Annotated in this window: 44 protein-coding genes, 1 rRNA gene, 1 riboswitch and 2 other annotated features (1 of these 48 running past the window's edge); of the genes, 41 read left to right on the plus strand and 4 right to left on the minus strand. The window is 51.9% G+C overall.

Annotation, left to right across the window (positions count from 1 at the left end; genetic code table 11):
* The 16 genes from hemA to murC form a co-directional block, all read left to right on the plus strand.
* Positions 1-460, plus strand: partial view of a glutamyl-tRNA reductase gene (gene hemA, locus GNP95_RS14100; RefSeq protein ID WP_155611502.1) — the end only. The gene continues 950 nt to the left of window position 1, outside the view; the window shows 460 of its 1,410 coding nt (coding positions 951-1,410); its start codon lies off the left edge, out of view; the stop codon is at positions 458-460.
* 225 nt (positions 461-685) lie between these two features.
* A complete protein-coding gene (locus GNP95_RS14105) occupies positions 686-1,378 on the plus strand; it encodes a precorrin-2 dehydrogenase/sirohydrochlorin ferrochelatase family protein (RefSeq protein WP_230873808.1) in 693 nt (230 codons plus the stop codon).
* Positions 1,379-1,380: 2 nt separating this feature from the next.
* Entirely contained in the window at positions 1,381-2,340 is a 960-nt protein-coding gene (gene hemC / locus GNP95_RS14110) for a hydroxymethylbilane synthase (RefSeq protein WP_155611503.1), read from the plus strand.
* 8 nt (positions 2,341-2,348) lie between these two features.
* A complete protein-coding gene (gene cobA, locus GNP95_RS14115) occupies positions 2,349-3,893 on the plus strand; it encodes a uroporphyrinogen-III C-methyltransferase (protein ID WP_155611504.1) in 1,545 nt (514 codons plus the stop codon).
* Positions 3,894-4,612: 719 nt separating this feature from the next.
* A complete protein-coding gene (hemB, locus tag GNP95_RS14120) occupies positions 4,613-5,620 on the plus strand; it encodes a porphobilinogen synthase (RefSeq protein WP_155611505.1) in 1,008 nt (335 codons plus the stop codon).
* Between the two features lie 79 nt (positions 5,621-5,699).
* Positions 5,700-7,001 (plus strand): glutamate-1-semialdehyde 2,1-aminomutase, encoded by a 1,302-nt coding sequence (gene hemL / locus GNP95_RS14125; protein ID WP_155611506.1) that lies wholly within the window; start codon positions 5,700-5,702, stop codon positions 6,999-7,001.
* Complete coding sequence (locus tag GNP95_RS14130; RefSeq protein WP_330163438.1) at positions 6,998-7,906, plus strand: RluA family pseudouridine synthase; 909 nt, start codon at positions 6,998-7,000, stop codon at positions 7,904-7,906. The genes hemL and GNP95_RS14130 overlap by 4 nt, the downstream gene beginning before the upstream one ends.
* 171 nt (positions 7,907-8,077) lie before the next feature.
* A complete protein-coding gene (locus tag GNP95_RS14135; protein WP_155611507.1) occupies positions 8,078-9,439 on the plus strand; it encodes a LysM peptidoglycan-binding domain-containing protein in 1,362 nt (453 codons plus the stop codon).
* A 487-nt stretch (positions 9,440-9,926) separates the two neighbouring features.
* Positions 9,927-12,101, plus strand: coding sequence for a glycoside hydrolase family 6 protein (locus GNP95_RS14140; RefSeq protein ID WP_155611508.1), 2,175 nt, complete (start codon positions 9,927-9,929; stop codon positions 12,099-12,101).
* Positions 12,102-12,195: 94 nt separating this feature from the next.
* Entirely contained in the window at positions 12,196-12,354 is a 159-nt protein-coding gene (locus GNP95_RS25795; protein WP_196427179.1) for a carbohydrate binding domain-containing protein, read from the plus strand.
* The gene (locus GNP95_RS14145; protein ID WP_196427180.1) at positions 12,326-12,595 is read left to right on the plus strand and encodes a hypothetical protein; all 270 of its coding nucleotides are present in this window, start codon (positions 12,326-12,328) and stop codon (positions 12,593-12,595) included. The genes GNP95_RS25795 and GNP95_RS14145 overlap by 29 nt, the downstream gene beginning before the upstream one ends.
* 80 nt (positions 12,596-12,675) lie before the next feature.
* A complete protein-coding gene (locus GNP95_RS14150; protein WP_230873816.1) occupies positions 12,676-13,014 on the plus strand; it encodes an endo-1,4-beta-xylanase in 339 nt (112 codons plus the stop codon).
* 135 nt (positions 13,015-13,149) lie between these two features.
* Positions 13,150-15,516, plus strand: coding sequence for a glycoside hydrolase family 9 protein (locus tag GNP95_RS14155; protein WP_155611511.1), 2,367 nt, complete (start codon positions 13,150-13,152; stop codon positions 15,514-15,516).
* Between the two features lie 92 nt (positions 15,517-15,608).
* Positions 15,609-15,884 (plus strand) — a binding site (T-box leader).
* A gap of 82 nt (positions 15,885-15,966) precedes the next feature.
* Positions 15,967-18,639, plus strand: coding sequence for a valine--tRNA ligase (locus GNP95_RS14160; RefSeq protein WP_155611512.1), 2,673 nt, complete (start codon positions 15,967-15,969; stop codon positions 18,637-18,639).
* A 120-nt stretch (positions 18,640-18,759) separates the two neighbouring features.
* A complete protein-coding gene (locus GNP95_RS14165; RefSeq protein ID WP_155611513.1) occupies positions 18,760-20,133 on the plus strand; it encodes a bifunctional folylpolyglutamate synthase/dihydrofolate synthase in 1,374 nt (457 codons plus the stop codon).
* Between the two features lie 59 nt (positions 20,134-20,192).
* Positions 20,193-21,512 (plus strand): UDP-N-acetylmuramate--L-alanine ligase, encoded by a 1,320-nt coding sequence (murC, locus tag GNP95_RS14170; RefSeq protein WP_413773748.1) that lies wholly within the window; start codon positions 20,193-20,195, stop codon positions 21,510-21,512.
* 82 nt (positions 21,513-21,594) lie between these two features.
* Here the strand turns inward: murC and GNP95_RS14175 are convergent, their stop codons facing one another.
* Genes GNP95_RS14175 through GNP95_RS14190 form a run of 4 tightly spaced genes read right to left on the minus strand, consistent with a single transcriptional unit; the run spans position 21,595 to position 25,419 of the window.
* On the minus strand, positions 21,595-22,404 hold the full coding sequence (locus tag GNP95_RS14175) for an energy-coupling factor transporter transmembrane component T family protein (RefSeq protein WP_155611514.1): 810 nt from the start codon (positions 22,402-22,404) through the stop codon (positions 21,595-21,597).
* Positions 22,401-24,179, minus strand: a complete 1,779-nt coding sequence (locus tag GNP95_RS14180; protein ID WP_196427181.1) for an ABC transporter ATP-binding protein — start codon at positions 24,177-24,179, stop codon at positions 22,401-22,403. Before GNP95_RS14180 ends, GNP95_RS14175 begins: the two co-directional genes overlap by 4 nt.
* The gene (locus GNP95_RS14185) at positions 24,179-24,778 is read right to left on the minus strand and encodes an ECF transporter S component (RefSeq protein ID WP_155611516.1); all 600 of its coding nucleotides are present in this window, start codon (positions 24,776-24,778) and stop codon (positions 24,179-24,181) included. Before GNP95_RS14185 ends, GNP95_RS14180 begins: the two co-directional genes overlap by 1 nt.
* A gap of 2 nt (positions 24,779-24,780) precedes the next feature.
* Positions 24,781-25,419, minus strand: coding sequence for a YkoF family thiamine/hydroxymethylpyrimidine-binding protein (locus tag GNP95_RS14190; protein ID WP_155611517.1), 639 nt, complete (start codon positions 25,417-25,419; stop codon positions 24,781-24,783).
* Between the two features lie 130 nt (positions 25,420-25,549).
* Positions 25,550-25,663, minus strand: a riboswitch (TPP riboswitch).
* Between the two features lie 137 nt (positions 25,664-25,800).
* On the opposite strand from GNP95_RS14190, the gene GNP95_RS14195 reads away from it, so the two are divergent.
* The 25 genes from GNP95_RS14195 to GNP95_RS14315 form a co-directional block, all read left to right on the plus strand.
* A complete protein-coding gene (locus tag GNP95_RS14195) occupies positions 25,801-26,919 on the plus strand; it encodes an SPOR domain-containing protein (protein ID WP_330163439.1) in 1,119 nt (372 codons plus the stop codon).
* Between the two features lie 160 nt (positions 26,920-27,079).
* The gene (locus GNP95_RS14200; protein ID WP_155611518.1) at positions 27,080-27,697 is read left to right on the plus strand and encodes a Maf family protein; all 618 of its coding nucleotides are present in this window, start codon (positions 27,080-27,082) and stop codon (positions 27,695-27,697) included.
* A gap of 150 nt (positions 27,698-27,847) precedes the next feature.
* Entirely contained in the window at positions 27,848-28,537 is a 690-nt protein-coding gene (gene radC, locus GNP95_RS14205; RefSeq protein ID WP_155611519.1) for a RadC family protein, read from the plus strand.
* 39 nt (positions 28,538-28,576) lie between these two features.
* Positions 28,577-29,608 carry a rod shape-determining protein gene (locus GNP95_RS14210; RefSeq protein WP_155611520.1) on the plus strand — a complete coding sequence of 344 codons (1,032 nt, stop codon included), beginning with the start codon at positions 28,577-28,579 and terminating at the stop codon, positions 29,606-29,608.
* Positions 29,609-29,733: 125 nt separating this feature from the next.
* The gene (mreC, locus tag GNP95_RS14215; protein ID WP_330163440.1) at positions 29,734-30,609 is read left to right on the plus strand and encodes a rod shape-determining protein MreC; all 876 of its coding nucleotides are present in this window, start codon (positions 29,734-29,736) and stop codon (positions 30,607-30,609) included.
* Positions 30,609-31,139: a rod shape-determining protein MreD gene (gene mreD / locus GNP95_RS14220; RefSeq protein ID WP_330163441.1), complete on the plus strand. Its 531-nt coding sequence runs from the start codon at positions 30,609-30,611 to the stop codon at positions 31,137-31,139. Before mreC ends, mreD begins: the two co-directional genes overlap by 1 nt.
* Before the next feature lie 75 nt (positions 31,140-31,214).
* Entirely contained in the window at positions 31,215-31,877 is a 663-nt protein-coding gene (minC, locus tag GNP95_RS14225) for a septum site-determining protein MinC (protein WP_155611523.1), read from the plus strand.
* A 3-nt stretch (positions 31,878-31,880) separates the two neighbouring features.
* Positions 31,881-32,675, plus strand: coding sequence for a septum site-determining protein MinD (gene minD / locus GNP95_RS14230; protein WP_155611524.1), 795 nt, complete (start codon positions 31,881-31,883; stop codon positions 32,673-32,675).
* Between the two features lie 6 nt (positions 32,676-32,681).
* Positions 32,682-33,830, plus strand: a complete 1,149-nt coding sequence (locus GNP95_RS14235; RefSeq protein WP_196427182.1) for an FtsW/RodA/SpoVE family cell cycle protein — start codon at positions 32,682-32,684, stop codon at positions 33,828-33,830.
* 198 nt (positions 33,831-34,028) lie between these two features.
* Positions 34,029-34,967: a M23 family metallopeptidase gene (locus GNP95_RS14240; protein WP_155611525.1), complete on the plus strand. Its 939-nt coding sequence runs from the start codon at positions 34,029-34,031 to the stop codon at positions 34,965-34,967.
* The gene (locus tag GNP95_RS14245) at positions 34,960-35,817 is read left to right on the plus strand and encodes a site-2 protease family protein (protein WP_155611526.1); all 858 of its coding nucleotides are present in this window, start codon (positions 34,960-34,962) and stop codon (positions 35,815-35,817) included. Before GNP95_RS14240 ends, GNP95_RS14245 begins: the two co-directional genes overlap by 8 nt.
* Before the next feature lie 63 nt (positions 35,818-35,880).
* On the plus strand, positions 35,881-37,074 hold the full coding sequence (locus tag GNP95_RS14250) for an Rne/Rng family ribonuclease (RefSeq protein ID WP_330163443.1): 1,194 nt from the start codon (positions 35,881-35,883) through the stop codon (positions 37,072-37,074).
* Between the two features lie 74 nt (positions 37,075-37,148).
* Positions 37,149-37,230, plus strand: a sequence feature (ribosomal protein L21 leader region).
* 13 nt (positions 37,231-37,243) lie between these two features.
* A complete protein-coding gene (rplU, locus tag GNP95_RS14255) occupies positions 37,244-37,555 on the plus strand; it encodes a 50S ribosomal protein L21 (RefSeq protein ID WP_055105540.1) in 312 nt (103 codons plus the stop codon).
* A 14-nt stretch (positions 37,556-37,569) separates the two neighbouring features.
* The gene (locus GNP95_RS14260) at positions 37,570-37,902 is read left to right on the plus strand and encodes a ribosomal-processing cysteine protease Prp (RefSeq protein WP_155611528.1); all 333 of its coding nucleotides are present in this window, start codon (positions 37,570-37,572) and stop codon (positions 37,900-37,902) included.
* Positions 37,903-37,920: 18 nt separating this feature from the next.
* On the plus strand, positions 37,921-38,232 hold the full coding sequence (gene rpmA, locus GNP95_RS14265; protein ID WP_019638294.1) for a 50S ribosomal protein L27: 312 nt from the start codon (positions 37,921-37,923) through the stop codon (positions 38,230-38,232).
* A 165-nt stretch (positions 38,233-38,397) separates the two neighbouring features.
* The gene (locus GNP95_RS14270; protein ID WP_155611529.1) at positions 38,398-39,162 is read left to right on the plus strand and encodes a Spo0B domain-containing protein; all 765 of its coding nucleotides are present in this window, start codon (positions 38,398-38,400) and stop codon (positions 39,160-39,162) included.
* On the plus strand, positions 39,153-40,463 hold the full coding sequence (gene obgE / locus GNP95_RS14275; RefSeq protein ID WP_155611530.1) for a GTPase ObgE: 1,311 nt from the start codon (positions 39,153-39,155) through the stop codon (positions 40,461-40,463). Before GNP95_RS14270 ends, obgE begins: the two co-directional genes overlap by 10 nt.
* A gap of 168 nt (positions 40,464-40,631) precedes the next feature.
* The gene (locus tag GNP95_RS14280) at positions 40,632-41,069 is read left to right on the plus strand and encodes an ACT domain-containing protein (protein ID WP_330163444.1); all 438 of its coding nucleotides are present in this window, start codon (positions 40,632-40,634) and stop codon (positions 41,067-41,069) included.
* A 59-nt stretch (positions 41,070-41,128) separates the two neighbouring features.
* Complete coding sequence (locus GNP95_RS14285) at positions 41,129-42,415, plus strand: homoserine dehydrogenase (protein ID WP_155611531.1); 1,287 nt, start codon at positions 41,129-41,131, stop codon at positions 42,413-42,415.
* A gap of 44 nt (positions 42,416-42,459) precedes the next feature.
* Positions 42,460-43,530, plus strand: coding sequence for a threonine synthase (thrC, locus tag GNP95_RS14290; protein WP_155611532.1), 1,071 nt, complete (start codon positions 42,460-42,462; stop codon positions 43,528-43,530).
* Positions 43,527-44,495 (plus strand): homoserine kinase, encoded by a 969-nt coding sequence (thrB, locus tag GNP95_RS14295; RefSeq protein WP_155611533.1) that lies wholly within the window; start codon positions 43,527-43,529, stop codon positions 44,493-44,495. The genes thrC and thrB overlap by 4 nt, the downstream gene beginning before the upstream one ends.
* Complete coding sequence (gene pheA / locus GNP95_RS14300; RefSeq protein ID WP_155611534.1) at positions 44,492-45,391, plus strand: prephenate dehydratase; 900 nt, start codon at positions 44,492-44,494, stop codon at positions 45,389-45,391. The genes thrB and pheA overlap by 4 nt, the downstream gene beginning before the upstream one ends.
* Positions 45,391-46,269: a branched-chain-amino-acid transaminase gene (gene ilvE, locus GNP95_RS14305; RefSeq protein ID WP_155611535.1), complete on the plus strand. Its 879-nt coding sequence runs from the start codon at positions 45,391-45,393 to the stop codon at positions 46,267-46,269. The genes pheA and ilvE overlap by 1 nt, the downstream gene beginning before the upstream one ends.
* Positions 46,270-46,426: 157 nt before the next feature.
* A complete protein-coding gene (locus GNP95_RS14310; protein ID WP_155611536.1) occupies positions 46,427-48,106 on the plus strand; it encodes a LysM peptidoglycan-binding domain-containing protein in 1,680 nt (559 codons plus the stop codon).
* Between the two features lie 457 nt (positions 48,107-48,563).
* A 16S ribosomal RNA gene (locus GNP95_RS14315) occupies positions 48,564-48,764 on the plus strand; the annotation flags it as partial.

Genomic DNA, 48,764 nt, shown 5'->3' on the forward strand with positions numbered 1-48,764 from the left:
AGCTCTCAAAATCGATTGGATGATTGAAGAGGAGATGGGCGCGTTCGCCAACTGGCTGCAAACGCTTGGCGTCAGACCGGTCATTCGCGCACTGCAGGAGAAATCGACTTCGATTCATGAGAGCACAATGGAAAGCCTGTTCAATAAGCTGCCTGAGCTGGATGAGCGGCAGCGGAAGGTCATACGGCGTTTGACCAAGAGCATCGTGAATCAGATGATGCATGATCCGATTAACCGGATCAAGGAGATGGCCGGAGAGGAACACGGAGTGGAAGCGCTCGAAATGTTCACACAAATTTTTGCGCTGGAGCAGCAGCTCGAGGCTCTGTCTGAATCTTCTACGGCTGCGGATCAGCAGAATAGCGCGACTCAGGAAATTTCTACGCAAGAACAAAAAGAGAAGAAAGAGCCGTCACTCGAAACAGAGACCGAGCTTCCGCTCGTGAAGGTATCTGTTTAAAGCGGTAAGCCGCTTAGATCTTCATCTTTGAATATATGCCGGGATCATCATTGTATGCCCTGAGCCTTCTGTTTATTCTCGTATTGCATTAGGGTGCAATCTGTATAACGGAGGGTGCAGGGCATTTTTTGACGATATGGGAGGGCTTAGATTATGTTTTGGCGGCGGACGTGGCAAAATAAAGGATGGTAGGTTATGCTATTATCAATGTAAAATGACGTATGAATGATCCGCCGTCCATGGCTGGATATGGGAGTGGTAAGCATGAACGTCCCGCATTATATTCCCGTGATGCTAAACTGCGCGGGAAGACGCTGCATTGTCGTTGGCGGCGGGGTAATCGCCGAAAGGAAAGCTAGCGCCCTGCTGGCATCCTCTGCAGAGACGATCGTCATCAGCCCTTCGCTAACGCCTTTTTTAGTGTCTTGTTACGAGAAGGGGCAGCTGCACTGGATAAAACGGGAATATCGGGAGGGCGACTTAAGCGGGGCTTTTTTGGCATATGCGGCAACGAACGACAGTCAGGTGAACGAAGCCGTCGTTGCCGAGGCGGAGAGCCGGGGCGTGCCTGTGAACGATACCGGCGACGGAGCACGGGGCTCCTTCATTACGCCGGCTTCGATCCGCAGGGGCGGCCTGATTGTGGCTGTATCTACTTCTGGAGCAGGGCCAACGGTTTCCCGAAGGTTATGCGTGGAGGTCGACGAGCTGTTCGGGGAGCATTACGAGATTTATATTGATTTCTTAAGCGAGATCAGGGTAAGGATTAAAGAACAGGTGCTTGACCGGGAGAGACGCCAGCTATTGTTTAAAGCGTTAGCCGAAATGGATATATTGGCGGAAATTCGTGAAGGACGATTTCGTCCTTGGAGCGAGGAGAAGCTCGCTGCATGGATTGATGCATATCAGGAGGAATAAAGATGAAAAAACGTACGATTGTCGTCGGTACTAGACAGAGCCAATTGGCGCTGACGCAGACGGGTCAGGTTATTGATGCGCTGAAAGCGATATGCGAGGAGCATGGGCTGCCCTATGATTTCGAGATTCGCAAGATTGTGACGAAGGGCGACCGTATACTGGACGTAACGTTATCGAAGGTAGGGGGCAAAGGCTTGTTTGTGAAGGAAATTGAGCAGGCTATGCTGAGCGGCGAAATCGATATGGCGGTACATAGTATGAAGGATATGCCTTCCGTGCTTCAGGAAGGTCTTGTAACCGGTGCGGTTCCACGGAGGGTCGACCCCCGGGATGCGCTGATTTCCAGGAACGGCCTGAGCTTGGACGAGCTTCCGCAAGGGGCAAAGATCGGTACGAGCAGCCTGCGCCGCTCGAGTCAGCTGAAGAAATACCGTCCGGACCTGAGGCTGGAATGGATTCGGGGCAATATCGATTCCAGACTGCGCAAATTGGAGACCGAGGGCTTCGATGCCATTATTCTTGCTGCGGCGGGCTTGTACCGGATGGGCTGGGAGGATCGGATTACCTCATTTTTGCCAGTAGAGGTATGTTTGCCTGCCGTCGGCCAGGGCGCGCTGGGCATTGAATGCCGTGAAAGCGACGAGGAGGTGCGCGATCTTCTGTCGCTGTACAATGATCGGGATACCGAGCTGACCGTCGCTGCAGAGCGCCAATTCCTGCGCGTATTGAACGGTGGCTGCCAGGTTCCGATCGGTGCATATGCTACCTTGGTGCAGGAGGAATCCGGGATCGGAACGGGAGGAGCGCGCATCGAATTGACGGGGCTGGTCGGAACGCCGGACGGACGGCTTGTTCTGAAGGATGTCCTGACCGGCGAGGATCCGCTGAAGCTGGGCGATGAGGTTGCAGCTAAGCTGATTTCTAGAGGAGCGGACGAAATTTTGGCGGAAGTCAGGGAGTGAGTGATGGGATGGCTGGAAAGGTATATTTAGTCGGGGCGGGGCCCGGCGATGCTAGATTGATTACAGTAAAGGGATTGCAATGTCTGGAAAAGGGGGATGTCGTCGTATACGACCGGCTGGCGAATCCCAGCTTGCTGAGGAAAATGAAGCCTGGTGCAGAGAAGATCTATGTAGGCAAGCTGCCGGACCGTCATACGATGAAACAGGAGGAGATTAATCAACTCCTCGTGGACTTGGCGCTGACGGGGAAGACCGTTGTCCGTCTGAAGGGCGGCGATCCGACGATCTTCGGCCGCGTAGGCGAAGAGGCCGAGCTGCTTCGCAAGCATGGAATTCCTTATGAGATCGTACCGGGAATCACTGCAGCGATCTCGGTCCCTGCCTATGCGGGGATTCCGGTAACCCACCGGGACATGGCTTCCTCCCTGTCCATCATTACCGGACATGAGAGTCCTGAAAAGCTAGACAAGTCCATCAATTGGGAGAAGGTCACGAATGCAACGGGGACGCTCATTTTCATGATGGGCGTTGCCAAGATCGGGTACATCAGCAGGCAGCTGATAACGTACGGAAGATCTCCCGATACGCCCGTCGCTCTCGTGCGCTGGGGGACGCGGGCAGAACAGGAGACCTTGACCGGCACGCTGGAGGACATCGAGCGTAAAGTGCAGCAGGCGAACTTTCAGCCGCCGGCCGTCATCGTCGTAGGGGAGGTCGTGACGCAGCGCGAGCATTTGAAGTGGGCGGAGACCCTGCCGCTGTTTGGCACGCGCGTGCTTGTTACCCGCGCCCGCAGTCAGGCCAGCGAGCTTGCTGCGCAGATCGAGGATTTGGGCGGCGAGCCGTATGAGTTCCCTGTCATCGATATTCGAATGCCTGAGGACGAGGAACAGATCGCTCATGCGGATGCGGCTTTAAGCCAATTGGAGACGTATGACTGGGTGTTCTTCACAAGCGTCAACGGGGTGGAGTATTTCTTCAGGCGCTTGGAGAAACTGGGACAAGATGTCCGCTCACTTCATCGAGCGAGAATCGCTGCAGTCGGGCCGGCAACGAAGGAAGCGCTTCGAGCCCGCGGCATTGCCGCAGAGGAGCTGCCAGGACAATACCAGGCCGAGGGCATGTTCGAGGCGTACGGCGCCGAAATGTACGCCGGCCAGCAGGTGCTGCTGCCGCGGGGAGACCTTGGCCGCAATTGGCTGCCAGAGGTTCTTCGGGAGAAGGGGCTGAACGTGGCCGATGCCGTGATGTACGAGACCGTACCTGCCGGCGAGGAGGACGATGAGCTGCTGAAGCTCATCGAAGAGGGCGGCATCCATGTCGTGACCTTCACCAGCTCGTCGACAGTAAAGAACCTGGTTGCTGCCCTAAAGGGAATGGGGCTTGCAGACCCCGTTCAAGCCTTGTCTGGCGCTGCCATCGCCTGCATTGGCCCGCTTACTGCGCAAACGGCTAGGGACCTTGGCTTCAACGTCGATATGATGGCTGAAGAATCGACGATCAACAGCCTTGTCCAATCCCTTTGCGACTGGCGTGCCAGTAATCGTGATTAGCTATGGAATAGCTCTCATAATTTATATATTTTGCACTGCAGCAAGCGTATCCCGCAAGGGAGAACGCCAGTACCGTAGTCAGTAGCAGTAAGAGGCACCACGTAAAGTAACTAATCTCTGCGCCGTAGTGAGCGTATCCCCGCAGGGGACAGCGCCAATACCGTAGTCAGTAGCAGTAAGAGTCACCACGTAAAGTAACTAATCTCTGCACCGTAGTGAGCGTATCCCTGCAGGGGAGAGCGCCGGAACCGTAGTCAGTAGCAGTAAGAGGCACAGCGCAAAAGTAACTAATCCTTGCGCTGTAGTGAGCGAATCCCCGCAGGGGACAGCGCCCCTGACAACCAGCCTAACTCAATACAGCCAAATAAACCCTACCCACCCAGACAGCAGGAGAGTCTAACGTAGAGCGGGCCCGTTAGGGCGGCAAGCGACTGATTGCACACTGCCTGCCCGGGAGCGCCACCCGCAGCAGGGCTGAGCAGAATGTTTACCCAGGTTGCCCCGGGGCGCCAAAAGTAAGACGTACCCGAAGGGGGAAAAGCGTTCCACACACCAAACCTAAGCGCATCCCCGCCAGGGGACAGCGATGCAGGAGCGCCTCTGCCCCTCCCACGTTATTCCCATTGCGGGAGTCCAGAGGGCGCAGCCCTTGGAGCCCTCCCTTACGACAAGGGAGGGTTTGGGTGGGATGGGATCAATTTGAAAGGACGATACCAACTATGACATTTCCAATCGTAAGACACCGCCGTTTGCGGCAATCGGCTGCGATACGCGGTATGGTGCGCGAAACCGTGATTATGGCCGATGATTTCGTACAGCCGATATTCGTCACCTATGGCAGCAATGTGAAAAATGAAATCTCTTCGATGCCGGGCGTGTTCCACTTCTCTTTAGACCGTCTTCAGGAGGAAGTGAAGGAGATTGTTGATCTTGGCATTCCGGCGGTACTGCTGTTCGGCATTCCTGAACAAAAGGACAGTGTTGGTACGTCGGCCTTCGTCGAAACTGGCATTGTGCAGGAAGCCACCCGACTCATCAAATCATGGTATCCCGACTTGCTTGTGGTCGCGGATACTTGCCTGTGTGAATTTACGGATCACGGCCATTGCGGCATGGTGCACACCATTGAACGGGATGGCCATGTCTGCGGGGACGTGTTGAACGATGAATCATTGGAGCTCCTGGTGAAGACGGCAGTGTCACAGGCGCAAGCGGGAGCTGACATCATCGCTCCATCGAATATGATGGACGGCTTCGTCCAAGCGATTCGCCACGGACTAGACGAAGCAGGCTATACCCATGTGCCAATTATGTCGTATTCCGTAAAATACGCCTCGGCATTCTACGGCCCCTTCCGGGAAGCAGCAGATTCGGCGCCGCAATTCGGCGACCGCAAGACGTATCAGATGGATCCGGCGAATGCCCGCGAAGCGCTGCGCGAAGCGGAGACAGATGTGCTAGAGGGTGCAGATATGCTTATGGTTAAGCCGGCGCTAGCCTATATGGATGTGATCCGCATGCTTCGGGACGAATTTGACCTGCCGATCGTGGCCTACAATGTGAGCGGCGAATATTCCATGGTCAAGGCGGCGGCCCAGCAAGGCTGGATTAACGAGCGGGCGATCGTGAGCGAAATGCTGCTGGGCATGAAGCGCGCGGGAGCTGACATTATCATTACGTATTTTGCCAAAGATGCGGCGCGCTGGCTGCGCGAAGGACGCAATTAGCATACCTGAAGTATGCTTCGGAATTTCAAGGACAGACCATAGATCATAGATCAATGACAAAGCAAGGAGCGTGACGTCAATGAGTACAACTATCGGACGTAAAGGGGAAGAACGGTCCTACCAGGCATTTGAAGAAGCGAAAAAGGTGCTGCCGGGCGGAGTTAACAGCCCGGTACGCGCGTTCAAGTCCGTTGGGCTGACGCCGATTTATATGGACCACGGTATTGGTTCACACATTTACGATATCGACGGCAACAGCTATATCGATTATGTGGGATCATGGGGCCCGCTTATTATGGGACATGCCCACCCGGAGGTCGTTAAGGCACTGCAGGAGACGGCTGCCAAGGGCACCAGCTTTGGCGCGCCTACACTGCTTGAGACACAGATGGCCAGACTTGTAGCCGAGCGCGTGCCGTCCATTGAAGTCGTGCGGATGGTCAACTCCGGCACAGAGGCGACGATGAGCGCGATCCGCTTGGCTCGGGGTTACACGGGACGCAGCAAAATTATGAAATTTGAGGGCTCCTATCACGGCCATGCCGACAGCCTGCTCATCAAAGCGGGTTCCGGCGTAGCAACACTGGGGCTCCCGGACAGCCCAGGCGTACCGGAGAGCATCGCAGCGAACACCATTACCGTTCCGTATAATGACCTGGAATCCGTTCAATTGGCCTTCGAACGCTTCGACGAAGAAATTGCCGGCGTCATTGTGGAACCGATCGCAGGGAATATGGGCGTCGTACCGCCGCAGCCTGGATTTTTGGAAGGGCTGCGCCGTATTACAACAGAATACGGCAGCCTGCTTATTTTTGATGAAGTTATGACCGGCTTCCGCGTTCACCTGCACTCTGCTCAAGGACTGTTTGGCATTACTCCAGATTTGACCTGCCTAGGTAAAGTAATCGGCGGGGGACTGCCGGTTGGCGCTTATGGCGGCAAACGCGAAATTATGGAGCAAATCGCTCCTTCGGGCCCAATTTATCAGGCGGGTACGCTAAGCGGGAACCCGCTGGCCATGATTGCCGGCTTCACTACATTGTCGCTCCTTACGCCTGAGGTTTATGACCGTCTCGAGCGCTTGTCGGCTAAGCTTCAGGCAGGGCTTGAATCGAATGCGAAGGAAGCGGGAATCCCTAGCGTGATTAATCGCGTAGGTTCTATGGTCTGCCCGTTCTTTACGAATGAGCAGGTCGTTAACTATGATACGGCCAAGAGCAGCGACTTGGATCTGTTCCGCCGCTATTTTGCCGCGCTGGTACAGGAGGGGATCAATATCGCCCCGTCTCAGTTTGAGGGCATGTTTGTTTCTGGCGTTCATACCGACGAGGACATTGATGCTACGATCGAGGCGCATCGAAAAGCGCTGCAGAAGCTGTGAGTTTACGGTCAGCAGGCGCTAGACGGGGAGAATGGCTGGAACTGATGCCCGGCAGGCTCCCCATGCCGGCAAGCGGTGACCGCTATGAAGCGGCGCTCGCATGGCTGGAAGGCGAATTGGACCTTCCTGTCAAGCTCCGGCGCACACTTGAAGCCGAGCAGGGGATTAAGCTGGCGGGAGATCGTCTGCGCCTGCGGCTTTTTCCGCCAAGGATATCGCAGTATGAGCCTATGCATCCGGAGCTTCCGCTGCAAATTTTGTACGAGGATGATTTTTGCCTCGTTGTACATAAGCCTGCAGGGGTTAAAGTACATCCGGATGGACACAGCCCCCTGCCGACTTTAGCCAATATGGTCGCAGCGATTTACTCGGAACGCGGCGAGCCAGTTGCGCCCGAGCATATACACCGGCTGGACGAGAACACGTCCGGCCCGGTGCTATATGCCAAGAATACTTATTCTAAGCTTAAACTGGACGCGGCGATGGCGCGCAAGGAAATTGGCCGGGTCTACGTGGCGCTGGTACAAGGCGCGGTAAGTCCGGCGCTCCGCGTAATTGACCAGCCAATCGGCAAGGATCGGCATCATAGAGCTCGAAGGCGCGTATCCCCGTCGGGCCAGCATGCAGTAACGCGCGTAGAGCTGCTGGAGGCCTATCCGGACGCCAGCCTCGTGCGCCTCACACTGGAGACGGGACGAACCCATCAGATTCGGGTTCATATGAGCTATGAGGGCCATCCGCTTATCGGGGACGCTTTATATGGGGGCAGCACCAAGCTGACGCCCTATCAAGCGCTTCACGGCGAGAGTTTGATGTTTGCCCACCCGCTTACGGGAGAGACCTTGACCGTGCAGGACCCTTGGCCTGCAAGCTGGAAAACGCTGCTTAAGCAGCTTCGAGCCTAGCCAACGCAGGAATTGAATATATGCCAAAGCCATGAATGAGTGGTGTTCGATCGGCAAAAACCAGGCATGCACTCCTTTTTCAAGCATATAAATAAAACGAGCGATGATTTGGACCATGTCATCCATGGGATGCGAAATCATGTTTGGAAATGCTGAAAGGAGGTATCATTCTTGGCTGATCAGTCCTACGGTCTGAGGTTTGATATTTATGAGCGTGTTCATTTATCGGAAGATGTGATTGGAATTGAGGAATTGGAGGAAATAGAGCTCATTCCGAAAATCCAGGTGATTCCTGGCGAGGAGTATGCCGCGCTTCGCGGGCATTTGCTGCTGTCGGGACTATACCGGGGGCAGGGGGAAAGCTGCAAGCTGGAGCATTGGATCCCGGTTGAAATCACGATTCCGTTAAGCCGGGTAAACAAACTGGAGGAGATCGCCGTCGAAATTGACAATTTTGATGTGGATCTTCTGAGTGCCCGCAGTTTGAATATTACCGGGGTTTTGTCGCTTAAGGGGATTGAGACGACTACGCTTACGGGGAGCGAAGAATGGAAGGACAGGGAATTTATAGCTGCGCATGAATCTCATCAGGATGAACCGGACGAGACTTGCCTGACAGAGCAGCCATTACCATTGGACACATTGCGACAAGAAGAACAGCAGCTGACGGAGCAGATCTCTGAGGGACCGGTGTCTGGAGACAGAGAGAATCAAGCTTCTCAGTGGCAGAGCTCTTTGGAGGCCGCCGAGGACCTGGATTTGCCGGACTTTCCAGAAACCCCTCATCAGAACGTGATCTCCTGGACGGACGATTCGCTGCTCTCATCCCCATCGCTATGGAAGGACAAGGCGGCGGTTTCTGAGGATGAGATCCGGGAGGCTGTGCAGCAAGCGGAAGAGAATTTAGCCTCGTTCAAGGAAGAAGAACAACGTGACGAACTGGAAGAGAATCACCTTGAAACTCCATCTATAAGCGAACAGGAGGGTGATGCCGTCGAGGTCGTACAGGCTGTGTCGAGGGAAACAGACCAGGCGGCTTCTTCGGAGCAAGGCGCAGAGTCAGAGCCGGTTTTGTCAGCAACCACCGAACCAGAGGCTGCCGGAGATGTCGCTCATGAAGATTCGGAGCCGGAAATTCGCCCCCAGCCCGAGGAGAAAAAAGAGCTGAAAATTGCCCTTAACAGCAAGAAGGCGGATGAAACGGTACAGGGAAGCGATATTGGCATCACCAAGCTGCTATCAGCTCAACGGCCCAATAAAGAACCGGAAGGCTCGTTGGAACAGGAAGAAGGCAACGTAAAGGCAGCGGCCGAACTACACGGGGACGAGGAAGAAGTTCGCTGGAAAAACTTATTCATCGGCAATGCGGAAGAGCAGACCCCCTTTCGGAAAATCCGGCTCGTCATCGTTCAGCGCGAAGAGACCTTGGATGAAATTGCCGAGCGGTACAATCTCAGTACAAGGGAGCTGCAGCTTTACAATCGGTTAGCCGAACACAACTTAGCGGAAGGGCAAGTTCTATATATTCCGTAAATTGATTGGTTCGGAATCATATATATTGAAGAGCAGACTGCGCGTAATTCGCGCAGTTTTTTTTGGTAAGGCCACGACGGCAATCTCTCCTCGCTAACATAATTTATTTTGTTAGTGTAAATTTTAAACATAATTAAAATAAAATTACCGTTAAATCTTGTATTATTTTTACTATTTATGGTATATTTGTGTCTAGATGGCGAACATTCTCTTTTTTTAACACTCGTTTGTCGTCGGTTATTCTATTTTTTGCGTCATTTCGTCGGATTTTCACGGCCTAATGACAAAATTCTATTTGCGGAAAGGAGTGAGGAACAAGTCCAATTATTAACTTCCATGAGATATTACGGGATGAGCAAGAAAGGAGAGCAAGGGCAGAAGGGAAAACAACTAGCACTGCATATTCGAACGGCAACATTTTGAGAGCGCATACATTTCCCAAGCGAATGATTTAATTTATTAAAATTTATAACAGGAGCTGAAAGAAATGATTAAGTATTTGCCCAAACGCACTGCGATGCTTGCGTTGATCTCGGCACTGGTTGTCACGATGTTAACGCCTTTTGGAAATCAAAACGCTCAAGCGGCAGAGGCTCATGTAGACAATCCTTACGTTGGCGCGACAAAATATATCAATCCCGATTATGCTGCATTAATCGATACTTCGATTGCTAGAGTCAGCGATAGTACGCTAAAAGCGAAAATGCAAACTATCAAATCCTATAATACCTACGTATGGCTTGACCGCATCGCTGCAATTTACGGTGGCGAGGATAATGGTAACCGCCGCAGCCTTGAGGGACATCTGGACGCTGCCTTGGCTCAAAAGCAAGGCAATACGCCAATCGTTGCAGAGTTCGTTATCTACGATTTGCCTGGCCGGGATTGCCATGCCCTGGCATCCAACGGCGAGCTGCCATTGACACAAGCGGGCCTGCAAACGTATAAGACTGACTATATCGATGTGATTGCTGACATTTTCTCCAAGCCTAAATACCAGGATATCCGTATTGTTACTGTCGTTGAGCCGGACAGCCTTCCGAACCTGGTTACCAACCTTAGCACTCCGGCATGCGCTGCAGCCAACTCCAGCGGAATCTATGTCGATGCTATCAAATATACGCTCAATAAGCTGGCTGTCATCCCTAACGTATACACTTATTTAGATATTGGCCACTCGGGCTGGCTTGGATGGGATGATAACCGTCAAGGCACCATCCAGTTATATACACAAGTGGCTAAAGCTACGAATGCTGGTTTTGCCAGCGTCGACGGCTTTGCTTTGAACACGGCGAATACGACTCCATTGGTAGAGCCGAATTTACCGGATCCGAACCAAAACGTAAACGGTATGCCGCTCAGATCCGCTAGTTTCTATGAGTGGAATCCATACTTCAGCGAAGCAGAATTTGCTGCTGGTCTGTATTCGGGCTTTGTGTCCGCCGGCTGGCCAAGCAGCATTGGCTTCCTTATCGACACATCCCGGAACGGCTGGGGAGGCCCGGATCGGCCAACCAGTGCGATTGGATCTACGGTTGACCAGATCGTAAATTCGGGCCGTGTGGACCGCCGCGGGCATCGGGGACTGTGGTGCAACAACAGCGGCGCTGGCATGGGAAGAGCGCCAGAGACTGCTCCATCAGGATTCCCGGCTTCGCATATCGACGCTTTTGTCTGGGTTAAGCCTCCGGGCGAATCCGACGGATCCAGCTCTGAAATTCCAAACAACGAAGGAAAGGGCTTCGACCGGATGTGTGATCCGACTTACCAAACCCAATACGGTATTTTGACGGGCGCTCTTCCTAACGCTCCTGTATCCGGCCATTGGTTCCATGATCAATTTGTCATGCTTGTCCAAAACGCATATCCTGCCATCCCGGCAAGCGGTGGAGGACCGGTTGACCCGCCTCCGACAGCTCCGGCTGCACCAACCGGACTCAGCGCTACGGCTGGTAACGGACAAGTCTCCTTAAGCTGGAATGCTTCGCAAGGCGCGACTAGCTATACTGTCAAACGCTCCACGACGAGCGGCGGGCCGTACACTTCGCTAGCAACGATTAGCGGTACCAGCTACACAGATACCGCGGTCACGAACGGAACGACTTATTATTATGTGGTCAGTGCGGCCAATAATGTAGGCACAAGCGTGAATTCCACCCAAGCTTCCGCGCTTCCTCAGGGTACAACTCCTAATCCTGAGCCGACCGGCAATCTGGTCGTTCAGTATAAGGCTGGGGATTCAAATGCAACCGACAATCAGCTCAAACCGCATTTCAATATTGTAAATAACGGATCAACACCTGTTGACTTAAGCCAACTGACTCTCCGCTATTACTTTACGGCGGACGGCACACAGCCATTGCAATTCAACTGTGACTGGGCAATGGTTGGCTGCTCGAACCTGACAGGCTCGTTTGTCAAAATGAGCGAGAGCAAAACGGGCGCCGACACTTATTTGGAAATTAAGTTCAATGCGTCGGCTGGAACGCTCTCTCCCGGAGGAAGCACTGGTGACATCCAAACGCGCAGCAATAGAAGCGATTGGACTAACTTGAATGAGAGCAACGATTACTCCTTCGATGCTACGAAAACCTCCTATACCAACTGGAACAAAGTAACGCTGTACCAGAACGGAACTTTGGTATGGGGAATTGAACCTTAATAACTAACCAGGAACGGCGTCTAAATGGCGCCGTTCCCTTTAAGTAAAGGAGGATTCGGCATCTAATTAAAAATTTAATAGGAAATGAGGGAGTATGTCCGGAAGGCAAAGCGATTGGCACGGCATGGCCCAAAGTCTGCAAGGCAAGTTGACGGCGGGGCGTACGTACGATATTTCCGCAGCAATTCGCCAAGAACGCCAGCAGTGGACGAATCCTGATTACGATGCAGCAGAGCGATGGAAGTGGCGATAATTATCTTCGTGTGGCTGAATCGCCGGTAACGGACAGCGCATGGATGACATTGAGAGGATCGTTTCTGTATGAGCCTTCGGGTGAGGTCACATCGTTAAAGCTTTATTTTGAGGGTCCCGATGCAGGCGTAGATTTTTACGTTGATGACGTTATAGTTGCCGAGAGAGCAGACATCGATTGGAAGGCGGAAGCCAATGCACGGATTGAGCAGCTTCGCAAAGACGATGTCAAATTCTGGTGACCGATGAGGAGGGCCGTCCCGTATCAGGGGCAAATGTCAAAGTACAGCAGACCAGACATGGTTTTACTTTCGGTTCGGCGATGAGAAGTACGGTGCTGTCCAACAGCCAGTACAGTGATTTTTTCAAGGAGCATTTTAATTGGGCTGTATTTGAAAATGAATCCAAATGGTACTCCAATGAGACCAGTAGAGGCAATGTCAATTATAGTGTGGCTGACCGCATGATGGAATTTGCCGAAGTCAATGACATTTTGGTGCGGGGGCATACGGTACACTGGGAGGTTGACCAATATCAGGCTAGCTGGATCCAAAGCTTACAGAGAAGCGAAAAGGCGATGGCTGACCGGATTACCAGCGTCGTGAATCATTTCAAAGGCAAATTCGTCCACGCAGCCATAGAAGCAACTGGACGAATTTAAATGAGAGCAATGATTATTCTTTCGATTCAACAAAAACGATGTTTACAATTTGGGAGAAGGTAACCCTGTATCGGAACGGGCAGCCCATCTGGGGAATCGAGCCTTAATCAATGAAAATGAAAAGAGGGAGCTGGAATGACAAGTTTAATGAAGAGTTCAGGAAGAAGTGTGCGGAGACTTGCAAAACTAACCGTGATCATGCTCATTTTCATGCTGACAATATGCGGTTTGTTACCAGCAGGAATTCATGCGGACACCGACCCCAGCCCAATTCGGGTAAATCAAATCGGTTACTTGCCCGGGGCCGATAAAATCGCCACGATTGTTAGCAGCTCGGCGTCCCCGCTTGCCTGGGAGCTGCGCAAGATAGGAGGCAGCGTAGCGGCTCAAGGACAAACGCATGTTTATGGCCTGGATCAGGCTTCTGCCGATCGCATTCATCATGCCGATTTTTCATCCGTCACGGAACAAGGCACTTATAGACTGTGGGTTTCCGGATTAGGAGAAAGCGTGCCGTTTGCCATTAACGGCAATTTATATCCAGACCTGCCGAGCGAGGCGATGGAATATTTCTATTTCCACCGGATGGGCGTAGATATTCAGGCGCAATATTTGAGCAATCCGGCTTTTGCCCACAAAGCGCTCCATCCGGGGGACAGCTCGATTGGCTGTTATAACAGCTGGTGCGGGAGCGAACGACTCAATGTGAAAAATTCCTGGGCGGATGCAGGGGACTTCGGAATTTATCCTGTAAATCAGGCGATATCAGCCTGGACGCTGTTGAATCTATACGAGCGTTATCCCGGGGCCTTCCCGGACGGCTCGCTGAATATTCCGGAGAGCGGGAACGGCGTTCCCGATATTCTTGACGAGGTTCTTTTCGGCTCGACGTTTATGAAGGGAGTTATGCCCTCGACCGGATTGGCCTCGCATAAAATTCATAATGACAATTGGAGCGCGTTTCCGGTGACGAATATCGATGCCGAGAACAGCATGAACCGTCAGGCTCAGCCGCCTTCCACAAATGCGACCTATGCGGTAGCCCGCAACCTGGCGCATCTGGCTCGCCTGATCAAGCCATATAAAGAAGCGGAAGCCGCAGAAATGTGGGGGATTGCCAAGGAGGCCTGGGCAAGGGCTTCAGCGAATCCGAACGTCCTCTATACCTCGCAAACGCCGGATGCTCCGGGCGGCGGGGATTATGATGACATTCGCACAAGCGATGACCGGTATGCGGCGGCAGCAGAGCTATACTTGACGGCCTATGCGCTCGGCGACAGCAATGCATCGTCCTACAAAGCAGCGGTTACTTCGTCACCACATTACCGCGAGGTGTCCCAGTTCGACTGGCAGTCTACTGCGACAACAGGAACGCTGTCCATACTGTCGGCTCAGAACGATCTGCCAGCCTCCGATCTTCAGGCCATGAAGACAAATGTGCTGAACCAGGCGGACGGTATGCTGTCGACATTAAATGGCGAAGGATATCCTGTGCTGCTGCCGGGGAATAAAGGTTATGACTGGGGCTCCAACTCCATCATTGCCAATAAAATGATATTGCTCGGCTACGCCTACGATCTTAGCCAGAACCTGGATTATTTAAAAGCGATGAACCGGGGGATGGATTATTTCATGGGCAATAATGCGATGAGATTATCCTATATTACGGGATACGGCCAATATTACGAGACGGATACGCATGACCGCTGGGCTTGGGGCAAGTACCAAAGCGGTGTGCCGTATCCGAAGGGTTGGCTGTCCGGCGGGCCGAACAATACAGTAATCAACGATTCGGCAACGCCGACGGGAATGCCTGCGGCTAAATCGTATGCGCCGAAGAATACGGCTCCTGATGCCTGGGTATCCAAAGAGAATACGATTAACTGGAATGCGCCGCTTGTATGGATTTCTAAATACATTCAAGACCATAGAGAACCTTTAGGCGGAGGCGCGAACCAGAATCCAAACCCTGATCCGGGCCCAAATCCTGAACCTGAACCTGAACCTGAACCTGAACCTGAACCAAATCCGAACCCGGGACCTAGCGGGGATTTGGCCGTTCAGTACAAAACCGGAGATACGAATGCAGCCGACAACCAGTTCAAGCCTCATTTCAATATTGTGAACAAGGGGGCTGCGGCAGTGCCTTTAAGCGAGCTGAGTCTGCGATATTATTTCACAGCTGACGGCAATGACCAACTGCAATACAATTGTGACTGGGCCATGGTAGGCTGCTCCAACGTGAACGGGGCTTTCGTGAAAATGAATCCGGGCAAAGCGAACGCCGATACCTACTTGGAGATCACGTTTAAAGCCGCAGCGGGTTCGCTGCAGCCCGGCGGGCAAACGGGGGATATCCAGACGCGAAATCATGCGGGCAACTGGGCGAACCTTAACGAAAGCAATGACTATTCTTTTGATCCAACCAAGACCGCTTATGCAAATTGGGAACGCGTCACCTTGTACCATAACGGTACACTGGTGTTCGGAAACGAGCCTTGATCGCAGGGCTTGCTCTCGCAGCCATACAGACCAAATATTGACTCCCTGCCAATTTCACGCTATGATAATATGGATTAACTTAAATTAACCGTGAAAAGACATGGAACGGGAAGAGTAGGCAGTGAGCCCTTCAGAGAGCGGGATTGCAGCGCTGGAAGATTCCGCAGGATGCAGCTGGCCGAAGTCACCCGGGAGTCGCTTGTTTGAGCAGCTATGCAATTTGTAGTCGTTAGAACGGGCCGGTAGCAGCCGTTATCTGTATGAGTGTTGCGAGTTTGTTCGGCGATTCCGCGAGTGTAGCGGTTTCGGTCTGGGTCAACCCGCAAAACAAAGGTGGTACCGCGAAAGTAAAGCCTTTCGTCCTTTGAGACGAGGGGCTTTTTGTATTTTTTGAGCAAGGCTATCCTGATTACGCTAAGGCAATGCTGAATTGTAACGGAGGTTGAAATTATGTCAGAGATCCAAGAGCATTCGTCGGCGAACAACATGCCGACAACGTATGATCCCAAGGCTGCAGAACAGAAATGGTATCGCTACTGGATGGAGGGCGGCTTCTTTAAGGCTGGCCAAGTACCGGAAGCCAAGCCGTACACAATTGTTATTCCCCCGCCAAACGTAACGGGCATGCTTCATATTGGGCATGCGCTGGACTTTACGCTGCAGGATATCCTGATCCGTACGAAGCGGATGCAGGGGTACGATGCTTTATGGCTGCCGGGCTCCGACCATGCTGGAATAGCTACGCAGACGAGAGTGGAGCAGACGCTCCGGGCAGAGGGAATTTCCCGCTATGATCTCGGCCGCGAGAAATTTCTCGAGAAGGTATGGGAATGGAAAGAGCACTATGCGGACACGATTCGTGAACAATGGGCGAAGATGGGCTTCTCGCTGGACTATTCCCGCGAGCGGTTTACACTGGATGAGGGGCTGTCCAAGGCTGTGCGCGAGGTGTTCGTCAAGCTCTACGAAAAGGGTCTGATCTATCGCGGCAAATATATTATTAACTGGGATCCTGCAGCCCGCACGGCCCTCTCGGATATTGAAGTGGAATATAAAGAGGTCAACGGTCATTTGTACCACCTGCAGTATCCGCTTAAGGATGGCAGTGGATTCATTACAGTAGCTACGACAAGACCCGAGACAATGCTTGGGGATACGGCTGTGGCTGTTCATCCTGAGGATGAGCGGTACCGTCATCTAATCGGCCAGCCGCTCGTGCTGCCAATTGTAAATCGTGAAATTCCGATTATTGCCGACGAATATGTCGATAAAGAATTCGGCAGTGGCGCGGTGAAAATTACGCCTGCGCATGACCCGAATGACTTTGAGGTAGGATTGCGTCATGATTTGCCGCAAATTACCGTTATGGATGAGAGCGGCAAGATGAATGAGGCGGCCGGCAAATACCAGGGATTGGACCGCAGCGAGTGCCGGAAAGCCATCGTGGCCGATCTTAAGGAATCCGGCGTTCTCGTACGGATCGAGGATCATGTTCACCAGGTCGGCCATAGCGAGCGCTCTGGCGCCGTAGTCGAGCCTTATTTGTCGACGCAATGGTTCGTTAAAATGAAGCCTTTGGCAGAAGCGGCGATCGCTGCCCAAAAATCAGGCAAAGGCGTTCAATTCGTACCGGAGCGGTTCGAGAAAATTTATCTGCACTGGATCGAAAATGTGCGCGACTGGTGCATCTCCCGCCAATTGTGGTGGGGCCACCGCATTCCGGCTTGGTATTGCGAATCCTGTGGCGAGCTGCATGTCGCTAGGGAGGCCATGGATGCCTGCGCCAAATGCGGAAGTCATGAACTGGTGCAGGACGACGACGTTTTGGACACGTGGTTCAGCTCGGCCTTGTGGCCGTTCTCCACACTCGGCTGGCCGGATGAGGACAGCGAGGACTTCAAGCGCTTTTTCCCGACGGATGTTCTCGTTACCGGGTACGATATCATTTATTTCTGGGTAGCGCGGATGATCTTTACCGCCCTTGAGTTTACTGGAGAAATTCCATTCAAGGATGTGCTGATCCACGGATTGGTACGGGACAGCGAAGGACAGAAAATGTCCAAATCGTTGGGGAACGGCGTTGATCCGCTCGATGTCATCGAGAAATACGGCGCGGATGCCATGCGCTACATGATTTCTACGAGCAGTACGCCTGGCCAGGATCTCCGCTTCCATTGGGAACGCGTCGAGCAGGCCCGCAATTTTGCGAATAAAATCTGGAATGCCTCCAGGTTTGCGTTAATGAATCTGGAAGGCGTAACGTTTGAGGATATCGATATTCAAGGAGACCTGTCAACTTCCGACCGCTGGATTCTCCACCGCTTCAATGAGACGGCCCGCAACATTACCCGCCTGATTGATGCTTATGAATTTGGGGAGACAGGCCGGGAGCTGTACAATTTCATCTGGGATGACCTGTGCGATTGGTATATTGAGTTCGCTAAGCTGTCCTTCTACGGCGAAGATCCTGTTGCCAAAAGAAAGACGCAATCCGTTCTTGCCTACGTGCTCGACCGGACGCTGCGCCTGATCCATCCTTTCATGCCGTTTATTTCCGAGGAAATATGGCAGCATTTGCCGCATCGCGGCGAAACGATTACGCTGGCTGAATGGCCGCAGTTTGATCCGTCGCTGGAGGCGCCGGATGCTGTGCGCGAAATGAACTTGCTGATCGACATTATCCGCTCTGTCCGGAATATCCGGGCAGAAGTGAACGTGCCGATGAGCAAGCAAATTGAATTGATTGTTAAGCCGGGCTCCGCCGAGCTGCTGGACATCATCGAGCGGAACAGCCACTACATCCGGCGTTTCTGCAACACTTCGCAATATGAGGCCTCACTGAACGCAGCTGTCCCTGATAAGGCGATGACAGCAGTCGTAACGGGAGCTGAGCTGTACTTGCCATTAGCAGGTCTGATCGATATCAGCCAGGAGATCGCCCGCCTGGAGAAGGAGCTCGGGCACTTGAACAAAGAGGTTGAGCGCGTAGAGAAGAAGCTGGCGAATGAAGGCTTCGTTTCCAAAGCCCCTGCCAAGGTCATCGAGGAAGAACGCGCTAAAATGGCCGATTATGCGAGCAAACGCGACAAAGTGCTGGCACGGATCGCTGAATTAAAAGGTTAGAAGCAAAGGTAATAACCGCAGTACAGCAGGAGCCTGATTCGCTTTATTTGGTTCTTGCTGTACCTTTCCATATTATGAAACAGCATTTTAGTTCAATACATTAACGAAGGTGAATATGACATGGGGGTTAATCTATCGGAAGAAATCCAGCTGCCGCTGGCAAGTTACACAGATGCGGTAGATTGGATTAACAGCTTGATACCGTTTGGCATCCGTCCGGGTCTGGAGCGTATTCAGCGGATGATGGAGCACTTTGGCAACCCGCAGCGAAGACTCAAGTTCATACATGTGGCCGGAACGAATGGCAAAGGCTCTTCGTGTGCTTTTTTAAGCTCAACGCTTAAGGAATGCGGATATGACGTAGGGATGTTCACATCCCCTTACATTACGAAATTTACGAACAGATTCCAGTTTAACGGAGAAGATATTCCAGAGGAGACGCTGTTAAGCTTGGCTAACCGGATTGCTCCTGTTGTGAAAGAGATCGCTGCCAGCGATTTAGGATCTCCAACGATGTTTGAAGTGAGTACGGCCCTTGCGATTCTCTACTTCGCAGAAGTATGCTATCCCGATGTCGTAGTATGGGAGACTGGGCTCGGGGGTAGAATGGATGTTACGAACCTGGTTACCCCGATCGTGTCCCTTATTACGAATGTTGGCATGGATCATACCGACATCTTGGGAGATTCTCTAGAGGAGATCGCCCGCGAAAAAGCAGGCATTATCAAGCCTGGCGTGCCGGTAATCAGCTGTGCCAGCCAGCCTTCCGTTATCGCCATTCTGAAAGAGACGGCAAAAGCGAAAGGAGCGACGCTCTATTTGCTCGGAGAGCAGTTTCATTTCGATGGCGGCTTAAGCGGGCGAACCCAAAGCATTCATTTTAAAGGGCCGTTCCGCAGCATGGACATCGAGCTGTCGATGCTTGGCAGGCACCAATGCACGAATGCTGCCGGGGTGATGATGGTGCTGGAGGTCCTGCGCCAATATATGGCCTTCGTTCTCGAGGATGAGCTGCTGCTGTCCGGGTTCAAGAACGCCTTCTGGGCAGGCCGGCTGGAGCAGGTGTCAGATCAGCCGCGTATCGTTCTGGACGGTGCCCATAACCCGGAGGGGGCGGAGGCGCTCGCGAGAAGTCTTCCGGAAGCTTTCAGCTACCGGAAGCTGAATTTGATGATGGGTATGCTCGCTAATAAGCATCATCGCGAATACTTGGAGCATATATTACCAATAGTGGATACGCTTATTCTGACCGAGCCCGATTTTCGCAAGAAAATGGATGCGGATTCGTTGTATCAGCTCGTAGAGCAAATCCGGAAGGATATGGCGAAGGCGGATCTGGAAGTCATTGTGGAGCGTGACTGGAAGCGTGCGCTAGCACTGCTGCAATCACGGACGGAACGGGAGGATCTTGGGGTCGTTACTGGCACGCTTTATATGATTTCGGACGTGCGGGCAACCCTTTTGCATCAAACCGATTCTGAAAAAGGCTGGTGACCATATTGTTGAATACGACAGAACAACATGTACATTTTATCGGGATCGGTGGCTATGGAATGAGCGCTATTGCCCGCGTTATGCTGGAGATGGGCTACACCGTAACCGGATCGGACGTAGCTTCCCAGGAGTTGACGGAGAAGCTGGCGGCCAAAGGAGCTAAAATTTATATCGGACATACTAAAGAGCAGGTGCACGGGGCGGATTTAGTCGTGTATTCGACTGCGCTGCCCAAGGATAATGTCGAACGGGTAGCCGCGGAGGAACAGGGGATTCCGGTCCTGCATCGTTCGCAAATGCTGGCAAGGCTGCTGAACGAACGTACAGGCGTGGCTGTTGCCGGAGCACATGGCAAAACGACGACCTCCTCCATGATCGCTCTGGTGATGGAACAATGCGGGACGGATCCTACCTATATTATTGGCGGCGAAATTATGGATATTGGGACAAATGCCAAGGCAGGGCAGGGCAAATGCGTCGTCGCTGAGGCTGATGAGAGCGATGGCTCATTTCTTCAATACCATCCTTCTCTTGGCATCGTTACTAACATTGAAGCGGACCATTTGGAGAATTACGGCGGCGACTTTGGCAAGCTTAAAGAGGCCTACGTGCAGTTCCTGAATCAAATCAAACCAGGAGGCAAAGCGATCGTGTCCGGAGATGACCGGAACATCCGCGATTTGCTGCCGAAGCTGCAATGCGAGGTCGTGACTTATGGCATCGAAACAGCATGCGATTATACGGCAACGGATATTGAGCTTGGAGACCGGAAGGTTGCGTTTACGATGAACCGCGGCGGGCAGCCTTTGGGCCAAATCAAGCTTTCGGTTCCCGGAAGACATAATGTCCATAATGCCATGGCCACGGTAATTGCATGTCTTGAGTCGGGCATTCCTTTTGCAGAGATCGCCGATGCGATTCAGCATTTTCATGGCGCGAAGCGCCGATTCCAGGTGCTGGGCGAGAGCCGCGGCATTCTGGTTATCGATGATTACGCCCATCATCCGACGGAGATCGAAGCTACGATCGCCGCTGCTAAAGCGACCGGCAAACGGATCATTGCCGTATTCCAGCCCCAGCGGTATTCGCGAACCTTCTTCCTGTTGGATGCGTTCAGCCGCGCGTTTAGCGGCGCGGATGAGGTGATTATTACGGATATCTACTCGCCTGCGGGAGAGAAGCAGATTGAAGGCATCAATTCATCGAAGCTGGTAGAGCTGATTAAAGTGAACAGCAATGCCGGAGCAAGGCACCTGCCGACAAAGCAGGATGTCCTCGATGATTTGCAAGGACGTTTGCAGCCTGGTGACCTTGTCATTACGATGGGGGCCGGCGATATTTGGAAGGTTGGGCATGAGTTGGCCAAGAGCTTGGCCTAAAGCAAGCTATAGAGAAGGAGCTGTCCCCAGCGCAGATGTTGTCTGCGGCGGGACAGCTCCTTTGCGTTATGCTTCATTTGTTCTATAATTGGCCTCCATACCAGGTCAAGGTGCCTAGCGCATAGGATACCGTGTATCCTAGAGCGATGCCGGCCAGTACGATGCCCATGAGCATCCAATCCCGCGGACGAATGGTCATTCGGTAGTAGAAATCCCGTTTACCGCCGGTAAAACCGCGCGACACCATGGCGACGGCAACCCGCTCCGATTTGCGTATGGCGCTGGCCAGGAGCGGGATACTGTAACGCTTGAAAGCATGGAGCGCCGAGCGGATATTGCGCTTCTCCCGCCATATGCCCCGAATCCGGTGGGCCTGCTGCATTATGAGAAGCTCCTCACGGAACAGGGGGAGGAAGCGGAATCCCGCCAGAATGCCGTATGCCAGCTTCGGCGGCAGCTTGCATTGCTGCATGAGGCTAAGCATAAATTTGACCGGTTCAGTCGTCAGGACGAACATGAGCGACAGCGCCGAGAACATCAATGTACGCAAGGCGAGCGAGAGGGCCAGATTGAATCCGGCCTCCGTCAGCTGCAGCGGTCCCCATGATAAGAGCAAGGGCGAGTCCTGCGGCAGACCGGAACGTGGAAAAAGAGCGGCTGTCCAGAAATAACCGATAGCCAGTATAAAGAAGGGCACAAACAAGAACAGCCATCTGCGCCAGTAAATCCGGCCAAATATGACGGTAATCATCAATATATAAATGAGGCTGACGGAAATGGTAACCGGATCGAAGGCAAGCGATATTAAAATGACCCCTGTGATGATGGTGAGTCCTTTGATTGAGGGATTCATATCATTCAAAAGCTCCCCAAATGCGCCTGATCGTATCATACGATAACCTCCCCGCAGATTTCTTGCGTTCTCCGGAGCGCCCGTCTTAGCCTATTCTTCAAATGGGCTGAGAGCGGAGGGACGAGCTTATGCGCCCGAAGCTGCTCCTCCGGCCAATCCCATAATGCATCAGGGCGCCCGTCCCATTGAATGCTTCCCTCGCCCAGTACGATGACCCGATCGGCAAACTGCTGGACAAGCTCCATATCATGGGTAATCATGATGACAGTTAGTCCACGGTCTACCCGGGCGCGCAGCGAGTACATCAGCTCCAGGGCAGAGTATGCGTCCTGGCCGAAGGTCGGCTCGTCGCAGAGCAGCACTTGCTGCTCCTCGGACAGCATCGCGGCCACGCTTAATCGGCGTTTTTGTCCTTGGCTCAGGGCGAAGGGACTGAAGTCGCGGCGGTGCTGCAGGCGATACTGCTCAAGCAATGACTCGACCCGTTCGGACACAGCCTCCTCAGACAGCTTCTGCAGCCGCAGGCCGAAGGCAAGCTCGTCGTAGACGGTATCAGTGACGAATTGATGCTCCGGATGCTGGAAAATGAGACCAACACGCTTTCGCAGCTCCTTCTCCGGCCAGTCCGGCAAGGGCCGGCCAGAGAAGGTGATTCTGCCGGAGGATGGCTCCAATATGCCCGACAAGAGAGCGGCGAGAGTCGATTTCCCCGCCCCGTTCTGGCCGACGAGGGCAATGAACTGCCCGGCAGGGATCGACAGTGACAGCCGGTCGAGAATCTTCTGTCCCCCGCTGCGCTCGAAGGAAAGGCTATCGACCGACAGCAAGGCTTCCTTGCCGCTAGGATCGGCAGACCTTTCGTCCGGCAGCTTGGATCGGGAGACATCGGTTTGCTCCAGCTGCTGAAGCAGCGTTCTTTTTACGGAATCGGGTTTGCTCAGCCACAGTTCGGCCAGCTCGTCCCTGGTGAGCGGCTGCCATGAAGGCTCTCTGTCTATCTGCAGCTGCTCATGCAGGCGGACGGCCCCCGGCATCCATATTCCCAAATGCTGCGCCTCTTCTTTGAAATTGGCGAAATAGGTTCGGGGCTCCCCCTCGTAAACAAGTTTTCCTTCTGTGCCCATCACGGCAAGGCGATCGACATAAGGCATCCAGGCATCGAGTTGGTGCTCGATCAGCAAGATGCTCATTTGCCGCTGCTTGCGGATGGAGTGAATGAGATCGGCCAAGTGCGAGCAAGCCAGCGGATCCAGATTGGATGTGGGCTCGTCAAGGATGAGTACATCCGGATTCAAAGCCAGAGCGCAGGCTAGGGCCAGCCGCTGCTTCATTCCACCGGATAAAGTATGAATATGCGCGCTCCGCCAGTCGGTCAGATCGACAAGCCGCAGCGCTTCGTCGATTTTCGCGCTGATTTCTTCCCGGGGGCAGCCGATATTTTCCAGGCAAAAAGCAAGCTCCTCCTCCACCTTAAGCATGCAAAATTGGCTGTCCACATCTTGGAATACAATGCCTACCTGCTGCGCAATATCACCTGGATCCTGTCCCTCTAGGGATTTGCCATACAGATAAACGCCGCCTGTCACCAGGCTGTCGATGGCTGACGGGTACACTCGGTTCAGGCAAAGGGCCAAGGAGCTTTTCCCACAGCCGCTTGGACCAAGGAGCAGCATCAATTCGCCTTGATGCAGCCGGAGGGAAATCGAGGAGAATACCTGCTCCTCCCCGTCCTCGTTAAAAGCCAAGGATAAATCTTTTGTCTCCAAGACCACCGGTTTATCCATCGTTTCTTGATTCGGGAGCAGCGTATTCATTACTGCTTCACCGAGGTTCGTTGTTGATTGGCGCTTTGGGCAGCAGCCTTCCCGATGGGAAAGCTCCTTAGCACGCCTGTGCGGGCCAGCGCATCGGATATCCATTTGCCTAGCAGGCCGGCGATCACTGCACCACTGATAACCCGGACGATGAACATCGAGATGACTAGACCCGTGGACAAAGCGGCGAAGCCGGATTGAAAGAAGCCCCATCCAAAGCTGAATACGGCCGCGCCTACGCCTGCGCCCATGAGTACTGCCGTGTTGTAGTAACGGTATCTTACGGCGGCGAAAACCGCTTCCGCGCCGAGACCTTGAATAAAGGCTGACAGAATCAGAATCGGGCCGGTGACGTTGCCGATCAATACCTCGATCGTCCCGGCGATCGTCTCGGACAGCAGGGCTGCTCCGGGCTTGCGCAAGATATAGGCTGAAATGATCGAAACGATAAACCATATGCCGAAAATGACCTCATATCCCATCGGACCCATGAAGCCGACGAGCACATTGCCTATCTGCAGGAAAATCAAATAGACGACAGCAAATACGACGGACAGCGAGCTGAGAACGATAATGTCGCGAAGCTTCCAGGATGACATCCTTATTCCCCCTTCCTTTTTTGCACATGCTCCGGTTTGGCTGACGGACTGTTGCAGGAAATTGTGGCCGTCATGACTAGATGGGGAGTCTTGGTGCTCGACGTGACAAAGGCATTCTCGAGCGAACGAAACACCTCTTGGGTGGTACCATCCAGGCGGCTGGCGTAATGAATTCCGCCGGAGAACGTTCCCTCGGCTTCCGCGGCTTTGACCGCATCATAGATGACGTCCATGTAGTGGGGCACCCCCATCGGGTAAAGGGCGAATTGAGCTGCGGTATCAACCGATGTTTTGTTCCCTTCGTTCAAACGGACATCGTCCTCAGACATGAAGACATCTCCTTCCGTATCTCCCGGGCAGCCTACGGAAAAGGTTGCGCTAAGAACGACATGCTCACCGCTTTTTGCCGCTTGCAGGAAAATGGATTTAACTACGTCGAACACATGCTCATGGCGGCCGCGCACGCAGGTGCTGACGTCATCGCTTTGAACCCAGACCTTGGACGTATCGGTATGCTCCAGCGCTCCAAGAATGATCGGAACGAACCGGTCGCTCATCGGAAACAGAGAGAACCGGCAGCCGACGATGCGGCTAGTGCCGCAGGCCGCGGCTTGAATGTTGTGGTTGAATGAATTGGTCATGATGCTTTTCCTCCCCTGGTTAATTTGAATCATCGCTGATAACGACAAAAAAACCGCACCCGAAGAGTGCAGTTATATCGATACAGCCTGTGTCTGCTTAAAAATTATAAAGCAAGCACGCAGCGCTATTTATCGTTTCCCCGCACTTCCCCACGCTAGTATGATCTAGATCGGGTGTAAAGGGTTAACCGTTCCTCAAGCGGGAACGATCTCTCAGCCATCAAAGGCACCCCTAGTGCATTTTTCCGTGATGCGGTTGTCAATGGTTCCCATTATACAGAGTTCCTTTCAATTGTAAAGGCTTGTTTAAATGAAGAGGTCTATATTCTCGCAATTATTCATATTGTAACGGTAGAAGAAAGGACAAGGAGCGTGCGGATCGTGAACAAGGCAAAGATGACATTCCGGTTCGATGAACATGGGCAACAAGCGCACAGTGCACAGAAGGCTGAAGACCGCCAGCGGCTGGAGACAGCCCCAGCTTCAGGGCATGGCAAGCCGCCCGGGCGATCAGAACAGGAGCCGAAGGATACTCCTATAACTTACCGTGCGGTGGAAACGGTAGATTATTGGGGAGATCCCTTTACAGACCATACAGGAACAGGGATTGCCCTATTGCCAGAGCATGCCGAGCCAGGCGGCGGTGATTATTATTTTCGTAAAACGCGGACCTCCTGGTGGAAGGTTGCCGGCTCGCTGACCGGCGCGATCGTCACCGGGGCGCTCTTTGGATTCGTCGTTCTGTCCATGTTCGACCAGGAAATGACGGTGCCGATCCCCGGAATTAGCGTGCCGAAGCAGGGGGCGGCCGGAGAAGCGGCTGATATTCCCGTACTGGGCAGTGTCATTACGGAGGAACAGGTTCCGCTCGTACAGGTCGTTCTGCCTTCGCAGAGCTATCATTTCCTGCAGTACGGCGTGTTCAGCACAGCGGAAGGCGTTGCCCTGGCCCAGGAACAATTGCGCTCCGCGGGAATTGCCGCCGCGCGGGATACCTTGGATGAGAAGCGGGTCTATGCGGGAGTCTCCCCAGACCGTGAGGAAGCTAAACTGCTGAGCGGGAGGCTGAAAACAGGAGGCGTTCACCTCATTTTGCATGAAATTGCCTTGCCTGAATCGGCTACGATGGAATATAAAGGGGATGCGGCATCCCTTCAGCAATATTTGGCGCAGAGTGCGGATCTCGCCTATATGCTCAGCTCCTCCTCGGCAGCTCTTCTGGGGGAAGCTTCTCCCGGGCGCCAGAGCCAGGAGGAATTCGGCCGGCTAAGGGAGAGCCATCAGCTGTGGACCAAAAGCGCCGCCGACGTTCGAGGCAAGCTGACGGCAGCTGCAGAGGCTGAAGCTAAGGAGATGGAGAAGGCGATGAACAGCGCGGTTGAGGCGATGGAGGAATTTAACGAGAAGGGTGAGCAAACCATGCTCTGGGAAGTGCAGAACGAAGTGATGCGATTCATTCTGGCGGAACAAAAGCTGGTCGGAGGCCAAGAAGGGCCGTAAATGACCATCAAAAGGCAGGGAATTGGAAATAGTTGCCCCTGCCTTTTTTATGTTTGTATTGCCGATCAATTAACCTTATAATAATGAAGTGCAAAGTGTCAAAAAATGGCGAGGTTAACAGCTCTGAACTTATTCGGGCGACAGCCGGGCAAAGGAGCATATGAACTTGGAATTTGCAGCTTCATCATCGCAGTATGTCATATTGGCCTCGACTTCACCGCGCAGACGGGAATTGCTGGCTTCCTTACATATTCCGTTTGAGGTTATTCCAAGCAAAGCGGACGAAACTACGCCGGAGCAATGGGAGCCGGAGCAAATCGTAATGGAGCTTGCGCTGCGCAAGGCCAGGGCGGTGCAGGCAACGCTTGAGCCAGCAGCGCGCGAAGCCGTTATCATCGGCAGCGATACGATTGTCGTCTTGGATGGACAAGTGCTTGGCAAGCCCAAGGATGAAGCGGAGGCAGCTTCCATGCTCCGTTCCCTGCAGGGACGAAGCCACGATGTGTATACTGCCGTTGCCTGCATCGATGTGATTACCGGAAGAACGGAAGTCGAATATCGCCGCACGTCTGTGACGATGAGAACCGTGGCCGAGGAAGAGATTGCCGCATATGCCAGGACCGGAGAAGGCTTGGACAAAGCGGGCGCTTATGCGATACAAGGACTCGGGTCGATTTTTGTCACGGGAATCGAAGGCTGTTATTTTAACGTGGTTGGACTGCCGCTATCCTTGCTGAGCGAGATGCTGAGCCGTTTTGGAATCCATGTGTTACGGTAATTAAATCCAACCAAAGATGTTGTAACAAATAACCTCATACGTACGTTGTTGTAAGAAAAGGAAGAGATAAAGCATATCCTTCCGCTATGAATTTTGCTGGCGGCCGGTGATCCGGACCCATGCCTAATCATTCGGAAGCGAGGGATATGAATGGATATGCCGCAATATTTGCTGCGGGACATGCCTTTTGAGGAAAGACCTAGAGAACGCATGATGCAATACGGAGCCGGATCACTCAGTAATGCTGAACTGCTGGCGATATTGTTTCGCACGGGAACCCGGGATGAATCGGCCATACATCTGGCTCAGCGCGTGCTGAGCGGGATTGGCGGACTCCGCCAGCTGGTGGATCTCAGCCTGGATGAGCTGATGAAGCTCAAAGGCATCGGCCCTGCCAAAGCGGTGCAGCTTAAGGCGGGAATCGAACTGGGGCAGAGGCTTGCCAAGACGCGGCTCCCGGAGGCCCAGATCATTCGCAGTCCGCGGGATGCAGCGGATTTATTGATGGAGCAGCTGCGTTATTTGCAGAAGGAACATTTTGTCTGTTTATTTTTGAATACGAAAAATCATATCATTGCTCAGGAGACGCTTTCTATGGGAAGCTTGAATTCCTCGATCGTCCATCCGCGCGAGGTGTTTCGCGCAGCGATTAAATGCAGCAGCGCATCTGTCGTATGCGCCCATAATCATCCTAGCGGAGATCCGACGCCAAGCCCGGAGGATATCCGGATGACAAGGCGCCTATGCAAAGCCGGGGAAATCGTCGGCATCGATGTGCTGGACCACATCGTGATTGGAGACGGGGAATTCATAAGTTTGAAGGAGCAAGGCTTGATGTAATATAATAGACCAGATACAGAAGGAAAGGAAGATTACAGCATGTTAGGTGGTTTCACGAAAGATTTAGGAATTGATTTGGGTACGGCGAATACGCTCGTTTATATTCGAGGCAAAGGAATTATAGTGAGAGAACCGTCGGTAGTAGCGATGAATACTGATAATAAGAGCATTGTAGCGGTCGGGGAATCGGCCAAGAAGATGATCGGGAGAACACCGGGCAACATTCGTGCAATCCGTCCGATGAAGGACGGCGTTATCGCCGACTTTGATACCACCGCAACGATGATTAAATATTTTATTCGCCAGGCTCAGAAGCAGCGTTCCTTGTTCCAACGCCATCCGAACGTGATGGTCTGCGTGCCTTCTGGCATTACGGCGGTGGAGCAGCGTGCGGTTGAGGATGCCACGAAGCAGGCAGGAGCACGAGAAGCCTACACGATTGAAGAGCCGTTTGCGGCAGCCATTGGTGCAGATCTTCCCGTATGGGAGCCGACCGGGAGCATGGTCGTAGACATCGGCGGCGGAACGACAGAGGTGGCTGTTATTTCGCTCGGCGGCATTGTTACGAGTAAGTCTGCGCGCGTAGCCGGCGATGACATGGACGAGTCTATTATTCAATACATCAAGCGCCAATATAACCTGATGATCGGCGAGAGAACGTCGGAGCAGCTTAAAATGGATGTTGGCTCGGCGCTGCCGCTCGAGCAGGTGGAATCGATGGAAATCCGCGGCCGCGACCTTGTTACGGGGCTGCCAAAGACGATTTCCATCACTTCCGACGAAATTACCGAGGCGCTCGGCGATACGGTGAACGCCATCGTGGAAGCGGTGAAGGTTACGCTGGAGAAATGTCCGCCCGAGCTGGCGGCCGATATTATGGACCGTGGTATTGTGTTGACGGGGGGCGGCGCATTGCTGCGCAACCTCGACAAGCTGCTGGCCAAAGAGACGGGCATGCCTGTCATCGTGGCCGAGCATCCGCTCGATTGTGTTGCCATCGGTACGGGGAGAGCTCTCGATAACATCCATTTGTTCAAATCAAGAAGCAGTTCGCCCCTTCGCAAGCGCTAATTTTTAGCGCTGAAGAACGGGAGAATGTGCACTATTTATGATAAAACGGCGCCGTCCTGACATGGACGGCTGTGCCGTTTTTCTATAGGTGGACTCGTGGAGAGGAGAAATTGCAAGGTTGGAGGGTGCTTAAACTGTTTAAGCTGCTTGGCAACAAAAGATTATTTATTTTGCTGATGGGACTTATTCTGTTTATCGCTATAATGGGATTTACGCTCGGTCCCCGGGCGAATTTGTCGTGGCCGGAGAAGTTTGTAAAAGATACGGTGGGCTTCGTGCAGTCGATTTTCTATAAGCCTACCTCGTATATCGCCGGCTTGATTGAGGATGTCTCCAACTTGCGCGCCTTGCAGGAGGAGAACGAGAGCCTGAAGATTGCGCTGTCTCACTACACAAGAGATAAAGCCATCTATAATCGGATTGAGCAGGAGAACATCCGGCTTCAGGAATTGCTTAATTTTACAGAAGCCCAGAAGAATCAATACAATTACACCTACCGGATCGCCCAGGTGGTCAGCGTAAATAACGATCCGGTCAATCGGACGATTAAAGTGAACCTGGGGAGCAATGACGGCGTCAAGATGGGGTATGCGGTTATTTCTGCTGAAGGGCTTGTAGGTACGGTTAGCCGGGTCAGCAATTTTACGTCTACCATCAAGCTGCTTACGACCATGGACGCGAAGGATCCGAATTCGAACGGCATATCCGCCACGGCTCAGGGGAAAGAAAATGAAGTGTTTGGCGTCGTCGAGTCCTACGATCCCGATAAGGGCATGTTCCTGATGAATAAAATCGATGATACTTCTTCGCTAGCTGTCGGCGATACCATTGTGTCCTCCGGCGTCGGCGGAGCATTTCCGCGAGGGATGGTCATCGGTACAGTCAAGGATATTCAGGTTGGCGAATACGGATTGACATATACGGCATTCATCGAGCCCGCAGCCAGCTTCACGGACTGGAAAGAGTTGATTGTGGTATATACACCGGAGGTCTTGGAGTAGTGAGGAATCGTAAATATATACTGGTCCTGCTGGTGTTCGTATTGTTTATTATCGAGGGGACGGTCATTCCCTGGATAATCCCTGATGCGTGGCAGACGCGCATTGTTCCTCACCTGGCATATATCGCCATTCTGTTTATTACCGTTTACGACAACCGGCATAGCGGCTTGGTGCTGGGTCTTCTTTTTGGGCTGCTGCAGGATGTCGTATTTTATGGGGCGATCATTGGAGCTTATTCTTTTGCCATGGGGCTGTCCAGTTATTTGCTTGGCCTTGTATTCCGCTCGCCGAGAGCTCCGCTGCCGCTGATGATGATCGTCGTAATGATCGGCAGCCTGCTGCTGGACTCGATCCTGTTCGGCACTTACTCGCTGTTTGAACTGACACATCAGCCATATACCTGGGCTTTAATGACTTTTATCATCCCAAACGTATTCGTTCACGTCGTATTTGCTTTGATGATTTACGTCCCTCTTAGACGCCAGCTGGAGCTGATTACGAAGCGTCGTTCTTCCGAGAGCCAAGCCTGACATTTCGTGCTTTTCCTTAAGAAGCAGGAACTTGGGTGCTCTTGCACGAAATGAATAGGGGGGAGGGACAGGCTTATGACAGTAAAATCGAAGCACGTTACGATCAAGGGCATCAAAGATGGCCTGGTATTCCTGCTTGACGATGAGTGTGATTTGCAACAGCTTCTGGATGAGCTGCGCTATAAGTTAGAGCATAGCCATCAGAATATTCTGACAGGGCCGATTATTCATGTCGATGTCAAATTGGGCAAGCGAATCGTAACAGATGCAGAGAAGGAAATGATCCTTGATATATTGAAGCAAAAAGGCAATTTGCTAGTCCGGTCGGTAGAGTCGCCGTTAGCGGAAGAAGACCGTCCCAAGGAAGGGCAGCTAACGACGATAACCGGGATTGTGCGCTCCGGGCAGGTCCTGCAGCATGACGGCAATCTGCTGTTTCTCGGAGACGTCAATCCGGGAGGGACGATCTCCTGCACCGGAGACGTATATATTCTGGGGGCTTTGCGGGGAATGGTTCATGCCGGGGCAGAGGGGAAAGAAGATGCCATCATCGCCGCTTCGTATTTATCACCGACGCAGCTGCGCATTGCTGAAGTCTATAGCCGGCCTCCAGACGAGTGGGATCACCACGAGAGCAGCATGGAATTCGCTTTTTTGCGTGACGGGAAGATGCAGATTGACAAAATTACGAACATAACCCGGGTGCGTCCGGACTTTAAGATGTTCAAAGGGGTGTAAACTATGGGAGAAGCTATCGTTGTCACTTCGGGTAAAGGCGGCGTAGGGAAAACGACTACGTCTGCGAATATCGGTACCGCTCTGGCGCTGCTTGGCAAGAAGGTATGTCTTGTCGATACGGACATCGGCCTGCGGAACCTGGATGTCGTTATGGGCCTGGAGAACCGGATCATCTATGATTTGATCGACGTGGCCGAAGGGCGCTGCCGCTTGAACCAGGCTTTGGTGAAGGATAAACGTTTTGATGAATTGTACATGCTGCCCGCTGCGCAAACGAAAGACAAGAATGCCGTGTCGGAAGAGCAGGTCAAGGATATCGTTCTTGAACTGAAGAAGGAATATGAATACGTTATTATCGATTGCCCTGCTGGAATAGAACAAGGCTTCAAAAATGCGATTGCCGGAGCAGATCAAGCGATTGTCGTTACGACGCCGGAAAATGCCGCCGTCCGCGATGCGGATCGGATCATCGGCTTGCTCGAGAGCTCGCATATCGGTTCGCCGAAGCTGGTCGTAAACCGGATTAAGGTCGATATGGTAAAGTCGGGAAGCATGCTGGATATCGAAGGTATTTTGCAGGTGCTCAATATCGATCTCATCGGCATTGTGCCGGATGACGAGCTTGTCATTAAAGCGGCTAACAATGGGGAGCCTACCGTAATGAACCCCGATTCGAAGGCCGCAATCGCTTATCGTAACATTGCCCGGCGCATATTGGGAGACACCGTCCCTCTCATGCTGCTTGACCAGAAGAAAGGCATGTTTACACGCTTTAAGAAGTTTTTCGGAATGGGTTGATCCTTTTTGTTCTTCAAACTCAAAAAAATCGATTGGCTTATGGTGGCGATCCTGGTCTTATTCATGATTATGAGCACGATGCTCGTTCATAGTGCAATAGCTCCATATGCGCCCGATTTCAAGAACTACGATTTAAAGACCTTAATGTTCTATGGCCTCGGCTTTGCCGTGGTATTCGGCATGTCGATCGTCGATTACCGCACGTTGCTTCGATATAGCTGGTATGTATATGGAACGGGCAGCTTGCTGCTCGTTCTTGTCTTCTTGTTTGCGCCGGAAATTAATGGCGCACGAAGCTGGTTTGAGCTTCCGGGAGGCCTATTGTTTCAACCGGCTGAGCTCGTCAAAATCATTTTGATTATGACTACGGCCTATTTGCTTGGGAAGCGGGAAGGCCGGCTGCTCAGCTTCCGGCGCGACGTTGTTCCGATTACGGCGGTAACCTTGCTGCCTTTCTTGCTGGTGCTGATTCAACCGGATTTGGGGAATGCGATCATCTATCTGGTAGTACTTTGCGCCATGCTATGGATCGGCAACACGAAATACAGCCATGTGCTCGTTGGCCTGACGGCATTCGTGGCTTTCCTGATCGTGTTCGTTACATTATTTAATGCTTATAACACGCAAATTCACGATTATCTGGCCGATAAGGGGAAACTGCACTGGTACCAGCGGATCAATACGTTTATCAATCCGGATTTGGCCTCGAATGATGCCAAGCACCAGTCCAGCTATGCCAAAATTGCGATTGGTTCCGGCGGGCTGACGGGTGACGGTTTTTTACAGGGCGAGCTAAAAAATAAACGATTTGTTCCTTACCCGTATTCGGATTCGATATTCGTCGTTGTAGGCGAGGAATTCGGTTTCGTAGGTTCATCCTTACTGATGCTGCTCTACTTTTTGTTTATTTACAGGATGATTCAAATCGCGCTTCGCTGCATAGATAAGCGGGGAGCTTATATTATCGTGGGCATTGCGGCGATGTTTCTGTTCCAAATTTTCGAGAATGTAGGCATGATGATTGGCCTGATGCCGATTACAGGTATTACGCTGCCATTCATTAGCTATGGAGGAACATCGCTGCTGCTGAATATGCTGTGCATTGGACTGGTATTCAGCATTATGCTTCACCAGGAGAAATATGAGGTAGATTAGAAATTGAGGCCGGCGCTGCAAGCGCCGGTTTTTTTGTGTTCCATAAATGCGTAATGGGCTTGCCTTCATCAGAGGAGCTTGTTCATATTCCGCTCAAACCGCTCATAAACTAAATACAACATGTTTGCCGGGTGCAGCCTGACATGTTGCACGTATTGGAAAGAAATCGCCTGATGCTATTCGGAGGGGATATGGACGATGGACGTAAAATCGAATGTGAAGCGGCGGCGGGAAGAACGAATCAAGCAGCTTGTCTCGGGCGGACATCCTTATATGAAGGAAGTTAATCATGGATTGCAGGAGATGACGCGGCACTCTGCAGAGAGATACCCTGCAATACGGGACATGGATCATGCAGTGGACGGCGAACGCACGCAGGATATCCGCCAGAGTGCGAAAAATGCGTCGGACAAGGAGCAGGACCCGGAATGGATGTGGAAGCATGGACAAGGCCGCTGGAATGATACCGGTTTGTTCGACCGGCAGGATTCAGTCATGCCGAAGGATGGAAAGGGACCTTCCTTCTGGGGCATGCTATTCATACGTCTCTGCATCAGCATGCTGCTCTTTGCCGGACTATGGGCCGTTAACCGGTATGAACCGCCTTGGGCGGGATCCATCCGCCTATTCGTGGCCCATTCCTTAACCTATGAAATGGACTTTGGGGCGGCTGAAGCATGGTATAAGCGTAACTTTGGCGGAGCTCCGACTTTCATACCGATCTTTCGGCAAAGCGAAGATAAAGGCGTTAAAGTTAACAATGCGAGCAGCTTCTCTACTCCGCTCGACGGTAGAATTGCCAGTGCATTTGCACTCAGTTTAAGGGGAATTAACATCGTACCCGCCAATGATTCGAGTACGGGCTTACAGGTTAAAAGCGTAGAAACAGGGAGGGTGCTGAGCGTCGGCAACGATGCCTTCACAGGCGAGACGGTTGTCGTTCAGCATGCAGGAGGTTACGTGTCTATTTACGGCAACCTGCTTCAATCCTTTGTAGAAAAAGGGGACTGGCTAGAGTCCGGGGATTTGGTCGGGAAGCTGGCAGCGTCATCCGAACAGAACGTCCCGACCCTTTATTTCGCATTGAAGAAAAATGATCGCTATATCGATCCTGCGGATGTGATTCCATTTGATTAGATGGGGCGGCATTGCGATATCTTTTCACCCGTTGTTTGTCCTCGTCATGCTGGCATCTGTCATTACGGGCCATTTCCTGGAGCTGCTGACTTTGTTTGCGATCGTCTTCATTCACGAGTGGGGGCATGTGGCCGCTGCAAAATGGTTTGGCGTCCATGTTCTCTCTGTGCAGCTGCTGCCGTTTGGCGGCGTTGCGGTAATGGAGGATACGGCTTATTTGAATGCGGGGCGCGAGATGATAATTGCGCTAGCCGGCCCCTTGCAGAACGGGCTGCTGATTGGCTGCGCCTGGCTCCTGCATGCCGCCGGATTGTGGGACGGGCCTTACTATGACTATTTTGTACAGGGAAATGTGCTTATCGCATTATTCAACTTGCTTCCGGTTCTGCCGCTGGACGGAGGGAAGATATTCCAGTCGCTCTGCAGTATTATTCTGCCGTACCATTTGGCGCTCGTCTGGTCGCTGCGCATCAGCTTGTTGTTCAGCCTCCTGCTTATCGGTTATGCGCTGTATCCCCTGTTCTTACAGGGCGGAATGCTTCAGTTGAACCTGCTGCTAATAGGGCTGTTTCTGCTCTATTCCAATTATGTGGATTACCGCAACATTCCCTATCGCTTCATGAGATTCCTGATGAACAGAGAGCGTTCGTTCTCGCGCCATTTGCTTCATGGCAGCCTGGCACAACCGATTGTAGCGGATAAAGTGCAACCTTTGGACCATATTTTGCGTCTTTTTAAAAGGGAAAAATACCATTTTATCTATGTGATGAACCGTCAGGGAAGGATCATTGCCGTTGTGCCGGAGCAACGGGTTATTTCCTCCTATTTTAAAGGCGGGCCTGCGGCATAGTATCCCGCCGTGGTATAATCACATCATATTCATTGCGTTGCAATGCAGACAGAGGGTGAGATCGTGAAACGGATGATTATTCACTGCAATTCCGGCTCTACCGAAATGGCGCTCCAGGAGGACGGCAGACTGGTGGAGTATGCCGTAGAGCGCTGTCAGGCCAAGGGGCTTGTCGGCAGTTTTTTTAAAGGGCGCGTAGTCAATGTGCTTCCCGGCATGCAGGCTGCCTTCGTGGATATCGGGCAGAAGAAGAATGCTTTTCTATATATCGATGACGTGCTTCATCCACATTTGGAAAGACAACCGAAAGTTAAACCGCCGATTTCCGAGCTGCTTCAGCCTGGCCAGGATATTATCGTGCAGGTTGTAAAGGACGCCATCGGCAACAAAGGACCGAGAGTTACGACGCATTATTCGCTTCCCGGCCGCTGGCTCGTATACATGCCTTCAGCCGCATATGTTGCGGTCTCCAAGAAGATTTTTGACGAAGATAAGAGACATCGGCTTAAAGCGATCGGCGACGAGCTTCGGGAGGAGGAGGAAGGGCTTATTCTCCGCACCGTGGCCGAGCTTGAGGAGCTGGAAGCCATCGCCATGGACCTGTCCCTGCTACGCAAACAGTGGTCAGGGATATTGGAGAAGAGCAAGACGCATATCGCGCCCGCTCTTCTGCATCAGGAACTTAGCATGGTTCAGCGGCTGATGAGGGATGTGTACAGTCCCGAGACGGATGAGATCATTATGGACTGCCCAAAGCGGGCCGCTGAAGTGGCCGCATTCCTGGAGATGATGATTCCCGGTCATGAGCAGGCCATCAAAATTTACGATAAGGAAGTTCCTCTATTTGAGTTTTATGGCGTGCAGAGCCAGCTGGATAAGGATTTCCAGCGGAAGCTGTGGCTGCCTGGCGGGGGATACTTGGTGTGGGATCAGACGGAGGCGCTGACTGTCATTGACGTCAACACAGGGAAATACATCGGCGGAAACTCGCTGGAGGAAACGGTGTTCCAGACCAATCTCGAGGCGGCAGACGAAATGGCCAGGCTGATTCGCCTCAGGGATACTGGGGGCATTATCATCATCGATTTCATCGATATGGATCGCGAGGAGCACAGGGATGCCGTGTTGGACAAGCTTCACAGCTGCATGCAGGGCGATCGGACCCAACATCATATCCTTGGCTGGACACGACTTGGATTGCTTGAAATGACGAGAAAGCGAATACGGGAGGAGACAGCTGCTTCGGGCATGGATTAAATTTGCGGAAGCGATTGATTTTGACCTTTCTCCGTGATATTATAGTTAAGTATGTGTCATGAGTGTAGCTTGTGCACATGCTGTAACCGCTCCGATCAGGTCAACAAGATCGCCGCTAACGCGGCGCACCTGAATTAGGCGAGTCTGAGACATGAGGAGGTGCAAGCAAATGTACGCAATTATCGAAACTGGCGGTAAACAATACCGTGTTCAAGAGGGCGATGTTCTTTACATCGAGAAATTGAACGCAGAGGACGGCGCAAGCGTGACGTTCGACCGTGTATTGGCTGTATCCAAAGGCGACGGTTTGGTAGCGGGAACTCCTGTAGTAGCCGGTGCTAGTGTAACAGCGAAAGTTGAGAAACACGGCAAAGGCCGCAAGGTTGTCGTTTATAAATACAAACCGAAGAAGAACTACCACAAGAAACAAGGTCATCGTCAACCATACACGAAAGTGACCATCGAGAAAATCCAAGCGTAAGAAGGTGACGTACCTTGATTAGCGTCTCCATATTGCGTCGTAAGGATAACGAAATACATGGTTTCAAAGTAGAAGGTCATGCCCATTATGCCGAGCCAGGCCAAGACATTGTGTGCGCCGGGGTATCCGCCGTTACCGTTGGAACAGTGAATTCCATCGAAACGCTGACCGGAGTCGTCATGGATTCCAAGATGAAGAACGGGTTCTTAAACGCGAGTCTTCCTCATGTGGAGCAGCCGAAAGCTCTGGAGCAGGCACAGCTTCTCCTTGCTTCTATGGTCGTTATGCTGCAAAGTATCGAAATGTCATACGGTGAGTATATTCAGATACAAGATATCATTATTTAAAGAAGGAGGTAGACTATAATGTTGAAATTGGATCTCCAGTTATTCGCATCCAAGAAGGGTGTAGGTTCCACAAAGAACGGTCGTGACAGTATTGCTAAACGCCTTGGCGTAAAACGTGCTGATGGCCAAACTGTAACAGGCGGAAGCATTCTTGTTCGCCAACGCGGAACGAAGATTCATCCGGGTACCAACGTGGGAATCGGTAAAGACGACACGCTGTTTGCAAAAGTCGACGGCGTTGTTAAATTCGAACGTTGGGGACGCGATCGCAAGAAAGTGAGCGTCTACCCTGTGGAAGTTGCTCCTGTAGCGGCAGCAGTTGAAGCTTAATAGCTTGCTTATAAGCCCTCGGCACTCGTGCCGAGGGCTTTTTTGAGATTACTTGCTTCACTATACTTTTTTAAGTCAATGTGGGGACAAGGATTGTGATATACTGGGTAAAGATGTTAAAAATAAAAAGGTCATGTACCCAATTGAAGAGGAACGGGGAAATTCATGAAACATCGGTTCACAGTGCCGGTCATTGCCGGAACGCTAACGCTTGCTTTGTTGGTGATATTGTACTTCGTTGAATCGACAGTATGGTATGTTGTGTTGTGCGTAGGTTTGCTGGCGGTGTTGTGGGGTTATATCAAATATGTGAAGGATCGGGCGACGAATGAAAGGAAGCAGCTGCTGGAATCGGTGCAAAGAACCGCGGCTGCCACACTTGGTCACCACCGGCATGATTGGATGAACGACCTGCAAATTTTGTACGGATACATTCAACTGGGCAAGATTGATAAACTGGCCAGCTGTGTGGACAGAATAAAGGAAAGGATGGCCGTAGAGAGCAAAATATCCCGCTTGGGCATCCCTTCGCTGGTTTTTTATTTGCAATCTTTTCGTGAAGTGAACAGTTCGGTTCAACTCGAGGTCAGCATTGAAGACGACCTGGAGTTAGGCAAGCTGCTCACTGCCGAGGATGCGGAGGAGTTAACGGAGGCCATCATTGACACGATCCGGGCCTTCCAATTTGCCGGCCGTTCCTCTTGGGGAGAAATGCTGCAGCTTAAAATGTCGATTGGCCTTGAACATAACGAGTTGTCGGTCAGTTTCGTTCAGAAGGAAAGCTCAGGAAATAAGGAAATCCTCTTTCAGCGGTTATCTGAAGTCTTGGACGGAAAACAAATTCGTGCAGAGCACGGAGATTCCGGGCAGGCTTCGGTACGGCTAAGGATGCTGTGCGGAAATTTAAAAGAGGTGAACGCATGTTTATAGATAAAGCGAAAGTGTATGTAAAAGGCGGCGACGGCGGCGACGGTATCGTTGCCTTCCGCCGGGAGAAATATGTTCCGGAAGGCGGTCCTGCGGGCGGCGACGGCGGCAAGGGCGGCGACGTCATATTCCGTGTAGACGAAGGTCTGCGCACGCTTATGGATTTCCGCTATCAGCGGCATTTTAAGGCGGATCGCGGCGTCAAGGGGCGAAACAAAAGCCAGCACGGGGCAAATGCCGAAAATATGATCGTTCGGATTCCGCCGGGAACGGTCATTATCGATGACGACACCCAGGAGGTGCTCGCCGATTTAACCCGGCACGGGCAACAAATCGTAGTCGCGAGAGGGGGCCGCGGAGGCCGGGGCAATACCCGCTTTGCAACGCCGAGCAACCCGGCTCCAGAGCTTGCAGAGCATGGAGAGGAAGGCGAGGAGCGCTGGATTGTGCTGGAGCTTAAGGTGATGGCCGACGTGGGGCTGGTCGGATTTCCAAGCGTAGGCAAGTCCACGCTGTTATCCGTTGTATCTGCGGCTCAGCCGAAAATTGGTGCTTATCATTTTACGACCATAACGCCGAATCTCGGGGTGGTGGACGTCGACGAAGGGCGCAGCTTCGTAATGGCCGACCTCCCGGGCCTTATCGAAGGGGCGCATGAGGGCGTGGGTCTAGGTCATGAATTTCTTCGCCATGTGGAGCGGACGCGCGTTATTATCCATGTTGTCGATATGGCCGGATCGGAAGGCCGCGATCCGTTCGACGACTGGCTGAAGATCAACGAAGAGCTTAAGCTGTATAACGCCCAGCTCGAGAATCGTCCGCAGATCGTAGCCGCAAACAAGATGGATATGCCGGAGGCGGCGGAACATTTGGAGAAATTCCGCAAACAGGTAAGCGAGATTCGCTCTGATCTTGAAATCATGCCGATATCCTCCCTGACCCGTCAGGGGATCAAGGAACTGATTTACAGAACGGCTGATTTGCTTGATCAAATCCCGGAGGAGCCAGCGCTGGAGGAAGTTACCGAATTAAGCGAACGGAAAATTTATAAGCTGGAGAAGGAAGAGGAGCAGGACTTCGTGATTCGCCGCGAGAACGAGGATTTTGTCGTCGAGAGCGCGAAGATCGAAAGAATGATGAAGCGGATGCAATTGAATACGCATGACGCCATTCTCAAGCTTGCGCGTACCATGCGGCATATGGGCGTGGACGACGAATTACGGAGACGCGGCGCCAAGGACGGAACAATTGTCCGCATCGGCGATTTTGAATTCGAATTTGTTGAGGGAAGCAGCTACTATTAAAGTCTTTATGGAGAGCACCTGTAAAGGGTGCTCTTTGCTGTATATCGGCTAAAACCGGGTTCAGGAGAAATTCGCGAAAATCTGTGCGGAAAATAGGTTGCCTCCAGACTTTTTTTTCGTTATAATGTCCACTATACGAAAACAATAGTCTTTAAGGGGAGGACGTTTGTGAAGGAGCGTTATTACTTGGTCCGTGAAGATATTTTGCCGGAAGCAGTGATCAAGACGCTTCAGGTGAAGCAGCTGCTTGCTGCCGGGGACGTTAAAACCGTGCATGAAGCGACGCTCCAGGTCGGGCTTAGCCGCAGTGCTTTTTATAAGTATAAGGACGGCATTCATCCGTTGAACCAGATGGAGCGGGAAGAAATCGTCACGATATCGTTCGATCTGGAACATCGCTCCGGCATCTTATCCCAAGTACTTTCCTTGCTTGCCGGATCGGGAGGGAACGTGCTTACGATCAATCAGAGCATTCCTTTACAAGGAAGAGCAAATGTGGTCATCTCCGTGGAAACTTCGCGGCTGACGGAGGAACTGGATAAGATGATCAAGGCATTGCAAGAAATCTCCGGCGTAAAGAAAATTCAAATCGTCGGTCAAGGATAGGTATCTCCCGCAACACAATTCGATAAACAACCCGCATAGGGAACAGGAGGGGACTTATATTGAAACCCGTTAAGGTAGGATTACTGGGGCTTGGCACTGTAGGAACCGGCGTTGTACGCATCGTCGAAGGACATCAGGAGGATTTGAGCAGTCAAGTCGGATCTCCGATCATCATCGAGAAGGTAGCCGTTAAAAATCTGGAGAAGGCCAGAAGCATTGAAATCGAGCAAAGCAAGCTTACGGAGGATCCCTGGGAGGTGATCCGCGATCCGGAAATCGATGTCATTGTCGAGGTGATGGGCGGTGTGGAGGCTGCCAAGGAATATATCCTCGAAGCGCTGGATCGGGGAAAACATATTGTAACGGCAAACAAGGATCTTATGGCTCTCTATGGTTCGGAGATCATGGCCAAGGCGTTGGAGAAGCAATGTGATGTATTCTATGAAGCAAGTGTGGCTGGGGGGATTCCGATTATTCGGACGCTGATCGAGGGCTTCTCTTCGGATCGCATCGTTAAGATTATGGGGATTGTTAATGGGACGACAAACTATATTCTGAGCAAGATGAGCCAAGAAGATGCATCCTACGAGGATGTCCTCAAGGAAGCACAGGAGCTTGGCTATGCCGAGGCTGACCCGACTTCAGACGTGGAAGGCCTGGATGCGGCCCGCAAGATGGTCATCTTGGGAACGCTTGGCTTCAGAACGAACGTGGAGCTGAGCGATGTCGATGTCCGGGGGATTTCGAGCGTGTCCAAGGAGGATATCGCTTATGCGAAGAAGCTGGGCTATGAGATGAAGCTGCTCGGCATCGCCGATCGCCAGGACGACGAATTTAGTGTTAGCGTCCAGCCAACAATGGTCAAGAAAAGCCATCCGATCGCTGCGGTAAACGGCGTATTCAACGCTGTTTATGTCCATGGCGAAGCGGTTGGCGAGACGATGTTCTATGGCGCTGGAGCCGGGGAAATGCCGACGGCCACTTCGGTAGTTGCTGATTTGGTTGCGGTAGTGAAGAATCTGAAGCTCGGAGTCAACGGCCTGAAAGCAATGGTTCCTTATAAAGCGAAGAAGCTGAAGAGCGACGAGCAAATCGCCTACAAGAACTTCCTGCTGCTTGAAGTAGACGACAAAGCTGGCGTGCTGGCCCAAATTACTCAAGTGTTCGGGGAATATGATGTCAGTCTGGAATCGGTGGTGCAATCGCCAAATGAGCATACGCCGGATGCTGAAATCATTATCGTTACTCATCATGCCTCGAAGGCGAACATGGATAAAGTGCTGAAGCATTTCGAGACACTGAAGGTTATTCGCCGCGTTAAGAGCGTGTATCGCGTAGAAGGTTAAAGATCTTCTCGTTTATTCCTAATAATAAAAGGGGTTTTTATTTCATGAGATATCTTGGATTGCTGCATACCTATAAAGAGTATTTGCCAATTAACGACAACACACCGCTGCTAACGCTGCATGAAGGCAATACGCCGCTCGTTCGTGCTGATAATCTGTCCGAGGAGCTGGGGCTCGATCTGTATTTCAAATATGAGGGTCTGAACCCAACGGGTTCATTTAAAGATCGCGGAATGGTCATGGCCGTGGCTAAGGCGATTGAAGAAGGCAGCAACACGATTATGTGCGCCTCTACGGGGAACACGTCCGCTGCAGCTGCGGCGTATGCGGCGCGTGCAGGGCTGAACTGCATCGTGTTGATCCCGAACAATAACATCGCTCTCGGTAAACTGGCCCAAGCGATGATTTACGGAGCCAAAGTGATTGCCATCGAAGGAAACTTTGACCGTGCGCTTGAAATCGTCCGCGATATTACGGCGAAGCATCCGATTACGCTGGTGAACTCGGTGAACCCGTACCGCATTGAAGGACAGAAGACGGCAGCGTTTGAAGTTTGCGACCAATTGGGCAAAGCGCCGGACGTCCTGGCGATTCCAGTCGGCAATGCGGGGAATATTTCTGCATACTGGAAGGGCTTTAAGGAGTATCAACAGCATGGCAAGAGTAATTCACTTCCGCGCATGGTCGGCTTTGAAGCTGAAGGAGCGATGGCTATCGTTAAAGGAGAGCCGATTCTAGAGCCTGAAACTGTTGCAACCGCAATCCGCATCGGCAACCCGGCAAGCTGGAAGACGGCAGTAGCCGCCGCAGAGGAGTCTGGCGGACAGATCAACTACGTAACCGATGAAGAAATTTTGACAGCATATAAGACGATTGCGGCGCGTGAAGGCATTTTTGCGGAACCGGCTTCTGCGGCATCTGTTGCCGGTGTGTATAAGCTTCATCGCGAAGGTTACTTTAAAGGTGGAGAAACCGTTGTTTGCGTCTTGACTGGCCATGGCTTGAAGGATCCTAATATTGCGATCAAGAGCATTGGCAGCGAACCAATTGTTGTGAAGGATACGGAAGAAGCAGTTATGGCGGCCATCGCGAAGCTGCAAGGAGAGCAGCAATGATGCCTGAAGCGGGCGTACGCGTCAAAGTACCTGCAAGTACGGCAAATCTGGGTCCAGGCTTCGATACGCTTGGCATGGCCCTGTCGCTTTACGCCTGGATTGAAATGAAACAAGCGGAAGCGACGAATATTCATTTATACGGCGATCAGATGAAGGGGATTCCAGCCAATAAAAGCAATCTTATTTACGAGGTAGCTCAATCCGTTTTTCGCGAAGCAGGGGTATCTCTTCCCGAGCTGGAAATTTCCATGTATTCGGATATTCCGCTTACCAGAGGTCTTGGCAGCAGTGCATCGGCGATCGTGGGTGCACTGGTCGCAGCAAATGAGCTTATCGGCTCGCCGCTGGATCAAGCCAAGCTGTTCGATATGGCTACGGCGCTTGAGAAGCATCCGGATAATGTCGGCGCTTCCTTGTTTGGGGGATTGATTACGGCTGTTTGGGACGGAGCCCACGCTGAGTATTTACGGATCGAGCCGCCGGCCGATCTGGAGATTTTGGTGGCGATTCCCGACTTCCAGCTCTCTACATCGAAAGCGCGCCAGGTACTTCCCGAACAGGTCAGCTTGGGCGACGCCGTATTTAATATTAGCCGGACCTCTCTGTTTACAGCAGCGATGGCTTCCGGCAGGCTTGACCTGATTCGTGCGTCGATGCAGGATCGGCTGCATCAGCCGTTCCGTGCTTCCTTGGTGCCGGGAATGGAGCGCATATTGAAAGAGGCGACGGAGCACGGCGCCCTTGGCGCGGCGCTTAGTGGAGCGGGTCCGACGCTGCTGGCGCTGATGGACCGCCGCGAGAAAAGAAGCGCAGAATTAGAGCGCTTTTTGCATGAGGTGCTTGGCGAACAGGGAATCCAGGCTCAGACGATTTGGCTGCAACCTTGCACACAAGGCGCTAAGACGCTTACTATAAATACAGGTGAGCAGTTCATTGATTCCATAAAAGGGGAAGTCAGAGCATGAAAGTAATCGCGTTGCTGCCGGAAGGCTCGGTATCTCATGAGGCTGTTCTTCATTTATTTGGTGAAGAGCAGGTACAGCTGCATCATTGCAAGCAGATTTCCGACGTGTTTCTGGCGACGGCAAACGGTGTAAGCCAGTACAGCGTTATTCCGATTGAAAATACGATTGAAGGCTCCGTTAGTTTGCATATGGATTGGCTTGTTCATGAAGTCGACATCCCGATGCAAGTAGAGTGGGTGTACCCTTCCATTCAAAATTTAATCGGCGACAGGAAAGAATTCGTATCGGATTCCGATGCGAGTCAGATTGATTATGCAAAAGTGACCAAGGTGCTGTCACATCCGGTGGCTATGGCGCAATGCATGCAGTTCCTGAAGGCCAACATGCCTCAAGCGGAACTGGAGCATGTCGCAAGTACGTCGGAAGCCGTAAAGCTTGTTAAGGAGCGCCCTGGCGAAGGCTGGACGGCAATCGGCACCGCGCTTGGCGCCAAGACCCATGGGCTGGATATTTTAGCCGACCGGGTCACGGATCATGACAACAATTACACCCGGTTTGTCCTGATCGGTCAGGAGCCGCTCCAATTGAAACGGAGTGAGTCTGCCCAGGATAAAACGAGCATTCTGGTCACGCTTCCCGAGGATTTTCCGGGCGCTTTGCACCAAGTGTTGTCGGCGTTTGCCTGGCGGAAGCTGAACCTGTCTCGCATCGAATCGAGACCTACCAAGAAGCGGCTTGGAAGTTACTATTTTTATATGGATGTCCTCTCCTCCCTGGACACTGTCCTGCTGAAATCAGCCATCGGAGAGATTGAGGCGTTAGGCTGCCAAGTGCGTATACTTGGTTCCTACCCAAGTTATTCTGTGAAAAATCAAAAGCTGGAGGTGCGAAAATAATGGCAGAACAATGGATTTATTTAGATGGACAATTCGTAACAAAGGAAAATGCAAAAATCTCCGTATACGATCATGGTTTCTTATACGGTGATGGGATATTCGAAGGAATTCGCATCTATAACGGGAATATTTTCAAATGCAAAGAGCACTTGGACCGCTTGTATGATTCCGCAAAATCGATCATGCTGAACATTCCACTCACGTATCAGGAAATGGAGGACGCATTGGTCGAAACACTGCGTCGTAACGAGCTCCGCGACGGGTACATCCGTCTGGTTGTGTCACGCGGTGCAGGCAACCTGGGGCTGGATCCGAATCGCTGTCCTAAGGCCTCTGTCATTATCATCGCTGAGCAGCTCGCGATTTATTCAGAGGAGGCATACAAAACCGGCTTGAAGACGGTGTCCGTATCGACGAAACGCAATATTCCGGACGCGCTGAATCCGAAAATCAAATCGCTGAACTATTTGAACAACATCCTGGTAAAAATCCAGTCGAACCTGTCCGGCGCAGGTGAAGCGATTATGCTGAACTCGCAAGGCTACGTGACCGAAGGCTCGGGAGATAATATTTTTATCGTGAAGAACGGGGTCATTACGACACCGCCATGCTATTTAGGCGCGCTAGAAGGGATTACCCGCCAAGCCATCATTGATATTTGCCATGAGAAGGGCTATAAGCTGAAGGAAGAGCCGTTTACGCTTCATGATGTTTATGTAGCTGATGAAGTGTTCCTGACAGGAACGGCGGCTGAGGTTATCGCGGTCCGCGAAGTCGATGGGCGGATTATTGGTGAGGGACATGCCGGCCCGATCACGCTCAAGCTGTTGGAGGAATTCCGCAGCATTGTGGATAAAGACGGCTTAAAAGTTTGGTAAGACTCTAAATTTAAGGAACCTATCCTTTTTTCTATAAAGAAGGATAGGTTTTTTTCGTTACATGGATGTCAAAAGCCGGGCTCCTGCATAGGATGTATTAAATGGGCCCCGGGCGAAGATCACGGTCCGGAGAAGAAACCTAGGAGGTCTTTAGCACGTGAAAATCCATATCGTAAAACAAGGAGATACTTTGTTTGAGTTATCAAAAAAATATGATGTTCCTCTGCAGAAAATAATCGAGGCCAACCCGCAAATCAGCAATCCAGATGAGCTTAGCATAGGAATGAAGGTTAAGATACCTACTTCGGCCGTTCCCGTGGAAGAAGGGATCATCTACAAGCATACTGTGAAGCAAGGGGATTCTCTTTGGAAGTTGTCCAAAGCCTGGGGACTGCCATTGCAGGCTCTGGTAAATGCCAACCCGCAGTTGAGTGATCCTAATGTACTTAACGTTGGGGATGTGATCAACATTCCCGGTGGAGCAAATCCAGGGGCGAACAATCCATCCAATAATGCCGCGCCTAATCCGAACCTGGTTAGCCCGATCCAGAAGAAAAATACGGCCCCTATTGAAAATGTGAAACCGGAGAACATCAAGCCTGAAAACATTAAACCGGAAAATATTAAGCCAGAGAATGTGATGCCGGAGAATATCAAACCGATTACGGAGAATCCTAAGCCAGAGAATATCAAACCGATTGTGGAGAATCCGAAGCCGGCTCCTATCGTGAAGCCTGAAAGCATTAAACTGGAGAGCGTCAAAGTTGAGAATATTAAAATCATAGAAAATGTCATGCCCGTCGTTCCTCAGCAGATGCCTCAAATGGAGGTAAAGCCAATCAAATACGAGGAGCCTCCTTGCCATCCCATGCCGCATTATCCTGAGTTAGTATCACCTTTTCAGTTCCAAGTCGAACAGCCGCCGATGTTAGTGTCTGGTCAGCCCATGCCTTATTCTCCGTGCGGCTGCTCCGGTCATGGCACACATCAGGAGAATTTGCACTCTCCTTATCATTTCGAGAATGAACATGTATCTTCTTATTACGATTTTCCGCCAGCATGGCCGAATGAGGCTGCCATGGGAGAATACCCGGGTCTGTCGAATGCGCCTTATCAGTCGCCTCAATATATGAATCCATGTGCACCTGCACATCCTTATGCCCATGGAAATCTGCCATATCATCATCATTCTCATCATCACTCTCATCATCAGCCGCATGTTTATCCCGAAGCAGGGAATGTTATGCCAGAAAGCTATGCGCCCAATGCACCGTTTCCGGGAAGCGACAATTCGCCTTGGGGGCAGGCCCAGCTCTCATCGAATGTTGCTCCCCTATACGGGGCTAATGTATCGCCCAATGCATCTGTATCACCCGCATCTGTCTTACCCAATTCATCAGTCTCACCTAATGTAGCCTATCCATGGTCTGCTCCTTACTATGAGCCGCATCACACCTATTCACCTTGCGGCTGCTCCGGACACTCGACTATCCAACCGTACGCGAACGCACCTTTTGCGGTTCAGCCGTACCAAGCGGTAATGCCTAATGTGCCTGTGTCTCCGTTAGGAGGATTCGGTGCTCCTGAGCAAATGCACCACGAGGATTGGTATAAAGGCGGAAATAGGGAGGATACAGCGAATATCCAGGCAGCAGACCAGGCCAAAGAAAGAAACAGTACGGATCAAGGTACGGATACGCCGGAGCAAGCCCAGAAAGATGCGAATATTTCTGAAGTCAGGAAAGGTAAACCAGAGCGGAGTTCGGAAGCAAAAAACAAGAAGCCGGCGACAAGAAAAAAACGCAGCCGCAAACGCAATCCTTGGATTAATAATTAGACAAAAACGCAGAGAGGCGCCGAGGCGTCTCTTCCTTTTTTTACTATGAATAATGATTGCAAAACTGCTTGCTGAATGATTGGTTTATATGATATATTAAATGTCCCGATAAAAAGATGATAGATTATTCTTTGAGGGCGGGTGGCGAAAACTTAATTGATTTTATTTTTATCAAAAAAAGTGCTTGCCAGCCGATAAAAAATGTGTTATATTATTTAAGTCGCTGCTGAAACGATGGCGACACACGAAACAAGGTTGATCTTTGAAAACTGAACAACGAGTGAGCGGGTTTCACGGAAGTGAAATCTAAATAATAGAGTCAGATGCAAATCTGATCTCGTCAGTTTTGAAATGAGCAAGTCAAACACCTTAGCTGAAAGAGAATTTACCATTGGTAAAACTTCCTTTCACCTGGGATGAAAGATCCCATCCATTGGATATGTGATGCTTTCATCCTTTATTGGAGAGTTTGATCCTGGCTCAGGACGAACGCTGGCGGCGTGCCTAATACATGCAAGTCGAGCGGAGTTATTTTGGAAGCTTGCTTCCGAAATAACTTAGCGGCGGACGGGTGAGTAATACGTAGGCAACCTGCCTGTAAGACTGGGATAACTGCCGGAAACGGTAGCTAATACCGGATAAATCATTTCGCCGCATG

Origin of the sequence: Paenibacillus woosongensis (assembly GCF_009725165.1) — a bacterium.
In the GTDB taxonomy this organism is placed as follows: Bacteria; Bacillota; Bacilli; order Paenibacillales; family Paenibacillaceae; genus Fontibacillus; species Fontibacillus woosongensis.

What these genes read in the sequence shown, in the direction of transcription:
- GNP95_RS14160 (WP_155611512.1), top strand. Translation starts at nt 15,967, where the DNA reads ATGTCAGAGATCCAAGAGCATTCGTCGGCGAACAACATGCCGACAACG.
- GNP95_RS14140 (WP_155611508.1), top strand. Translation starts at nt 9,927, where the DNA reads ATGATTAAGTATTTGCCCAAACGCACTGCGATGCTTGCGTTGATCTCG.
- GNP95_RS14200 (WP_155611518.1), top strand. Translation starts at nt 27,080, where the DNA reads ATGAACTTGGAATTTGCAGCTTCATCATCGCAGTATGTCATATTGGCC.
- GNP95_RS14180 (WP_196427181.1), bottom strand. Translation starts at nt 24,179, where the DNA reads ATGAATACGCTGCTCCCGAATCAAGAAACGATGGATAAACCGGTGGTC.
- GNP95_RS14175 (WP_155611514.1), bottom strand. Translation starts at nt 22,404, where the DNA reads ATGATACGATCAGGCGCATTTGGGGAGCTTTTGAATGATATGAATCCC.
- radC (WP_155611519.1), top strand. Translation starts at nt 27,848, where the DNA reads ATGGATATGCCGCAATATTTGCTGCGGGACATGCCTTTTGAGGAAAGA.
- rpmA (WP_019638294.1), top strand. Translation starts at nt 37,921, where the DNA reads ATGTTGAAATTGGATCTCCAGTTATTCGCATCCAAGAAGGGTGTAGGT.
- GNP95_RS14210 (WP_155611520.1), top strand. Translation starts at nt 28,577, where the DNA reads ATGTTAGGTGGTTTCACGAAAGATTTAGGAATTGATTTGGGTACGGCG.
- hemC (WP_155611503.1), top strand. Translation starts at nt 1,381, where the DNA reads ATGAAAAAACGTACGATTGTCGTCGGTACTAGACAGAGCCAATTGGCG.
- GNP95_RS14240 (WP_155611525.1), top strand. Translation starts at nt 34,029, where the DNA reads ATGGACGTAAAATCGAATGTGAAGCGGCGGCGGGAAGAACGAATCAAG.
- minC (WP_155611523.1), top strand. Translation starts at nt 31,215, where the DNA reads ATGACAGTAAAATCGAAGCACGTTACGATCAAGGGCATCAAAGATGGC.
- GNP95_RS25795 (WP_196427179.1), top strand. Translation starts at nt 12,196, where the DNA reads ATGTCCGGAAGGCAAAGCGATTGGCACGGCATGGCCCAAAGTCTGCAA.
- GNP95_RS14270 (WP_155611529.1), top strand. Translation starts at nt 38,398, where the DNA reads ATGAAACATCGGTTCACAGTGCCGGTCATTGCCGGAACGCTAACGCTT.
- hemL (WP_155611506.1), top strand. Translation starts at nt 5,700, where the DNA reads ATGAGTACAACTATCGGACGTAAAGGGGAAGAACGGTCCTACCAGGCA.
- murC (WP_413773748.1), top strand. Translation starts at nt 20,193, where the DNA reads ATGAGCGCTATTGCCCGCGTTATGCTGGAGATGGGCTACACCGTAACC.
- GNP95_RS14165 (WP_155611513.1), top strand. Translation starts at nt 18,760, where the DNA reads ATGGGGGTTAATCTATCGGAAGAAATCCAGCTGCCGCTGGCAAGTTAC.
- GNP95_RS14185 (WP_155611516.1), bottom strand. Translation starts at nt 24,778, where the DNA reads ATGTCATCCTGGAAGCTTCGCGACATTATCGTTCTCAGCTCGCTGTCC.
- GNP95_RS14105 (WP_230873808.1), top strand. Translation starts at nt 686, where the DNA reads ATGATCCGCCGTCCATGGCTGGATATGGGAGTGGTAAGCATGAACGTC.
- ilvE (WP_155611535.1), top strand. Translation starts at nt 45,391, where the DNA reads ATGGCAGAACAATGGATTTATTTAGATGGACAATTCGTAACAAAGGAA.
- cobA (WP_155611504.1), top strand. Translation starts at nt 2,349, where the DNA reads ATGGCTGGAAAGGTATATTTAGTCGGGGCGGGGCCCGGCGATGCTAGA.
- thrB (WP_155611533.1), top strand. Translation starts at nt 43,527, where the DNA reads ATGATGCCTGAAGCGGGCGTACGCGTCAAAGTACCTGCAAGTACGGCA.
- GNP95_RS14155 (WP_155611511.1), top strand. Translation starts at nt 13,150, where the DNA reads ATGACAAGTTTAATGAAGAGTTCAGGAAGAAGTGTGCGGAGACTTGCA.
- rplU (WP_055105540.1), top strand. Translation starts at nt 37,244, where the DNA reads ATGTACGCAATTATCGAAACTGGCGGTAAACAATACCGTGTTCAAGAG.
- GNP95_RS14145 (WP_196427180.1), top strand. Translation starts at nt 12,326, where the DNA reads ATGCAGCAGAGCGATGGAAGTGGCGATAATTATCTTCGTGTGGCTGAA.
- minD (WP_155611524.1), top strand. Translation starts at nt 31,881, where the DNA reads ATGGGAGAAGCTATCGTTGTCACTTCGGGTAAAGGCGGCGTAGGGAAA.
- pheA (WP_155611534.1), top strand. Translation starts at nt 44,492, where the DNA reads ATGAAAGTAATCGCGTTGCTGCCGGAAGGCTCGGTATCTCATGAGGCT.
- thrC (WP_155611532.1), top strand. Translation starts at nt 42,460, where the DNA reads ATGAGATATCTTGGATTGCTGCATACCTATAAAGAGTATTTGCCAATT.
- GNP95_RS14150 (WP_230873816.1), top strand. Translation starts at nt 12,676, where the DNA reads ATGAGAAGTACGGTGCTGTCCAACAGCCAGTACAGTGATTTTTTCAAG.
- GNP95_RS14190 (WP_155611517.1), bottom strand. Translation starts at nt 25,419, where the DNA reads ATGACCAATTCATTCAACCACAACATTCAAGCCGCGGCCTGCGGCACT.
- hemB (WP_155611505.1), top strand. Translation starts at nt 4,613, where the DNA reads ATGACATTTCCAATCGTAAGACACCGCCGTTTGCGGCAATCGGCTGCG.
- obgE (WP_155611530.1), top strand. Translation starts at nt 39,153, where the DNA reads ATGTTTATAGATAAAGCGAAAGTGTATGTAAAAGGCGGCGACGGCGGC.